We start from the raw sequence: 55,469 nt of genomic DNA, 5'->3' as shown, positions 1-55,469 counted from the left end.
CGGCTCGTCGAGCAGTAGGATGCGCGGCTTGCGATAGAGCGCGCGCGCGATTTCGATCTTCTGGCGGATGGCGAGATCTAGAGTCGCTACCTCGGCATCGAGATCGACCGTAAACTCCAGATCGGAGATGTGCTTGCGGACTGCCCTACGCGCGCTCAACCGCCTTGTCAAGCCGACTGGGCCAACGGGCGCGTAAGGCAGCAACATGTTGTCGAGAACGCTGAGATCGCGTACCAGGGTCATTTCCTGGAAGGCTGTCTGGACGCCTTTGGCATGCGCGGCCCGCGGCGAACCGAGTGGCGCCGGTTCGCCTGACAGGGTGATTTGCCCGTCGTCGGGCCGCACCAGCCCCGACAGCAGCTTGACGAGCGTGGACTTGCCCGCACCGTTCTCGCCAAGCAAGGCATGCACGCTGCCGGAAGCGATCTCGAAGGAAACGCCATCGAGGGCGACTGTTGCGCCAAATGCCTTGCGGACGCCCTCTATGCCGACCGCTGTCGAATGCGCTGACATCATGATCCCAGTCCCGGCCTGCATGAAAGGTGCGTGGAGCGCCTCGCAAGCACCCCACGCCCACTTTCGGAGTGCCTACTCCTCGGGCTGGCCTACAAGAGCTGCTGCGAGACCGATTTCAGGTGTCTGATCGGAGAAGATCGAGGCGAACCAGCCTGGGTTCGAGACCAGCGACGGTTTGAACGCGTTGCAACCAGCCTTCATCTCCGCCCAGGTGCCCTCGTCGCAAAGCTTTATCGTCTCGTTGGTGACGACCGGCAGCGGCAGGATCGTCTTCTTGGCAACGTCCTTGCCTTCAAGTGCTTCGACGGCAAGCTTGAGAGCGAGCGCCCCGGAATAAGGCGGCGATGCGTAGGAAATGCGCGGGGCGCCGAGCGGCGCATAGGGAGAGGTCGCGCCCTCGACCTCCGTGCCCTCCGGCAGCATCTGGATACGCCCGCCATTCGAACCCTCGCCTGCGCAAGGCAGGAGTTCGCTGCTCTTCTTGCCGGCCTCGAGCTGCATGGAATTGGCGGTGAAGCAGCCGACCTGCATCCATAACCCGTTGATGTCGTCCCAGCTGCGCGTCGCCAATATCTTGGAAAGTTCGGTACGCGCCACCGCCTGGCTCCACATGCCGACAGCCTCGCCGACGATCTTGATGTCGGGGTGCTTGGCAAACACCTCCTTCGCGGCCTTGGTGCGCAGATCATCGACCGAGGTGCCAGGAACGCCGGTCACCGCGATGATGTTGCCCCTGCCATTGAGCTTCTTAACCAGCCACTCCGCCGTTACGCGGCCAGCCTCCTCCTGGTCGATATGGACATTGTAGGCGCAAGGCTCCGTGATCTCGGCATCATAGGCAAACACTTTCACGCCCTTTTCGCATGCGTTCTTCACCACCTGGTTGAGGGCTGTCGGTGAAATCGGGAAGATCACGATGGCTTCGGCGCCAGCCTGGACCATGGCATTGATCTGCTGGATCTGGCGCTGTGCGTTCGGCCCCGCCACCTGGACCTGAAGGTCTACCTTGTCGACCATGCTCTTGTGCGAGGCCATTGCCTTGACCATGTTGGCCGCCTCGGCCTGCCAATCATTGCCGATGAAGCTCATGCTGAGAAATATCTTGTGCCTTCCGGCCGCTTCGGCGCCGGACATCCCAAAAGCGCAAACAGCCATGCCGGCAAGCAGCGCGAGCCGCCGGGCCTTCGATCCGATACCCATTCGAAACTCCTCCCAGTTCAGACGACCGAATGCCTCCCAAGGGCACGAGACGTACGCCTTGTCATTCGATGCGGCTGACCGTATCATGATTTGATCAAAGATCAATGATGAAATGACTGAGAGGCAAAGCTAGACACGCGGGCGCTTGACGCGGCAATTCGAACCTTGCATTCCCGGCAAAAGCGCCGGGTATGACGAAAGCGTCGCCCGAATGGGGGAAGGTTGGCACAAATGGCTGGGGCGGCATTCAGGAAGCCGGGCGTTGAAATCACGCCGCTGTCCAGGGAAACCCTGCAGGACAGGGTCTACCGGCACGTTACCGAGTTGATCCTCGATGGCAGTATCGTTCCAGGTGAAATGGTGACGGTGCAGAGCCTTGCCGATGCTTTTGGCGTCAGCCCGATGCCGGTTAGGGAGGCACTGCGGCGTCTGAGCGCTGCCAACGCATTGATGGTGGTTTCGGGCCGTTCGATCGGTATCCCGGCATTAAGCCGCGCGCGACTCATCGATCTCAGGAACGTCAGGTTTGAGATCGAGGCGATCGCCGCCGCATGGGCCGCAGAACGCATTGACGATCACGGCGTGATGCTGCTGGGGCAGCATCTGGAGGCACTCGAGCAGGCCAATGCCGCCGGAGACGTAAAATCCTATCTCAGGGCCAATTACGCTTTTCACTTTTCCATCTACCGGGCCGCGGGCTCGGAAAACATGCTCAGCATCATCGAGAACCTGTGGTTGCAGATCAGCCCCTATTTCAACATGCTGCACGATTCTGGAAACTATTCGACCGCCAACCAGCACCATCAGCAGATGTTTGCAGCTCTGCGAGACCGCAATGCGGAAGCGGTTCGGGCGGCGGTTCGCGCCGACATCGACGCGGCTTTCGCAGTGCTGATCAAACTGCTGAAGTAACATTCCTCGAAGTCGCGCCGGTTGCGGCGGCGAGCCGCCGCTAGGCACGAATATGTCCATTTGCACGTAGCGCCCGCCCGTCCGGTCATCATCACCAAGAACGGTCGCCCCCTGTGGAGCTGCTGACCCGGACTATTGACGATTGCCACCGCTATCCGGGCCAGCGCTCCCAAGATCAGATCAGTCGTAGACTTTGACAATCTTGCGTGTGCCAGGATCGACAAGGACGGTTCTGCCGTCGACCACAACGTAACGGTATTTTACGTTGGGGACCTCGTGAAGCTCGACGGTATCTGGGAGGGGCGAGCCGATATTAAGCTCCACTCCAGGGATTTTCACCGATGCGAGCGGCTGCTTCTTCACGTATTCCTTGATGACGGTTTCCTGCTGCGGTTCGATGATCACGTCCTGAGCAGCAGCGGCACCAATGCCGGCCAGCAGCAAAAATCCCGCGGCTGCGGTGGAAAGATGCATTCTCATAGCTGTCTCCTTGTTGGAATTTGCCGGGACGCAATCTTCATCGCCCCAAGCTCACCACAACGTGAGCCAACCAACGAACGTTCCTCGAAGAGGCTTAAACCACTAGACCGTAGGACTTAAGTCTGGCCTGGCCGCGCAATGGTCCGGTGCGCAGGATGCGGCGGGAACCAACCCTCGCCATTGCCTGTTGGTAGCGTCATCTCGAGAGGAGATTTGGCGCATAAAAAGTCCCTTCATGCGCTGACGGGGTCCGCCGGCCATTCCTGGATTTGGCAAGCGGACCCTTAGTTCCCAAGAGGCCCCGGATCATCTCTGAGCCTAGCAGCGAAACGTTTCGCCGCGAAGAAACGCGAAAAACTGCCACCTGTAGGGAACTACCCCGGAAGCATTGCAGCGACGATTCCGTAGCGAACCAGAACTGCGGCCAGCGCGACCCATATCCCGGATCCGCCAACAACGCCATTTCACTGCGAAGCTGCTCCATCGCGTGGTTCCAAGTGGTTTCAGCCTCAGCCGCTGCTCCCGGAGGCGAGCGGCTGAAGTCTCGTGCCGTGCGCTCGTCGTCGATCAGCGCCCGTGCGGCATCTGACGTACGCTCTGTCGTGTCTTTGCTTCTCGATGGCCAAGCGGCGCTCTCCTATGCGAGGCCCGATCTGGGCGAATAGTGCTACTGATCGAACCATCGTCGCAGGCGGGTTTTCCACCCAAGACAACGAAAAGCCCGCCGAACGAAGCCGACGGGCCAAGTGCGACCGGCAGCTGGCACAATTTGCTGTCTGGCCGGAGTACAAAGTACCAACACGCGAAAGGCCGAAAATTCCGCAGATGCTAAATATAGCCCGGAATTCCCGGTGGGAGACCGAACCGTGGAACCTTTCAAAAGCGCATGGCTTTTGCTTTCTTGTGGAAGGAGATGCGAAATGAGCCTTGACATAGGAAAGGTCGCCATAGCGTTGCTCGGCCTGCTTGCCTACAAGAACAGGGACAAGATCGGCGAGTTGATCGCTGGCAGGAAATCGACCGATCCCAACGCTAGCGCTGGCCCCCCAGGCGGCCTCGGCGACATCCTGGACCGCCTCAGAAATGTGGGTGCGGGCGACGAAGTTGATTCGTGGGTAAGCAAGGGATCAAACCGGCCCGTTCAGCGCGAACAGGTTGAGAAGGCAATCGACCCGCAAACATTGGACGATCTTGCCGAGCAAACAGGATTGTCCCACGACGAGCTTCTCGACCGGCTCACTAGAGAACTCCCCGACGCAGTGGACAAGCTTACGCCCGAGGGTCAGTTGCCAGCGAGCAAAGGTCCAAATCTCCTGGACGAGGTCCCAAGGACTGGTCGTACTTAGCGCCACTTCGCCACCGACAGCTAGGTGATCCCGGGTCGCTTTTCGATCGCAACCACGCGGTGCGGAAATTGTTGCGAATTTGGTCCTTAAATGGCGGCCCCTTAGCAATAAGGAGAAAGTGGTCATCCAGGTCTATTTCTATAAAACCGTGCGTCACCGTCCTGCTTCCTTGATCCCTTGCCTTCTCTTACAATCCCTTCCGGATACAGAGGAGTTCCGCCATGAGCGAAGACGCCGTCAACATGTCGATCCGCAAGTTCCTGAAGGAAGTCGGCGTCACCTCCCAGCGCAAGATCGAGGAGACGGTGCGCGAAGGACAAATCGGCGGCAAGAAGCTGAAGGTCCGCATGACGCTGACGGCGGAAGGCACCGGCCTCAACCACGTGGTGGACGGCGAGATCGAACTTCCATAAGCCGGGCGAAGCGACCTAGCGAAACGGCCGAGGCGGCCGAAAGCGGTCGAGACGGATCAGCGGTTGGAATGGCGTCTGGCCGGGTGGATGTAGTACCGTTCACCCCACGCTCTTGCGACTCTGACGGAACGCGAAAGACCGACCCTTTCCAGTCGTTGGTTCAACCAATCTATGGAGGCGCCCGACGAGGATATGCGGTTGTCGAGGAACCGGGCCGACGTATCGTCGCGCAGGAACTTGATCGGAACGGCGATGTGCTACCCTGGGTGACGCGGCTGCGTTCGCCCGCCGCGCCGTTACGTGAAGCGGCCGGCGACCGTCTCCAACGCCGGTTGCCCGTTTGAAACTCGAGCGCGGCCGCAGCATCGATTTGATCTGTCGCCGGCGCGCAGCCTCTCCAGCGCCTCCCATTCGCCATGCAACCATTTCCAAGGCTGGCAGGCTAATTTCGATGGGGCGCACCTCGTCCCTCTGGCGCCCGATCCCATATCGCTTTGCTCAACGACGAATGGTCCTGTCATCGCGGCCATAGTCGGCCGCTGATTTGATATCCCGCAGTTCATCGGGCCGCATCAGGACGGATCGAGGGGGGCGCCCTGTTTCTGGCGCTGTTTTGACAGGGAGCGCGTTGATCATTCGGCGCATCGCGCCTTTGTCGGGGCTGCAAAGACGGCCGGACCATATTGGCAGCGCTCATCACTGATAGAGGAACGGCGGCACCCCGCTCGCCCGATATCAGGGAACGATATCGCCCCCCATGTATTAGAAACTGATGGACACTATGGAACCCCACGGCCACGGGATAGCGGCCGCTATTTTGACATCAGAAGTTGCCATTGCCAGGCAGCGCATCCATCGGACCGAGCTCGCGCTTCAACGCACTGAAGAAATGCTGGCCAAGAATCTCGCGCTGCGCAGCAGGATACGAGCTGCGGTCGAGGCCGCAGACCGCTTGGTGAAGATCGATCCCCCCAGCTTTGAACGGCGTCGCCCAGGTTGAACTGGGCCGGCGCTTCATTCGTCGCGCCCACCGGCCACCGGCGCCACCACTCAAGCACGGCGGCAACCATGTCCACAGACGGCGAGCGCGGTTCATCGTGGGCGGCTTGGTGCTCGACTGGGAACCGATCGTCGTCCATGCGGCCGATGGCCTTAGCGACGTGGGCCAGCCATTGGCCGAAGCGGCGGAACGACATTTCGCCGTCATGCCGAGGCTCTGTGTCGGGGATGGTCGGGGCGGCGGTGGGTAGGTGGTACACTCGCCGGAAAGGTCGGCGATTGGCGCGTTGTGCCGGTTCGGAACCGGGTGGACCTGGGGAGAATCGTCAATCAACCTTCGTCTGTTACACTTCTCCGAAGCTGACGTTCGCGGTGCGGCCCGGAATGCTACCGAACCTGCCGACATCATGGCCACGCCTCGAGCAGAGGCTTCGTCTCGAGCCCCTCGGCACGGTTCCGTTTGCGCGATAGAAGCAGCGGTTGGCGATTGAGCAGCATGGAGTCGCCGAATTCATGCGCGCGGTATCGATACGCGGCGAAGGCTGCGGAGGCCTTAGCGAGCAGAGCATCGTCGGCAAAGGCGCGCAGGAGCTCGAAATGGCTTTCGCCGGGCTGGTGGACGCCTGTGAGAATCGCATCGACCACGCGAAGCCGCGTGCCCCGCGCGATGCGCCCTGTCGCAATGCCATTTCCGGCACGCACATTGCCGCCGGGATTGGCCGCTGCTTCAAGTGCGCGCACTACGCTCGTGCCGATCGCAATGATGCGGCTGCCGCGCAGCTTCGCCCGCGCGACCTGCGCCGCGGTGCGCCCAGGGATGCGGTATGGCTCGTCGAAGGGAAGGCGCGAGTCCAGCGCGGGGTCGCCGGTGGAAGACACGCCCGCAGCATGCGTGAGTGTTGCAAAGCCAACGTCGTGCCGACGCCAGGCTTGGAGCGTGCGCCAGTCGAGCGCGAAGCCTGCCGACGGCGCCTCGAACGCGACCGGCCCGGCGGCAATCTTCGTCCAAACATCCCACAGTGCCAACGGCTCGGGAACATGCGCGTATTGGATCGGCCGGCCGTGCTGCGCCAGTCCTGCAAGCACTGCTGCGCAGTTGCCTGGGAAGTGCAACTCGAGAAGGCGTGGATGGTCGAGAAGGCGCTCGACGACGGCGTCAAGCGAGCCGAGCCGGAGGCGATCGCCTGGTGACAGCGGAGGTGGAGGCAGCCGGTCTTCCGTGCGCGTGCGGTAATCGCCCGAGCCGAAGGCAATTGCCACGAAACGGGTTGGATCGGGAAGTGACAGCCAGCCCGCCAGGCGGATCTCGATGGCCTCACCGCTTGGGACATGCGTGCCGTGCAAGCTGGCAGGCAAGGTCGCGGCGTCATTGGCGACGACCTGATCGCCGGGACCGAATAGCGTCGCGATTCCAGCACGCGGAACGTCGCGCATCGTGCCGTCCGCCTCGACGACCAACAGCCTGGCTGCGCGCCGATCGGGACGGTCGGCGGCAATCATGCGCATGCCCCGGCGTGAAGCGTAGCGCGGACCTGTAGCGCGTCGATCATCTTTTCGATGATCTCGGCAGCAGCCAGCTCGGGGCGTTTCAATGTAGACGGATCGGCGTCAGGAAGCGCTAGCGCGTGCAGCGGGGTGTCCATGTCGCCAGGGTCGGGTGCGAGGAGCCGTATGCCGTCGGCCTTCGCCTCCTCCTCCCAAATCGCCGTCAGATGGGCAAGAGCGGCCTTGCTCGCGCCGTATGCTCCCCAGCCGGGATAGGCGTTCACCGCCGCGTCGCTGGAGATGTTGATCACCATCGCGCCACGGCCCTCGCGTGCGGACGCGGCAAGCGCACCGAACAGGGCCTTCGTCAGCCGGAACGCGCCGACCAGGTTGACCGCGAGCGCCACTTCCAGCTCCTCGCACTCAGTATCGGCGAGGAGCGCCAGAGGGACAGGGCCGAGGCTCGAGGCATTGTTGATCAGGACGTCGAGCCCGCCGAGGCTGGCAGTGACCTGTAGCGCGATCGAGTAGGTGTCCTCCTTCTTGCCGACGTCGCCGACAATGCCGTGCGCGCCCGTCTCGTCAGCGATGCGTTCGACATTCGCGGCGGTGCGAGCGACGAAGGCCACGCACGCACCCTGCGCGGTCAGCTGCCGCACAAGCGCCATTCCGAGCCCGGAGGTGCCGCCCGTGACCGCCACGCGAAGTCCTTGAAGATCAACATTCGACTGCATTACCGGTGCTCCTTCAAGCTTTATGGCCCTTGCTACAAGTTCAAGTTAACTTGAAGTCAAGCGGGAATCGTGCTTTCGTTCATGCATGGATTCCATGCTGACCATCACCGACGTGTCGCGGCGCAGCGGCGTCGCCTCATCGGCCCTGCGCTTCTACGAGGAGCGCGGGCTGATCGCGTCCGAGCGGGCCGGCTCGGGACACAGACGCTATCCGCGATCCGTGCTGCGCCGGATCGCCTTCATCGTCTTCGCGCAGCGAATTGGGCTGACGCTTGAGGAGATCGGCGCCGAGCTCGCCAAGTTGCCAGCCGATCGCGTGCCGTCGCGTCGGGATTGGTCGCGGTTGTCGGGCCAGTGGACTAAGCGCATCGACCAGCGCATCGCCGAGTTGCAGCGCCTAAGGTCCGGGCTTACCGAGTGCATCGGTTGCGGCTGTCTGTCGATCGACCGGTGTAGCCTTGCGAACCCTGCCGATATGGCAGGACGCAAGGGGCCGGGGCCGAGGTATTGGCTGGGGTGAGTCGGCAGCCAAGTGCGAGACGCTGCTGCCCTGTAACGTTCAGCGGCGATATTGTTCGTCGCTGACTTTCTCCATCCACTCGACGGCCTTGCTATCAAGTGCTTGCGTCGTCCTGCCAGACGGTCGTTCCTTCTTGAAACGCGGCTGCATTTCAGCGGGCCAAGCGAAATAAGGAAATACGTCGAACTGCTCCGGGTGCGGCAGTCATCAACCTCTTCAGTCCCGCCCGAAACGTTTGAGTATTGGACGGTCTCCCGCTACCATCGCTCGCCCCCGAACGGAGAGGCGTTGATTTAGGCCCTGGTCGACCAGGTTGGACAGACAGCCGTCTAGGGCGATCGAGGGCGGTTCGCCGGCTTTCGGCGGACAGACCGTGACCGTCGACACGATGGCCCGCAGGTGCTTCTTGGCTTCCTCCGACACATAGCCGTTCTCGGCGATTGAGGCGGCCAGCGCTTCCATATTCCTGATGTAGCGGGCGACCAGCGCCGGCTTCAGCATGACGACTTTCGGCGGCTGCGGTGTCGCCGCGGGCTCGCCCTCGAGGCGCTGACGCCCGGTGCGCAGTTCGGGCAGGCGCTGCTCGGGCCTCGGCTTCGGAGATCATGCCTTTGCCGTAGGCGTTCAGCACCCGGCCATATTCGCGCTTGGCGGCGTCCAGCCGTTGCGCTGCCTTTTCGTGCGAGGCGCCCTGCCCGGAATAGAGCTTTTGAGGCTCGTCATTGTAGGCGGCGACATAGTGGTCGATCAGCGCCTTGTCGTTCAGCGTGGCGCACAAACCGTCCAGCACCGTCGCCAATTCGAAGGGAACGCTCGCGCTCAAGCGGCACATCAATCCCACGCGCGTGCCGATCGAGACGAAAGAGAGCTACCACTGGCTGGAGAACCTGCGCCAGTCCATCGCGCTCGTTGGCGCGCCCGAGCGGCGTGCATGTGGGTGACCGGGAGAGCGATATCTACGAGCTCTATTGCACGGCGCAAGACCTTGTGTGCTAGCTTCATCGTGCGGGTGCAGACGAACAGGCTGGACGAGCGACCTGCCGATGCTGCCCCACACGATCCGGCTCATCGCGTCTTTGCCCAACTTGGGGCGACGCCTTGGGCGGGGCGTCATCGCATTACGGTCGATCAGAACGAGACGACCCGGCTGCAGGTGAAGTTCGCCGCCATTAACACCTTGCCGCCCGTGGGCAAGCAAAAGCGCTACAGTCCGCAGGTTCTGACTTATATCCACGCCCTCGAAGAAGATCCGCCGCCCGGTCGCGAGCCGATCGACTGGAAGCTGGTGACCAACTTGCCGGTCGAAGATCTCTCCGTGGCGGTCGAGAAGCTCGGCTGGCACGCCCTGCGCTAGAAGGCGGAGGTCTTCCACAGGGCTATGAAGTCCGGCTGCCGTGCGGAGGAGGCAAGGCTCGAAACCGCCGAGAGGCTGGCGAAGTTCCTCGCCCTCATCCCGGTGGTCAGCTGGCGCATGTTCTTCCTGTCGGGGCGCGTGCCAAGCCAGACGGTCCACAATGCGCTGGTCGGCGACGTGCGGGGTGCAAACATGGTTCGAAGTGGTCGATCGCAGGCCGCGTCGCACGGTGCAGAAGGCCATGCATCGTTGATTATGCGCAAACTGCTATCGCGCGCCTAGTCGGAACTCGCGCGTCGAACAGTACATCACGTCTTCCGTCCCCAGCGCACCGGCGGCCTCCCTGCTCGCAATCCAAATAGACGTCTTTCAGCTATTTGATTGGCATGTCAGCGTGAGCGAACGCGAGGTCCTGAGCGTCAGAAGCCGACAATGAAGCCGGACTGATTGCGATCAGCACGGTGCCGAGCGTCACAGGCGCGAGGGACTTAACAACTGGCATGATCATTTTGAGATCCTCCCCAGCTCCCGTCGGTCAACATTCAGTCCTTGGGGTCGCAGGTGTAGTGCCGTTCGAAGGTCCCGTCCACGCGCCCGCTGCTTGTCGAAGCCACGATGTAAGGCTCGATCGCGCGCTCGTGGACCAGCCAAAGGGGATCTCGGCCGAGGCGTAGCCACTGCCGGCGGCCAACCGTTTCGGGCTCGAGGCCGAAGCGATCCTGGTGCGCTCGATCGTCGTGCCGGCCGCGCCTGCCTCCGCATGACGGATGGCGGGGCTTCGCAAATCGCACATGATTTCGTCACGTGAGATGCCGATGTCGCCAAGGACGTCATCGGGTAAACGGCTCAACTGGTCCGTTGCCGACAAGAGAGCTTTTCGCTCGGCGCGGAGGCGTAACCACCTGCGAAATGGACCAATGGCGGCAGCAGGAATTATAACCATGATCAGATCCTCCCTTCATTGATCTGAATTGACCGGTACGGAACGGCGCGAACGGCACTCCGGGCGAGAGCGTCAGCCGTCCGCGAGGCAAATTAGGCGTAGTGGTCGATGGATTGGTTTTGCCGCGGCGTGCCCATACGGCGGGCGGTGGCTGGCCCCGGGCCACGCATGTAATAAAGCTCCGGGCGGTAGCGCGGCGCGACGAATTTGCGAAACCCCGCAGCAAGTTTTGTGACGGGAGCCAAGAATTTCATGACTGTTCCCTTTCCCTTCGCCGGCTTGCACACGAGCCGGCGGGCCTGACGTTGCAACAAGGATATGACAGTCGAACCAGGCTCGGCTGTGGGAATTCCCACACCGGGGAAAACAATGGCGAAATCCGCTCCCAGTTTGCATCCCGGAATGCGGGGCCTGCGGCCATCAAATTTCCTTGGATAGGGAGTAAGGTGAAGTACACTTGATTGAACAAGAGACCGTTGTGACAGGCTCTCTGGCCTTCATCTCAAGACTTTGCGATGCCGACCTCGCCGCGCTGACCAAACGGTGGCACGAGCGCAGCTATCGACACAACGAGCTAATCATTTCCCACGGCGACACTGGTCGCGATGTCTTCTTCCTGCTGGAAGGACGGGCTCGCGTGACACTGGTTTCAGCGGACGGCAGGGAGATAGCGTATCGCGATGTCGAACCGGGTGACATTTTCGGGGAGCTCGGAGGCATTGACGGGATTGCACGCTCTGCCAGCGTAGTCGCGCTGGAGGCAACCCGCGCTGCACGGCTGTCCGGCACAGCATTCCGGGATATCGTGATGACCCACCCGACTTTTGCCTGGGTGCTGCTTGAGCATCTGTCTGCCCAGCTCCGGCGCATGACCGAGCGGGTATTCGAATACAGCACTCTGGTCGTGCGAAAACGGCTGATCGTCGAGCTCCTGCATCGGGCGGAGAAAGCCGCACTCGTGGACGGCGAGGTGTCCATAAGCCCGGCACCGACGCATTCCGAGCTGGCGGCAACGATGAGCACGCACAGGGAAGCGGTCTCGCGCGAAATGAGCGACCTCGCCAAGAGAGGCCTGATCGAAAAGCGCGGCAGCAGGTTATTGCTGCATGACGTCTCGGCACTACGGGCGCTGGTCGACAAGAAGGAATAGCGAAGGCTGTCGCTGCGGCGGGGGGCACCGCACGTTTCATACTCCTCGGCCGCAAGTGATTATTCCTTCCGGCAAACCGGGCAACCTAGCGTGCCAGCGCGCGGATAAGAGGACGACCATTGGGCTGGCAGTCTGCTCGTCGAAAAGGTGATGCAGATAAGGAATACGCCGCCTCAGTTCGGGTGGCCCCGCGCCGGATTCTCCCGCATAGCCCCTGCTGGAAGCACAGCCTCCCGCGCGAATCCCGGTGACCAGGAACGGACCGCCGCCACCGAGCCTCGGCACAACGTATCTTGTTGACGCTTGAAAGCCTCGGCTTGGTGAAGGCAGAAAGAGGCCTCTATGCCCCTGCACCCAATGTCCTCGCATTGGGCGAAACCACAAGGCTGCGTCGCTCACCAAACTCGATCAACTCAAGGCTGCACTGGCCGAAATTCGTGCCGAGGGTTTCGCGATGGCAATCGACGAATTGGAAGATGGAACATTGTCGATTGCTGTCCTGCTTTCCGAGCGGCGCGGTCGCGTTGTTGCGGCGATGAGTGTTGCGTCACATCGCTCGCGAAACTCGCCGGAAAAAATGAAGAGTGATGTGCTGCCGCTTCTTCGCGGGGCGGCAGATCGAGTGCACGACATTCTCAGGGATTTTCAGGACCGCAACTGGACGGTGCTGTAAATACGCAGCTCTTCGGCGCCGCTTGCATGCGGGGACACCAAGCCAAGTGCCCCCGCCGGCAGCTAACGCAGGCCAAAATTCCTGCGACGCCGCAGATAGACGCCGAAGGCGCTGCCGAACAGGATGACGGCCCCGATGACGATCGCCTGGTCGTAGAAGGCCAAGCCCATCAGATCGAGGCCTTTCTCAAGCATCACGACCAGTACGACTCCGGTGAAGGTTCGCCACAAACCACCCTCGCCTCCGAACACGCTGGTGCCGCCGACGACAACCGCGGCGATGATCTGCAACAGGATAGTATCGCCGAGTACAGGCGCTCCGGACCCAAGCCGAAGCACTGCGAGCATGCTGGCGACGCCCGCAAGGGTGCCGCCAATGAAATAGACCAGCCACTTGGTAAGATTGACGTTTATGGCATTAAAGGTGGCGGCTCGCTCATTCGAGCCGACCAGATAGACGGAGCGTCCAAACGGCGTCTTGTGCAGGGCGACCAGCCCGATCGCCAATATCACGAGCGCGATCCACAGAAGCGACGGCACGCCAAAGATCTGGTAGCGGCCGAAGGCAGTCGCCTCGCTCGGCAGTCGGCCCACGGAGTAGCCTCGCGAGAGCAGGAAGGCCGTCGCCCGCACCGTCAAAAGGATCGCCAGCGTATAGACGAAGGGCGACAGCCTGAGCCGGGCCACCGCGAAACCGTTGGCGGCGCCTACCACAGCGCCAACGGCAATCCCGGCGACCAGTCCGAGACCGACACTGCCGCTGTCACGCATGACAGTTGCGCCGACGACGGAAGCCAGCCCGAACGTCGCGCCGACCGAGAGGTCGATGCCGCCGGTCAGCATGACAAAGGTCGCGCCAATCGCGGCAACGAGCAGCGGCGCCAGCACCCGTGCCATGTTCTCCAGGTTGATGAGCGTGGCAAAGCCCGGCACCAAAACCCACATCGCCACCGCCACGACAAATACGATTGGCAAAAGCGGCAAGGCAGCGACAAGCCGCAAACCAAGTTCGAAGAACCGGGCGACTCCATCGCCCGGCCGTTTGCTAACTATCACTTTTTCCACCTTGTCGATCCGCTCAGCCAGCCGCGCAGCCCCAGACTTTCGGGGCCTGGGTCGCTACATCCGCTGGAGTGTATGGCGTGCCAGGCAGGAAGGCAGTTGGCGCGGCCGGCTTGCCACCGGTCGCGACGGCAAGAGCCGCGTCCACGGCGGCTGCGGCCATGTCGCCCACCGGCGTGGCCAGGTCCATGTCGATCAAGCCGTCGCGGACGGCCTGGCAACCGGTTGGGGCACCGTCGATGGAAACGATGTCGATATGGCCCCTTTCGCCAACCTTCTTCAGCTTGCCGGCCTTTTCGAGCACGGAAAAGACGCCCTGAAGGCCTATGTTCCACGGGGAATAGATGGCGTTGAGATCGGGATGAGCCTGCAGCGCGTTCTCGGTACCGACCAGGGCCTTCTCAGGCTTCCAATCGGTGGGCACCTGCGCGACAATCACAATGTTGCTATGCTTGGCGAGAACCTCGTCCAGGCACTTCGAGCGTCGAATGCCGTTGTCGTTCGACAAGCCGCCTTGCAGTTCGAGCAGTTTGTAGGGCTTGTCGCCGGCTGCCTTGGCAAAGAATTCGCCAGCCGCGGTGCCGTCAGCACACGGGTCGCCCCCGACATGAAAATCGACCGCCTTTAGGTCGGCGGGCGCCTGGTCGAGCGTCACATAAGCCACTCCGGCGCTGCGGGCATTGTTGGCATCGTTGACCGCCGCTTCGATGTCCCACGGAATGGCGATAATGGCCTTGGCCCCCTGCGCGATCATGCTTTCGATTTGCGATGCCTGGCGTTGGGCGTCCTCCTGAGCGTTCTGGAAGATAATCTTTGCGCCCTTGGCGGCCGCTGCGGCTTTGATCGCATTGAACTCGCCCTCGCGGAACGATTCCATCTTGTCGAAAGAGACGCCGATAACCACCGGCTCCTGAGCCGCGGCCTGATAAGCTCCGGCGAATATGGCCATTGCGAGCGCCGATACGGCACAAATTCCAGACTTCATTTTCATTTTATTCTCCTCCGTTTTGCATTGCTATGCATTCATGTGCGTACGCGATGAATTCCAGAGTGATCGTCAGACCGTTCGGGTTGCAGGAGTGTGGAGCTGCGCGGCGGCGTCGAGCACGACCGCAAACAACAGCACACAGCCTCGGATGACGTCGTAGATGTAAGGATCGGCACCGATGAGGTTCAGGCCGTTGCTGATCGTGCTGAGCACCACGGCGGCGACGATGGCACCGCGGATGGATCCCTTGCCGCCGAGCAGGCTGGTGCCACCGAGGACAACGGCGGTTATGACGGTGAATTCGAACTGCCAGCCGAGATCCGGATTGACGGCGCCAACTCGACCGACAAGCACCAGGCCCGCAACCGCCGCTGTAATTCCGGCAAAACCATAGGCGAAGAGCAGGACACGACCGGTGGGAATGCCGTTCTCGCGGGCCGAGCGCTCGGACCCACCGACGGCCAGGACGAAGCGGCCAATGCTGACATGGCGTAGCAGAGCCGTTGCCAGCGCGGCCAGTGCAAACATGGCGACGACTGGATAACCAATGCCGATGCCGATCAACCCTCGCCCGAATTCTCGGATCGAGCCGAAGACGAGCATTTCACGCCCGCCAGTGAGATGAAGTGCAATGCCGCGGTACAGGCTAAGCGTCGCCAGCGTGACGATGAGCGGACTGAGCCTCAGGAAAATGATGGCCAACGCATTCAGGCATCCGAGTGCCGTGCCGGCGACGAGCGCTACCGGATAGACCAACCAGTTCGTCTGCGTTGTATATTCCATAGTGCCCGCCGTCCCGGCGATCGAGATCGCCAGCACCAGCGCAAGATTCATCGACGAGCCTGCCGATAGATCGATACCGGCTGTCATGATGACGAAGGAGAGCCCGATCGCGGCGATCCCGGTTATGCTCGACTGGAGCAGCAGATTGGCCATGTTGTCGTAGTCTAGGAATCGGTCGGAGAGGATGCCGAAGGCAACCACCAGAACCACAAGCACGCCGAGCAGCGCCGCACCGCGCGGCTCGACAGTCCCGAGCATTCGGCGCGCCGCGGCGATCACTGGGTGGCACTCCCGGCGACCGATCCTGACGATGCCATCTGGATCAGTTCGCTGGGCGACACTGTGCGCGGATCGGCCTCACCAACCGTGCGTCCCTTGTGGAGGATTACAAGACGGTGCGACAGCGCCATCAATTCGGGCAGGTCCGAGGAAATGAGCAAGATCGCCATTCCCTTACCGGCCAGATCGACGATCAGGCGATGGATGAGCTCGCGCGCGCCGATGTCGATGCCTTTGGTCGGCTCGTCAAGGATGCACAATTGCGGATTGGTCTGCAGCCAGCGGCCGATAATGACCTTCTGCTGGTTTCCGCCCGACAGCGAAGACATCGGGCTATCGTTGCCGGGATGGGTGATGTGGTAGGATTTCGAAAGCTTCGCCGCCGTTTCGGCTTCGGCCCTGTTGCTGAGCAGGCCGATCGAGCCGATCAAGCGCCTGAGAAAGGGCGCCGTCATGTTCTCAAGCACCGGTCGCTCCAGAAATGCCTGGTCCTGGCGGCGATCCTCCGAGATGAGCGCAATACCAAGACCAAGGGCTTCGCGCGTTCCGGCCGGGCGGACCGCCACATCGTCGAGGAAAACCTGCCCTGATGATGCCCTGCGAAGCCCGACCAGCAACTCAGCGACCTCGCTGCGGCCGCTGCCCACCAAACCGGCCAGACCGACGATCTCGCCGGGACGCACGCTGAAGCCGACATCGTGTACCAGATCGCCATCGGCAAGGTTGACCACCCGCAGCCGGGCCGGACCGGAGACTGGCGCAAGCGGCAAGGCGCCGATGGACTCTGCGACGTCGCGCCCGGCCATCAGCCTGCCAAGTTCCGAGCGGGGGATTTCGAAAGGCTTGCCCTCGCCAACCAGCCGGCCGTCGCGCAGAACCGCAATGTGATCTGCCAGCGCATAGACCTCGTCCATGAAGTGGGTGATGTAGATAACCCCTATGCCATCGGCGAGAAGCCGGCGAACCAGCGCAATCAGACGATCGCGCTCGGGAAGCGTAAGGCAGGTGGTCGGCTCGTCCAGTATGACGATGCGGGCGTCGAGGACGAGTGCCTTTGCGATCTCAACGAGCTGGCGCTGACCGATGCTGAGATCCTCGACGGTGGTATTCGGTTCGATATCGCTTTCGAGCTGGTCGCGCAGGACGCGCAAGGCGCGCTCGCGCCAGGCCTTCCAAGGTATCCTGGCGGCGGATCCCGATACCTGGCCAAGATGAATGTTCTCGGCCACCGACAGGTTCGGGAACAGACTCAGTTCCTGATGGATGGTAGCAATGCCCAATTCCTGCGCCTGCCGCTGTCCGGCTATGGTAAGCGCGCTGCCGTCGATCGTGATCGATCCTGCGTCCGGTTGCAGCAGGCCGCACATAATGTTCTTCAGAGTCGATTTGCCGGCTCCGTTCTCGCCGACCAGCATCAAGCATTCGCCCGGCCGGACGGCGAAGGACACGTTATCGAGCACAACCTTGCCGCCGAAACTCTTGCGGATCGCGGAGAGCGCGATCGCGGGCGCAATGTCGGCGACGACGGCGTGCGCTGCGACCAAGCCTGACATGGCATTCCTCCCGACGGCAACGGGCCGTCTGGATAGACGCTAGCCAAAATTGACTAGCTATGCAATATGGGAGTCGTCGATTTTTACGGGAGCATGGAGATGGGCAACAATCCGGCGTTCGCGGTCGCCTTCAACCACGTCGGTATCGGTGTCGCCGACCTCGAGGCGGCGATCGCCTGGTATTGCGGCGTGCTGGGCATGCGGCTGATTTCAGGGCCGGTCGAGGTGAGCAACGACCGCCAGGCAGAAGACGTTCTTGGTTCGCGCTTTGGAAAGATGCGCCAGGCACATCTGAGTTCAATCAATGGCATCGGCATCGAGTTCTTCCAGTCGATCGATCCGCCTTTCGAGCGTCGGGACGATGCAGTCGAGTTTTGGAAGAGCGGGGTTTTCCATATCTGTGTCACCCATCCCAATGTCGAGGACCTTGCGGGCAGGATCGTCGCCTCCGGCGGCTCGCGCCTCTCGGCGATCTGGAACGAGCGCAATGGCGATCCGAGCTATAGAATGTGCTACTGCCGCGACCCCTTCGGGACCGTCATCGAAATTTATTCGCATAGCTACGAATTGCTGCAAGGCCATCGGTGAGAGCGATCTTCTTCGACGCCAGTGGCGTGCTGTTCGAGAACGGCACTGCACGTTTCATAGAGAGCCTTGAGAGAGAGGGCTGCGGCCAGCATGCGGGCCTGGAAGCGATCGTCAGTGGCCCCCTGTCCTGGGCGCTTCGGCGTGGCGAGATCGAGCCGGCCGATTTCTGGAGCGTAGTGGAAGACGACGTCCGCCGCATCACCGGCCTTGCAACCGCCGCCTTTCGTGACCGCTGGATCGCCAGCTTCCAGCCTCATCAGGGCTTCGAAGCGCTCCTCTCGGACCTTGCGGAGCGCGGGCATGAACTCGGCATCATTGCCGAGACCGTGAAAGATCGTGTCGACGTGCTCGAGCGCCTGCACCCCTGGACCGCCCTGCCCCGCCTGAAATTCTGGTCGTTCGAAGTGCGGCAGGACAAGCGGGACGGCGCGCTGTTCCGGCACGCCTACCGCCTCGCCGGCCCTTTTGCCGAGCGACCGCTGATGATCGAGGACGATCCGGCATCCGCTCGTCGAGCCGAAGCGGCAGGGTTTGAGGCGATCCTGTTCCAGGATGTCGAGCGGCTGCGGGGGCTTCTGCTCTAGGCCAGATCGCGGCCGGCGGCGAACGCGAGACCAATGAGGCCATCGCGGTCTCCCGGCTCGCCAAGCCGAACCATGCTGTGCCAATTTTGACCCAGATTCCAACAAGCTGCCGCACACTGTTCAGCCAGAAGATCACGCCAGGCGGGACCGAGCGCGAGAGCGAAACCGCCGACGAGGATGAAGGATTCGGTGCCGGTCGCCGTGTGCAACCCGGCCATGGCGTGAGCCAACGGCCGGGTGGCCGCCGCGACGTGACGGATGACCCATTCATCACCGCCGCGGAAGGCGCCCACGATCGCCGGCGTGTCGATGAGGCCGCGGCCCCCCTTGTCCGCGCCCAGCGCGCTGCCGAGAAATCCTGCCGGATCTTCCCTGGCCGCCTGGCGGACCGCCCGTTCGACCCCACGTCCCGATGACATACCGGCAAGATGACCGCGCCCACCGCATTCGCAAAGCGGTGCATCGGGCCGCATGTCGACGGTGAAATGGCCGAACTCACCGCCACGCCCGCCAGGGCCGACAACGGGATTTCCGCGAACGAAAAGCTTGTTGCCGACCCCCGAACCGACATTGATAAGCGCGAAGTCGGTTTCTCCGTCCGCAACATAGCGGAAGCCGCAGGCAGTCACATCGTTCATTGCCACCACACGGCGTAGTCCAGTCGCTCGACGCACAAGGTCGGTGATGTCGAGATGGCGGTCGAGCGAGGCGCCGAGCAAAGTCGGCGACGACAAAGCTATCCCGTCTGGCGACATCGGGCCGGGATAACCGATCGCGACCAGGTCTGCTTGCCCGCCAGATCGAGCACTTTCAGCAAGGTCTCGGATGGTCGCGGCCAGAGCCTGTAGCAGCCCATCGATCCCCGCCTTGCCGTGACTGTGAAAATTGGGTGTTGGCGACCGCGCCTCGACCAGCACCTCAAGCGTGAGCGTGTTGACGAGGGCTGCGCGGGTGTTCGATCCGCCGATTTCATAGACCAGAGCGAGCATCTCAATCGGCGGTCCAGCCGCCATCGACCACCAGCGCGGTGCCGGTGACCAGGGCCGACGCATCGGAAGCAAGGTACACCACCGCTCCCATAATGTCCTCGACCCGCCCAAGCCGGCCGAGCTTGATCTTGGACAGCACATCCCGCGAGAATGTCGGGTCCTCAAGATAGGGCCGCGTCATAGGCGTCTCGACGAAGGTGGGGGCAACGCTGTTAACCCGGATGCCACTCGCCGCGAGTTCCACCGCCATGGCTTTGGTAAGCCCCTCGAGCGCGTGCTTCGAAGCACAATAGAGGGTGCGATTGGGCGCTCCAACAAGACCCATCTGCGACGAAATGTTGATAATTGAACCGCCGCGCCCGTCGGCGATCATGGCGCCGACGACCGCCTGGCTGACGAAATAGGCAGCGCGCACGTTGAGATCGAAAATCGCCGCAAAATCCGCCGGTGTCACCTCAATCATCGGCCTGGGCCGATTGGTCCCGGCATTGTTGACCAGAATATCGAAGGCAGGCATCGCGCCCAATGCGGAGCGGACCTGATCGAGGTCGGTCACGTCGACAAGGGTCGCGCCCGCGCGGCCGCCACGCGCTTCGATCGCAGCAGCCACCGCTTCCACGTCGCCAGCCGTCCGCGCGATCAGCTGTACCTGCGCGCCCGCGTCTGCCAGCGCAGCCGCTATCGCCACGCCCAGTCCGCGGCCGGCGCCAGTCACCAGGGCACGGCGGCCGTCGAGGCGAAAAGACGGTGTCACCGGCAATGCGAGGCCAGGTTCTTGCACTGCAGTCACTCGGCCGCCTCCGCGTAAGGCACGTTCCTGCCGCCATAGCGTCGCACGCGGATGTTGGCCTGCTCGGCATGGCCGAGGAACCCCTCCAGCACGCAAAGGCGCGAACAGTATTCGCCAATCAGGGCTGAGGCTTCGTCGGTGAGGATACGCTGGTAGGTGCAGGTCTTCATGAACTTGCCAACCCACAGGCCGCCTGTGAACCGGGCGTTGCCGAGCGTTGGCAAAGTGTGGTTGGTGCCGATGACCTTGTCGCCGTAGGCAACGTTGGTGCGCGGTCCGAGGAAGAGCGCACCGTAGTTCGTCATTCTTTCAAGGAAGTAATCGGGATCGCGGGTCATCACCTGGACATGCTCGGAAGCGATGCGATCGGCCTCCGCCAGCATCTCCTCATCGGTGTCGCAGACGATGACCTGGCCGTAATCGGTCCAGGCCTGGCGGGCGATCGTCGCGGTTGGGAGGATTTCGAGGAGCCGCTCTACCTCGATGACGGTGTCTCGGGCCAGCCGTTCGGAATTGGTCAAAAGGATCGCCGGCGAGTTGGGACCATGCTCCGCTTGACCCAGAAGGTCCGTGGCGCAGAGCTCGGCATCTACCGTTTCGTCGGCGATCACCAGTGTTTCGGTCGGCCCGGCCAGCAAGTCGATGCCGACTCGGCCGAACAACTGGCGCTTGGCCTCGGCCACATAGGCATTGCCCGGACCGACGAGGAAGTCGACCGGCGCGATAGTGGCGGTACCGATCGCCATCGCAGAGATCGCCTGGATGCCGCCAAGAACGTAGATCTCGTCGGCACCAGCCATCGCCATGGCAGCGATCACCGCAGGCGCCGGCTTGCCGTGGAAGGGCGGCGTCATCGCAATGACGCGTTTCACGCCGGCGACCTTCGCAGTGAGGATGCTCATATGCGCTGACGCCACCAGAGGATACTTGCCACCCGGCACATAGCAGCCGACGGAATTCATAGGGATGTTCTTGTGCCCAAGCACAACTCCAGGAAGCGTCTCCACCTCGACCTCCCGAAGTGCAGCCTTCTGGATCTCGGCAAAACGCCGAATCTGCGCCTGCGCGAACCGGATGTCTTCGAGGTCGCGGGGTGCCACGGCGGCTATGCATTCGTCGATTTCGGCCTGTGACAGGCGGAAACTCTCTGGCGCCCATTTGTCGAATGTTTCTGAATAGTGGCGCACGGCTTCGTCGCCGCGCTCCTCAACCGCAGCCAATACAGATTCCACCGCCGTCTTGACGGAGGTATGGTCGTTGGCCTTCTGGACCGATGAACGGCCTTCCTTCAGGACACGGATCATTGCAGCACCTCGCTTAGAAGCCGACGGAGCGGAGATAGGCGAGACTGGCGCACGCATCCTCCGCCGGATTGAGTGAAATGGTCGGGTCAATGTCCTGCTCGACTGTGGCGGCCCCGTCATATCCGGTGTCTCGCAAAGCCTTCGCCAGTTCGGCCCATTCGACAACGCCCTTGCCCAGCGGGCAGAAAACCTTCTGCTCGACAGCAGCGAGAAACGGTATGCGGTCTGCCAGCACGCGCTTATGGACCACGGGATCGATATCCTTGAAGTGGAAGTAGCGCACGCGATGCGCATGCCGTCGGTAGAAAGCGACAGGATCGATGCCGGCGTAAGCCATGTGGCCCGTATCTATGCAGATGCCGACCCGGCCAGGGTCAAGCCTGTCCAGGATGGTCTCGAATTCGTCCTCAAATTCGATGTAGCAGCCGGCATGCTGGTGAATGACAGGCATCACGTCATGGGCGAGCGCCAGGTCAGCGATCCGGTCGATCAACCCAACAAGATGGTCGAGGCGCTGCGCACCGATCGGCTCAGCGAGATCGCGTCGCCCTGCCGTGTTCATCCGTTCCGGTGAGATATGGTCGATCGTGACAAGGTACTTTCCGCCCGCCGCAGCGAGAAGACGCACAGTGCGGTCGGCAACGTCGAGCACGGCGTCAGCCTTTTCCGGGCTGTGGAGATCCTGGAAAACGAACCCGGCTATGACAGTGAGGCTACGACGGTCGAACTCGGGCCGCAGAACCGCAGGATCCGTCGGATAGTACCCGTAAGGACCGAGTTCCGTGTAGCCGTAGCCGGCTGCGCTGATCTCATCCATCACACGCGGCCATGCCGGGTTTTTGGGATCGTCGGCATAGTCGACCCCCCAGGATACGGGCGCGTTGGCAAGTTTGACGAGCATCTAGATATCCTCTGGCTATGCATCTTGTGTCGCCATCCGTTTCGCTGAGCGACAAAACAGCATAATCACGATTTGCATAGCAATGCAATCTGCCGCTGTGCAATACGTGAACAGAGGGGTTTTGTGTAAGACCGGCCAGCAAGACGCTTCCGGCCGCACTGCGCTGCGCAAGCCTTCCTTACGCATAGCAATGCAAGAATCCTGTTGCATTGCTATGCAAATTGGCGTTTGGTGATGACAGCCCGTCCTTGGCGGGCGGTTTTCATGACTAGGGAGGAAGCCGTGCTGAAGAATTTCAGGTTAAAGCTTGCCATCGGACTTGGCGTCCTGTCAGTGACGGGCGCGCCCTCGTTCGCGGGGGACCTCGCGAACGTCTATGTGGGCGTCGGGAGCGCGTCGAGCGAGTACTGGGCAGCGTTTATCGAGGGAGCAAAGGCGGTCGCCGGATCGAAGGGCAAGGACGTCAATGTCATTGTCAGCGACTTCAACGGACAGAAACTTCTGGAGCAGTTCGGGGCCGTGTTCGCGACCGGCTGCGAAGGCTGCGCGATCGCCGTCGACCCCGCGTCCAATGCGTTTACGAAGGCGATCGTAGAGCGTGCCGGTGAAGCCGGCGCCAAGATTGTCAACCTGTGGAACCGCCCCGACGAGATTCACCCCTGGGATACGGCACCCGATGCCTGGGTTGCCAACATATCGTTTGATGGCGTGGATTCCGGTTACCGCAACGGCATGGAACTGTGCAAGGCGCTCAATGGTAATGGCAACATCGTCGCCCTGGAGGGCATTCCCGACAATCCTCCGGCCAAGCAACGCCTCGCCGGCCTGAAAAAGGCGGTGGCGGAGTGCCCCGGCATGAAGCTGGTCGACGTTCAGGTCGGCAATTGGGACCAGACCCATGGGCAGGACATTACGCGGGCATGGCTCACCAAATACGGCAAAAGCCTGAACGGCATTTTTGCCGAGAATGACGGTATGGCGTTGGGCGCCGTAGCTGCCCTGCGCGAGCAAGGCCTTGCGGGAAAGGTCCCGGTCACTGGATCGGATGGCTCCAGTGATGCCATGCATCTGATCAAGACGGGTGAGATGCTTTCGACGATGTACATCGATGGCTTTGTCCAGGGTGCCACGGCGACGGCGCTGGCGGTAGGAGCGATTACCGGCGACATCGACCTTTCCAAGCTGGGCAATGAGCAACGTGACTTCTACCTGTCGCAGACCCTGGTCAACAAGGACAATGTCGACGCGATCCTCACCAAGAAAAACGATCCGGCTGCCTACAGCTATGACAAGGTGAAGGCCAATTTCTGGGCCGCCTCCGTCGGCCAGATCCCCGCCGGTGCCAACAAGTAAGCTGGAAACTGGTCGGTCATGACACTTACGCAAAATGCGGCCATCGAAGCCTCCCCGCACAGGAATGCGGGGAGGCCTGTGCGCCAGGCAAGGACTGCATCAAGGCGGCGGCTTCCGCTCAGGGAACTTGGTCCGGTCGCGACTCTTGCAGTTCTTGTGCTGGTCTTCTCGCTGACAAGCGCGCAGTTTCTGACGGCTGGCAACCTGAAGGTCGTTCTTGAATCGAGTGCGATCCCGGTTGTCCTCGTCGTGGGCCTTTCCTTCATCCTGGTGCAGGGCTCAATCGATCTTTCGATCGAAGGCGTCATGGCAGCATCGAGCATGCTGGTATCGCTGCTGATCGCCAATTCGGTGACGGGTTTCGATCTGGGCTGGTGGGCCATCCTGGCAGGCGCCGGTCTCGGATCGGCTTTTGGCCTGGTCAATGGCCTTGTCTACACAGTCCTGCGATTGCCGTCCCTGATCGTCACACTCGCAACCTGGTTTGTCGGGCTGGGTATCGCCACCCTGCTCTTTCCGGGCAGGCAGCCACAAATTCTTGATGAGCGGCTGACGCGCCTGGCCCTGGACAAAAGCCTTGGCGTCTCCGCCCTGGTTTTTCTGGCGCTCGCGGTTGCAGCACTTGGATGGGTTCTGCAGACCTATACCCAGTTCGGGCGAATGTCGTACGCCATCGGCCGCGACGAGAAGGCCACGAGGCAGTCAGGACAGCATGTCCGCTTTCACAAGATCCTGGCCTTTGTGCTTATGGGGCTCATATCTGGCGTTGGCGGCGTCATGATCTCCGCGCAACTCGCTGTCGGCAATCCCGCGGCCGGCGAAGGTTTCCTGTTCCCGGCTGTCAGTGCCGCCGTGATTGGCGGAACGCTTCTCAGTGGCGGCACCGGCGGCGTGCTCCAGTCGATCATCGGGGTGTTCATTCTCGAGGTCCTGCGCAACGGCATGATCCAGCTTGGCGTCGACCCCTACCTGCGCCATGTGGCCGAGGGCCTCACCATCATCGCAGCTCTGGTCGTGGGCAACTGGAGCCTTCGTGGGCGGCTGAGGATCGTGAAATGACCCCGGTTCTCGCTGCGACAGGCATTGGCAAGACCTATCCGGGCGTGCGTGCCTTGCACGATGTGAGCGTCGAGCTGCGCCAGCACGAGGTTCTTGGTCTCATTGGCCAGAATGGGTCCGGCAAGTCGACGCTGCTGAAGATCCTTTCTGGCATGGAGCAGCCGACCACCGGCAAGATCCGCCTGCGTGGCATTGACACCGTGGTCCGCTCGCCCCTGGCTGCGGCGAGCATGGGCATAGGGCTGGTCCACCAGGAGCAGTCGCTTATCCCCAATCTTACGGTTGCCGAGAACATCTTTTTCGACAAGCCCTCACCGCACCGCCGCTTCGGCATCTACAACTGGAAAGGTCTCAACCGGGAGGCCGCCCGCCAGCTCGCAAAGCTTGAGTGCGATATCCCTCCAGACATCAAGGTGGATGCGCTGAGCTTTCCGGACCGGCAGATGGTTGAGTTCGCCAAGGTGCTTGCAATCGAGGAACTGGTGGACCAGCCACTTGTCATCCTGTTTGACGAACCAACCTCACTGCTCAGCCCCTCAGAGGTCGACGATCTGTTTCGCCAGATCAGGCGGCTGCGGACGCGCGCCTCGGTGGTTTTTGTGTCGCACCGGATGGACGAGGTGCTGGAGATCTCCGACCGCGTGCATGTCATGGTCAATGGCGAGAATGTTGCGGAAAGAACGCAGGACACCACGAGCCACGAGGAACTTTATCATCTGATGGTCGGCTCGCGACGGTCCGACGACTACTATCAGGAGAGCGGTCGTGGGCCGGTCGAGGCGATTGAACCGCGCCTGGTGGTTAGCGGCCTCACCGCACCCGGCAGGTTTCGCGATGTGTCGCTTTCGGTCCGGCCCGGCGAGATCGTGGCCGTCACCGGCGTGGCAGGCTCGGGCGCCGAACCCTTCTGTCGCGCCATCTTCGGCGCCGAGGACGCAGTGAGCGGCAGCGTCAAGGTCGCAGGCGACGAACTGGGTTCGTCCGCCATGCCCGATGCGGCAATTCGCGCCGGAATTGGCTACGTCCCTGCCGAGCGGAAGCTTGAGGGTGTCATAGTTGGACGCACCGTCCTGGAAAACATCGTCCTCACCTTCGGCCCGCAGATGGGACGGGGCGGTCTGGTTAATCGGAAAAAGGAAACCGCGCAGGCGCTCTCCTGGATCAACAGGCTCAAGATCAAGACGCCCTCGCCTGTCGAGTATGTCGAGCGCTTGAGCGGGGGCAACCAGCAGAAGGTTTCTCTCGCCAAATGGCTGATGTCGGATCGTCTTCAGGTTCTCATCCTCGACCATCCGACGCGTGGCCTTGATCCTGGCGCCAAGGCCGATCTCTTCGCTGTCATGAGGGGGCTTGCACGCCAGGGGCTCGCAATTGTCTTCGTCTCGGAGACACTCGAGGAGACGCTGGGCATGGCAGACACCGTGATCGTCATGCGTGATGGCGAAGTGTCGGCCAGATTTGAAGACCTTTGCCTGCACAAGCCGAGACCCGAAGAAATTGTCGAGGCAATGGTATGAGTGGCGACAGTCCAGAAACGCGCGCTGGCCAGGCTGGCGAACAGACGGCATCCATCAGGCGTATTGATATTGCCCGCAAGCTCAGGTCAATCGCCGTCCCCGCGATCGCGCTTGTCGCGCTGTTCTCGGCCATAGCCTGGGTCCAACCCAAACTCCTGTCATTGCGGGCACTTGCCGGACTGACAACGGACGCCGCGCCGCTGCTCATGCTGGTCATGGGCAGCGCAGTCGTCATCCTGCTCGGCGGTATCGACCTGAGTGTGGCAACCATGGCCTCGTTTGCGGCAGTTGCTTTCGTCATTCTCAATCCGGCCCTGGGGGAATTCGCTTTTGTCGCGGTGCTCGGGCTTGCCGGCCTCATTGGCGCGCTACAGGGCTTTGTTCACCACCGGGCTCAGATTCCGTCGTTTGTCGTAAGCTTCGGATCTCTGGGAATGCTCTACGGGGCCACCCATTTCATTTCGAATGCCACTGCGGCCCCCCTGTCGCAGCCATCAGCCATCATCTCCTTCTTCGGCAGCCGCACCGCCGGACTGCCTAACGGCGTGATCGTTGTTCTCGTCGCGGCCGCCATACTCGGCGCCCTGTTCCGGTTTACCCGCCTTGGTCGCGAGATCTTTGCAGTGGGCGCTTCAGAAAGGGCGGCCCTCCTGTCGGGTGTCAGGACCCTGCGCGTAAAGGTGCTGGCCTTCGCCATCTCGGCGATCTGCGCGTCTGTCGCCGGCCTCCTGCTGCTTGGGCAGACCGGATACAGCTCGCCTGCGATGGCGAACAACTACCTCCTTCCGGCGATCGTCGGGGTGGTGGTCGGTGGCACTGCCATTTCGGGAGGCATAGGGGGTATTGCCTGCGCCTTGATCGGTGGACTGATAGCCGGACTGGTGCGCATCGGAACTGTCATCGTCGGGCTCAATCCCGCCTACCAGAACATCGTCTTCGGCGTGGTTATCGTGATTGCCGTCGCCATAACGATCGATCGCGAGAAAATTGGCATCATCAAGTAGGACGCGGTCGGGAAGGAGGACGAATGTCTGAACAGGGACAGTTGCAGCTGGCGCTGTTCGGCGCCGGGCGCATGGGCACCATCCACGCGGCAAACATCGTTGCCCACCCCCGTGCCGCGCTTGCTGGAATCTGCGATCCGGATGAGGGGGCCGCGCAGGCGCTGGCGCGCGCCTCCCGGTCTCGTGTGCGCACGACAGCCGATGTCTTCGACGATCCGGCCGTAGACGCCGTCGTCATTGCCAGCGCAGCTTCCACGCACCCCGAACTGATTGACCGGGCACTTGCGAGTGGCAAGGCCGTCTTCTGCGAGAAGCCGCTGGCACGCGATCTCGGCACGGTTCGATCCCTTGCCGCTGCCATTGAGGCTTCAGGCATCCCCTTTCTGCTGGCATTCAACCGTCGCTTCGACCCAGGCTTTGCGTCGCTTGCCGCGCGGCTGGGAATAGGCGAGGCAGGAGCCCCGGAACTGGTGTTGCTCACGAGCCGCGATCCCGGCCCGCCGCCGATCGACTATATCGTGGCTTCTGGCGGCATCCTTCGCGAAACCACCATCCATGACATCGACATGGCGCGATGGTTGACCGGCGAGGAACCGGATAGCGTCTATGCAGTCGGTGCTGCGCGCACAGACCCGCGGATCGCCGCAGCCGGACATGCTGACACTGTTATGGTTACCTTGACCATGCCTTCGGGGACGCTGGTTTCGATCAATAATTCCTGGCGATCTGCCTATGGCTACGATCAGCGCGCGGAGATTCATGGAGCGGGCGGCATGCTCCAACTCGGCAACGTGCTGCCGACCCCCGTCGTCGCCTGGAACGCCGGCGGCGGATCATCCGACAAGCCGCAGCCCTTCTTTCTTGAACGATATGCCGAAGCCTACCGGCGAGAGCTCGACTACTTTGTCAGGCGCCTCGAAGAGGGAGGCGCCCTGTCACCTGGTGCTTCCGACGGCCTGAAAGCGCTCCAGATCGCCGAGGCTGCAGAAGAGTCGATGAGGTCGGGGCTTTCTGTAAGGCTCTCTTGAACTCCACCCACCCGCCTGCAGATCGCCGCACAAACCGCGCCACCACAGACAATGGTGATCAGCCTTCGACCTCCTGCCAATTCCGTGTTGCGGCGGCTTTGACTGTCGCTTCTATGACAGCGTTTACATGAGCCGCTTCAGCAAAATTGGGCGAAGCCGAAATATCGTTCTTCTGGATCGCCTCGATGAGGCGTCGGGCCGTGATCACGAATGCTTCGCCATAACCCAGCCCTTGCCCTTGTGCATACCAGAAGGGCTCCGCTTCCGGATGGATGCCTCCGATCATGATACGGCGGAAACCGCTGCGATCCTTGCGTTCCGCTTCTGTGTAGAGATGGATCTCGTTGCTGCGCTCCCAGCTGAATGAAAGCGATCCTTTCGAGCCGATGATCGTGAAGGCCAGATCGCTCTTGTGGCCAGTGGCCGCCCATGAGGAATGGACCGAACCGGTCGCTCCGGAGCGAAATTCGACCAGCGTCGTCGTCATGTCGTCGACGGTTACGCTTGCCCTACCGGTGGCCGTCGCGCGGTCGGTAAAATAGGTGCGGCTGTTGGCGGCGACGCGACCGATCGGCCCGAGCAGGAAAACAGCGATGTCGCTGATATGCGATCCGAGATCGCCGCCGGCGCCGGCGCCGGCCCTTTCCTTGTCGAAGCGCCAGGCATGAGGCAGGCCTCCGTCATTGGCGTAATCCTGGAAGAAATGCCCTTCGAAGTGACGCAGTTCACCCAATTCGCCGTCTTCGATCAGCTTGCGCGCGAACTGCACGGCCGGCCAGCAGCGATAGACGAAGTTGACGATGTTGACCTTGCCGGAGCGGCCGGCAGCCTCGGCCATGCGGCGGGCGGCAGCGGCAGTGTTGGCCAGCGGCTTCTCGCAGAAGACATGCTTGCCGTTGGCAAAGGCGTCGAGCGCAATCTCCTCGTGGCTGTCATTGGGCGTGATAATGACGACGACATCGATATCGTCGCCGCGCGTCACTGCCTTCCAGTCGGTGGTCGCCTCGCGCCATCCCCAGCGCCGGGCGCTGTCTTCGGCCAGACTCAGATCGATGTCAGCAAGCCGAACCATCTCGATGCGCGGCATCTTCGGCCACAGGAACCCTTCGATATTGCGCAGTGCTAGGCTGTGGGTCTTGGCCATATAGCCCGAACCGACAATACCGAACCTCAAACTTTGCACGTGATGCTCTCCCAATCCGTATGCTGCTATCTGATGGACCGGCCGCCATCGACCGGTATGGACAGGCCGGTCATGAAACTGGCGTCATCGCTGGCCAGGAAGGCGATGACGCTCGCGACCTCTTCCGGGCGCCCGATGCGCCCGATGGGATGCTTGGCGACAACCACATCGGTGGCCGCCTCCGGATCGGCCGCTGTTTCGAGCCAGTTCGACACCATGCGCGTGCTGATTGCTGCCGGGCAGCAGGCATTGACGCGAATCCTGTCCCTAGCGAGATCGAGCGCCAGCGACGCGGTGAGCGTGGTGATGCCGCTCTTGGAGGCGCTGTAGGCCACCATGTTCTCTGTGCCGCGTATGCCGGTGATCGAGCCAACGTTGACGATCGCTCCGCCGCCGGCGGCACGAAGATGCGGCACCGCGGCGCGACAGCCAAGGAAGACGCTGGTCAGGTTGGTGCGCAACATCTCGTTCCAGAGATCGAGTTCGGTCTCCTCGACCCCGCCGCTCGCCCGCACCCCCGCATTGTTCACCAGAACGTCGAGCCGTCCGAACTGGTCGACGACGGAACGCATTGCCTGCTCCCACTCTTCGGCGGATGTGACATCCAGCCGGACCGAGTAGGCCCCGTCGAGGTCGAGATCCTTGTTGCTTCGCCGATGGGCGGCCGCGACTTTTCCCCCCTCGCCGCGGATGCGCCTGATGGTGGCGAGACCAATGCCGGTAGACGCACCCGTTACCAGCACCACCTTGCCTTCGAATCGCCTCAGCCCGTCGCGTTGCATAGGTTTCAATTCCACGTTTTGCCGCCGTTTCGTCTCGGGCCGATTTCGTTCGGAAGGCTCCCCTGTCCTGTTGAACTCGACGCTTGTCTGCAGTATGAAACCTAAATTGCATAGCTAGTCAATATGAGGAGTGGAAGATGACGAACGCCAGATCGCTCACCGCCGCACAGGCGGTGGTGCTCTACCTGAAAGCCCAGTTCTCCGTGCACGACGACGTGGAGGAACGGCTGATTGGCGGCATGTTCGGAATATTCGGCCACGGCAATGTCGCCGGCATGGGTGAAGCGCTCGACGAATACGGCGAAGGTCTTCCCTTCTACCAGGCCAAGAACGAGCAATCGATGGTGCATGCCGCCATGGGTTTCGCCAAGGCCATGAACAGGCGCGCCACCTTGGCCTGTACGGCCTCGATCGGCCCCGGCTCGACAAACATGCTGACCGGCGCAGCGACGGCGACGATCAACCGCGTTCCGGTGCTGCTTCTGCCCTCCGATGTCTTTGCCCATCGACGGCCAGGCAATGTACTGCAGCAGCTTGAACATCCGATCGAAGCTGACCTCTCGGTGAACGATTCGTTTCGGCCCTTGTCTCGCTTCTTTGACCGCATCTCGCGTCCCGAGCAGCTCCTGACCGCATTGCCCGAAGCGATGCGCGTGCTGGTCGATCCGGCAGAGACCGGCGCGGTGACCATCTCCTTGCCGCAGGACGTGCAGGGGGAAGCCTTCCCCTTTCCTGCCCGTTTCTTCGAAAAGCGCCGCTGGCAGATCCGCCGCATTCGTCCAAACGACGACGAGATTGCAAGTGCTGCCAAATTGATCGCTACCGCAAAGCGTCCGCTGATCATTGCCGGCGGAGGTGTCCGCTATGCCGCGGCGGAGGCCGAACTCGTGGCTTTTTGCAACCGCTTCGGCATCCCTGTGATGGAAACCTTTGCGGGCAAGGGCGTGTCGCAGAACGCCAGCCTGCTGCTTGGTGGCGGCGGCACGACCGGCACCGCCGCCGCTGCCCGGATCGGTGAAAAGGCTGATGTTGTCATCGCCATAGGCACGCGGCTCACCGACTTCGCCACAGCCTCGCGCTCTCATTTCAACGATGACACGCGGTTCGTGGCGATCAATGTCAATGCGCAGGATGCCTACAAGCTCGGTGCCGCACCAGTGGTTGCCGACGCCAGGCTTGCCCTGCAGGCGCTCGGCGATGCACTCGCCAACTACGCCACTGCCGATGCCTATCGTGCCGAAGTGGCTCACGCGATCTCAAGCTGGTGGGCGACCTATCACGGCTCCATCACCCACGAGCAAGGCGCGCCGATGAAACAGGGCACCATCATCGCATCGGTGAATGCAGCCGCGGCCAAGGGCGACGTTGTCATTGCCGCTGCCGGCACATCGCCTGGGGAAATCATGAAAGCGTGGGACAATTCGGCAGGAAGCGAATGCTTCATCGAATTCGGCTTTTCCTGCATGGGACACGAAATACCTGCCGGCCTGGGTGTGGCACTCGCCCGAAGCAACCAGGGCAACGTCTTTGTTGTCATCGGAGACGGTACCTATCTTATGGCGCCGACTGAACTCGTCACGGCGGCACAGGAGGGAGCCAAGATGATCACGATCGTCATCGAGAATGGCGGCTTCCAGTGCATTCGCGCCTTGCAAGAGCATTCGACGGGTTCCGACAATTTTGGCAACGAATTCCGCCGCCGCACCGCTGCCGGCCGCCAGCCGGACGGCGACTATGTCGATGTCGACTATGAAGCCAATGCCCGTTCGATGGGCTGCGCGACCTTCGTGGCTTCGAACCCCCAGGAACTGGCCGAGGCGCTCGCAAGGGCAAAGGCCTTCGACGGTCCGAGCGTCATCATCGCCCAGGCCGAAAAGCGTGGCGGCTCACCTGGCGCGGACCTTTGGTGGGAAGTGGGCGTGGCCGAAGCCTCCGAACTCGAACGGGTTCGAGCAGCGCGACGTCGTTACGAAACCGGCCGGGCAAGGCAAAAAGCACTGGTATGATCGTGTCGGCACACAACGCACAAGGAATGTGGGCATGACGGCACTGGTCGACATGCTATCGACGCAGATGGAGCTCGGCGAATGTCCGTTGTGGGACCATCGCCACGGTCGCCTCTATTGGGTTGACATCATCCGCTGCACCCTGTTCGAACGCGACTGGGCCAGCGGCGCGCTAAGGACGTGGCCCCTGCCCGCGCTCGGCGGCGGCCTCGGCCTGTTGGGCGCTGACGACCTGATCGTCGCCGCCCAGACCGGCCTGTTCCGGTTCAGCCCACATACGGGGCGCTATCACTTTCTGCTTCATCCCGAACCCGGCATGCCGTCGAACCGCCTCAACGAAGGCAAGACGGATGACGCCGGCAATTTCTGGATTGGCTCGATCTCGACGCTGAGGCGTCGACCGGAAGGCGCGCTCTATCGGGTCTCAGCCGGCGGTCATGTCCGTCAGGTTCTCTCGGAAGTGCATGTCCCCAATGCGCTCGTTTTCCTTCCCGACAACCAGCTGCTGTTTTCCGACAGCCACCTGAAGACGATCTGGCGCTTTCGGTTCGATTTGGACGATGGCACACTGTCTGAGCGTCAGGTCTTCGTCGACGATCGCGCGCTGCCATCCATTCCCGACGGTGCAGTCCTCGCCCAGGACGGGACGATATGGAACGCCAAGTTCGGCGGCGGCCGGGTGGCGGTCTACGACCGGTTCGGCAAGATCGTCAGCGAAATTCGCCTGCCGGTCAGCCAGGTGACGTCCTGCGCTTTTGCCGGGCCAGAGCTGAACCATCTTGTCGTGACCACCGCCAAGCGGCTGCTGGATGACGACCAGCGACGCAGCCAAACCGAATCCGGCAATCTGTTCATCTTCAAGACGGATGTCAGCGGTCGGCGCGAACCGGTCTGCAGACTCTGACCGCGCAGATCACTCAGAGCGATGCGTCAGCGGGTTCCCCGCCTGACCCCTGCTTCGGCAGCATCGATGTTGCGGGCGTCGACGACGGTAGGGCCGGTGAATATGTCGTCTGCCATGGTAAATCCTTGCGCCACATGGAGCCACATCTGCTGAACCGACAGATAGCCCTGAAGATATTGCTGGCTGTCGATCGTCGCGACGATCTCGCCCGAGCGAATGCCGTCGATCTGGAGTTGGGCAACGTCGAACGTAATGTGCGACCATGTCCGCTGTGGCGGCAACAGCTTGCGCGCGTCGAGAACCGCCTGGGCGCCCGGAGGACCAAGCGTCACCACCGCGTCGACGCTTTCATTTTGTGTGAGATAGGTGGCGACCGCCTGCGCACAGGCATCGGCGTCGCCACCCGGCACGCGCAGCCTGTCCATCGGCAATCCTTTCGCGGTGAAAGCCTGGTCGACGCCGCGATAGCGATCGGAATGGCAGATATGCTCGTGGAGATAGTGATCGACGCACATGCCGGCCCGCGGCGCCGTCTCGTTGATCAGGTAGTCGCCGGCGAGCCGGCCGGCATTGGTGTCGTCACCGCCGATGTAGAACAGATACGGGATACGCTCACCTCTTGGCCGAGGGTCCTTGGCGTTAATGGCAATGACCGGGATCCCGCGGGCGATCGCGTTGCGCAATGGCGCATCGACTGCAGCGACCTCCGGGATGGTTGAAATGATGCCGTCCGGGAGCGCATATGTCGCCCCTTCTATGAGCCCTGCCTGGATTTCGGGCGAGAACTTGCCCGGCCGCAGATGCTCGACATCGACATCGTAGCGTTGCGCCGCATCCATCAGGCCGTTGCGGAACACCTCCCAGAACACATCCCCCAATATGTCATGGGTGACGGCGTAGAACTTCAGGCGCTTCGGTCGCATGCTCATCCTTGCATAGCTATTCAATTCTGCTAGTGCTATAACGTCGTGAACGCCATTTCAAATGAAAAGTGTACATATGCGCAGGCGTGGTATCGTCATCATCGGCACGGGCAGAATAGCAGCAGTCCACGCGCTCTCGGTTCGCCGCAATCCGGCGCTCGAGCTCACCGGCTTCGTCAACGGGTTCGAAGCGGGAGATCTGCCGCAATTCATCGGAGTGCCCTGCTTTCCCTCGCTGGAGGCGGCAGTCGAGTGCCTTCGGCCCGAGGGCTTGGTCATTGCGTCGCCGACGGCGACCCACGTCGAATATCTGAAGCAAGCGCTGCGTTTCGGCCTGCCTTCGTTATGCGAGAAGCCGGTTGCGCTGACCAGACAGCCGATCGTCGAGGCGGTGGAGGCGGTCAAGGCCGCTGACATCCCGGTCATTCTCGGCTTTCACCGCAGGTTCGATCCCTACCGTCGAGAGGTCAAGGACAAGATCGGCCAGGGCTTGGTCGGCACTATCGAACATCTGCTACAGATCAGCCGCGATCCCCGCCTGCCGGATCGTGGCGTGATCGCCCACCAGGGCGGCATTGTGGCGGATATGGTGATCCACGACCTTGACGAATTGCTGTGGCTGGTGGGACGACCGCCGGAGCGCGTGCACGCAGCTCTCGCCCGCAACGCCGACAAAAGCCTGGCCGAGCTGGACGACCATGACAGCGTCGCCGTCCAGCTTGAGTGGGAAGACGGCCCGGTTGCCCAGATCGCCGCCACGCGCCGTGCAGCCCATGGCTTCGAACAGCGGCTTGAAGTTTTCGGCTCCGCCGGCCGGCTGACCTGCGGCGACCCGGAGATAAGCCCCGTGGTCTTCGATGGCGCCGATGCCACTTGCTTGCCCCGGCGCCATGAGCATTTTCCCGACCGATACCGGGCCGCCTATCAGGCGGAAATTGATCATCTCGCCAGCCTTCTTGCTGGTCGCGCTGCGCCGATCTCGACGATCCTCGATGGACTGAATGCATTCGACCTCGTCGAGCGCGTCAACGCGGCGGCCGGGCGACTGTCCGTCTAGGAAAGTCTGCGACGGCTGGCAGCTCCTGAATTCGTCGTTTGGCGTCGGCCGGCGGCCTTGCGGTGTAATCGGCGCCGGGATCATTGTCCCCGACCGCCGATGCGGCTAACGTCCCAATGCATTGCAAGGCAGCGCGATTCCTGGAGGAAACGGTGCGCGAAGACGGCGTCGACGAGAACAAGAGGCGGGCTGGGCGTGACCCCCTGGTCGAGAACGAAGGACGAGCGAAATTACAGCCGTCGTCGATCGATGTCGCACGCCTTGCCGGCGTATCCCAGTCAGCGGTCTCGCGGGCCTTTACTGCGGGCGCCAGCGTCAGCAAGAAGACGCGCGAAAAGGTGATCGCTGCGGCGCGCGAACTTGGTTATCAGCCGAGCATACTGCCGCGCATCCTGGTCACCCATCGATCGCAACTGATCGCGATCGTCATCGGCGGCATGTACAATCCCTACTATGCCCAAATATTCGAACTGTTCACCCGGCAGTTCCAGTCTCAGGGCTACCAGGTTCTGGTTTTCTTCGTCGACCACAATGAGTATTTCGACGATGCCATTCCGCTGATCATGCGCTACCGCGTCGACGGGATCATTTCGGCGCTGTCCATCCTGTCGAAAGAGGCCGCCGACGAATGCGCGCACATGCGCATTCCCGTCGTTCTGTTCAACGGGCGGCAGCAGAACAAATGGGTTTCGGCCGTCTGCTGCGACAATGTCGAGGGTGGCCGCCAGATTGCCAATCTGCTTTTCCAGAAAGGTGGCAGCCGTTTCGCCTACATCGCCGGCAAAGAAACGCTCGCCAACACCGATCGTCAGGCCGGCTTTATCGGACGCCTGCGCGAACTGGGCGTCGACGAGGTGGAAATCGTCCAGGGAGACTTCCACTACGAGGGCGGTTACGCCGCGGCCAAGGAAATGTTTGCAGGTGCGAACCGGCCAGATGCCGTCTTTTGCGCCAACGACCTCACAGCAATCGGCGTCATGGAATGTGCACGGTTCGAATTTGGACTGCGCATTCCCGAAGACATAATGATTGCCGGTTTCGACGACGCTTCCTTCTCTGCCTGGCCGTCCTACGGACTGACGACCATCCAGCAAAACGCCAGCGAAATGGTCGACGCGGCAATCGGACTGCTCAAGCAGCGCTGGCAGGAAGGCGCGAGCAGCGCCGGCAAGCTGAAGCTTGTTCCGGGCATCCTCAAAGATCGGAAATCGACACTGCGCTAGCCAAGCTTCCTCGGCTGCAGCCGATTTCCGGATTGACATTGCATAGCTATTCATATTGTAGATATCTCAGATGATCGGCGCCTGGCGCGATCACAGAAACGAAGCGTTAAAGGTGCGGATATGCCTGGATCGAACGAGGTTGGCGTCGGGATGATCGGCTATGCCTTCATGGGCAAGGCTCACTCGCTTGGCTACCGCGATGTCACGTCAATTGCCACAGATGACATTCCCCGCCCCCGGCTCGTGGCGCTTTACGGCAGGAACGGCGAGAGGCTCGAGGAAGCCCGCCGCCGGCTCGGCTGGGAACGCGGCGTGACCGACTGGAAGGAGCTCATCGCCGATCCGGCCATCCAGCTTATCGATAACTCAGGTCCCAACGCGCTGCATGTCGAGCCGACGATCGCCGCGGTCAAGGCCGGCAAGCATGTCTACTGCGAAAAGCCCCTCGGCCCAACAGCGGACACCGCCTTCGACATGTGGCAAGCAGCGGCGCAAGCCGGCGTCAAGCACATGTGTGCCTTCAACTATCGGTTCTTTCCGGCCCTGCAGCTAGCGCGGCAAATCATCCAGTCGGGCGAAATCGGCGACGTCTACCACTATCGCTCGCAGTTCCTCGTTTCCTCTTCGCTGGGGGACGGCCGACGCAAAAGCTGGCGCGATGACAAGGAAGCCGCAGGCGCAGGCGCGCTCGGCGACCTTGCGGCGCACCACCTCGATCTGTCGCGTTTTCTGCTCGCAAGCGATCCATGCACCGTGCATGCAACGACCCGCGTCAAGGTACCTTCCGACGCCGATGGCGCCGCAATCGAGACCGACGACCAGTTTGCCGCACTTCTCGACTTCGACAACGGCGCGCTCGGTGTCGTCGAGGCTTCACGTGTCGCTGGCGGCCACCTGGTGACCAGCCGCATCGAGGTCGACGGTTCGAAGGGTTCCATCGCATTCTCCCTGCAGACTCTGAACGAGCTCAAGGTTGCCGGGCGCGATCACGCCTTCCGCACCATCCCTGTATTGCGCGAGGATGATCCATACCGCACGAACTGGTTCCCGCCTGGCCACCCGCTGGGCTGGGTCGACACGTTCAGCCACGAGGCAGTCCATATTCTCGGCGCGGTCGCCGGTCTTCACGATGTCGAGCCGATCGGAGCCAGCTTCAGGGACGGCTACTATTGCTCAGAGATAATCGACGCCGCTGTCAGGGCGGCACAGGCCGGGCAAAAGATCGACATCCGTTACCGGTCGCTCTGACCTCGGGGAGCGCGTCATGAAAATATTCGTCAGCTGGCCGGGCTATGATCCGGAAGATGAACTGACCGGGCGCCGCCTGGTCGACGCAGGTCACGAACTGGTGCTCGCCCCAAAACTCGGTGCGCGCACGGCAGAGGAGGTGGTCCGCCTCGCCGACGGCTGTACAGGGGCAATTGTAAGCACCGATCCGTTCACTGCCGAGGTTCTAGGCGCCCTGCCCTCGCTCAGGGTCATCGCGCGCGTCGGCGTCGGCGTCGATTCCATCGACCGCGCGGCAGCCGACGCGCATGGCGTCGCCATTTCGATCACCCCCGGGATGAACGCTGAAACGGTGGCCGACCACACACTGGCACTGATCCTTGCCTTGGTCCGCAAGGTTCCGCAGCAGGATGCATCAGTAAAGGCCGGCATATGGGAACGCGTCGGCCCGTATATGCCCTCTGAACTGCCCGGCAAGACCGTCGGCCTCATCGGCGCCGGTACGATCGGCCGCGCCGTCGCGCGCAGGCTTGCCGGCTTCGGCGTCCAGATCTGCTATTTCGACCAGATGGTCGATGATTTCCCGGGCGCGACGAAACTGACGAGCCTGACCGAACTCTATGCCCGTTGTGACATCATCAGCCTGCATGTTCCCCTGCTCGACGAGACCCGTCACCTCATCGATGCTGCTGCGATCGCCATGATGAAACCATCGGCGCTCCTCGTCAACACGGCGCGCGGTCCCGTGGTCGACCAACAGGCATTGTTTGCGGCGCTGAAGTCCGGCCAAATCGCCGGTGCCGCGCTGGACGTGTTCGAGACCGAGCCTCCCGATCCCCAAGCTTTTGACGGTGTGCCAAATCTCGTCTGCGCAGCCCATATAGGCGGCATCAGCCGCGAATCCGTCGCCAGGATGACCGCCTCGGCGACACAATCCGTCCTCGATGTGCTGGCCGGAAGCATGCCGGAAACGGTGGTCAACCGGCAGACGTTGCGGGCACCGGTATGAGCACGGCACTCGGATTCCGTGGCAGATTGCTGTCGGGACAGCCGCTCGTCGGCACCTGGATCAAGACGCCGAGCCGTATCGTAGCCGAGGTTCTGGCAGGCGCCGCGCTCGATGTGCTGTGCCTCGACGCCGAGCACGCTCCTTTTGACCGCAAGGACCTCGATGGCGCCATCTTCGCGTCGAGCGCTCAGGACATGCCGGTTCTGGTCCGTCCGGCTTCGGCCTCACCCGAAAACATTCTCAATGCGCTGGATCTCGGGGCGACCGGCGTGGTCGCTCCCCACATCCGTTCAGGCTCCGATGCTGAAGCGCTCGTTCGCCATTGCCTGTTCGGACCGGGCGGACGCGGCTATGCCGGCTCGACCCGCGCTGCCGGCTTCACGCGCAGCCCGATGGCGGCATATCGGCAGCGAGCCATTGACGACACAGCGATCATCGCACAGCTCGAGGATCGGGAAGCATTGAACGATCTGGCCGACATCGTCCGCATCGATCGCCTCGACTGCGTTTTTGTCGGCCGCATCGACCTCACCATCTCGATGGGCGCCCAGAGCCCGGATGACCCAGCCGTCATCGAAGCTGTGACGGAGATCTGCCGTCGCGCGCGCGAAGCAGGTCGGCGGGTCGGCATGTTCGTCTCCAATCTCGCGGACGTCCCAGTCTGGATTGAGCGGGGCGCCAGCTTCTTCCTGCTGTCGAGCGATCAGACATTTCTCATGCAGGGCGCCCAGGCCTTGCGCACATCTTTTGAGGCCGCCGCGCAGGGGTGGTCAAACGCAGACAGGGGTGCATCATGAAAACAGCGTTGGTAACCGGAGCTTCGCGCGGACTTGGCGCCGAGATCGCAAGGGGGCTGGCAGCGGACGGTTGGGCGGTGGCGGTTAACTACGCCCATGACAACGATGGCGCCGGCCGCGTGGTCAGCGAAATCGTTAAGGCGGGTGGACGCGCCTTCGCTGCCAAATTCAGTGTCGTCGAAAAGGACCAACTTGCCAGCGGTGTCGAGACCATCGCGCGAAACCTTGGCTCCGTCGATCTGATCGTCAACAATGCCACCGGTCCGCAGCCGGAAATGCCGCTGATGGCGCAAACCTGGCGAAGCTATCTCGACCAGCTCGAATTCTTTGTCAAAGCCCCACTGGAACTCCTGCAAGCCGTGCTTCCTGACTGGCGTGCCCGCAAGTCCGGGCGGGTCGTCAATATCGGCTCCGAGATCGCGGAGCTAGGCAATCCGTATTTCGGCAACTACGCCTCGGCAAAGGGCGCCATGCTGTCGATGACACGATCCTGGGCCAAGGAGTTGGCGCCGGAGGGCATCACGGTCAATCTGGTGGCACCGGGCTGGATTCCAGTTGAACGCCACGCCGATGTGCCGCAAGACAAACGCGACTGGTACCTGGCAAGGACACCGCTTGGATACTTCGGCAAGCCGCGCGACATTGCCGATATGGTTGTCTTCCTTGCTTCGCCCAAAGCCGATTTCATCACGGGCCAGAAATTCGCGGTCAATGGCGGGCGAACAGTCATATGACATGACCCTTGGTCAATTTTTGCGCGGATATGCGCGAGTGTTTGATCCCGGGCTCACATGACGATGCTGAGGTCAAGAGGTGTGTTAGGGCGGCATCGTGTTGCTCCCAATTGGCGGCGGAATCCAGAGCTGGGCCCGATTGCGTGACACGGCTCTGTCAATCGAGCCTAGTCAAACTCACATACGGTCGCCGCTTGAGACGGCTGCACCAATATCCCGCTTGCGGCGGCAGGGGCCCAGAAGGCGAGACCCGTCTTTGATACGGCATTCCAGCCAGCTGGGATCTCGGTTCGCCTCCTGGATCCGCCGAGGCTGATCAGGCCTCGAGGGATGAGTGTATCGGTGTGATCTCGTCAGACAGCCTTCATGACGGCACCTTCGATGACGACGCCCGCGGTCACGTATTTCCACAGCGCCACGAGCAGCTTCCTTGCAAGGGCGACGATGGTTGTCTTTTTGAGGCGCCCCTGATTGCGCATCACGCGTTCGTGGAACCAGCGGGTAAGTGCTGAACTCGGTTGATTGCGCAGCCACAGCCAGGCCAACTCGATCATCGTCGTTCGCAGCCGGGGGTTGCCGGCCTTCGAGACGCCTTGCTCGTGCTGGACCGATCCGCTCTGCCAAGGCGTCGGCGCGAGCCCGGCATAGGCGGCGACCTGCCGGCGATTATCGAAGTGCCGGAACAGCCCTTCCGCGTAGAGGATGGCGGCACACTCGGGGCCGATACCTTTGAGATCGAGCAATGTCGCTGCTGGAGTTTCGGCGACTTCGATTGCCAGCAGAGCGTCGCGCTCGGCCTGCACCTCTTTGATCTGGGCTATCACCAGTTCGAGTCGGTCGAGCTCGCGACGGATTTGCCCCTTCAGATGTTCTGGCAGTGCGCGGCCGTCGCCGGTCCTCAATTCCTCAAGCCGATGTCGCCGGTCACGTCGCAGCGGCTCGTAGCCGGTGATGCCCTGAGCAAACAGCAGGCCCTTGATCCGGTTGACATGGCAGGTCCGCTCACCAACCAGAACCTTGCGTTCACGGCCGATGCGCCGATGGTCCTCCTCCTTGACGCTCGGTACCCTAACCATCGCGCACACGCGCGGCTCGCCTCGTTTGTAGGCGAGCAGCGCACGCACCAACGCCTCACCATCGATCTTGTCGGTCTTGGCACGACGCCGCCGGCGCGACGTGGCAATCGAGGCGGCGTCGACGACATGGCTTTCGATCCCCTCGGCCTCCAGGATTCGATGGATCCAGAAGCCGTCGAGACCCGCCTCCTGAATGACCACAAGCGCAAAGTGCCGGCCGGTGCGCGCCTGTGCCTTATCCTGAAGCTGGGCAAAGCGTGCCAGCAGTCCTGTGATATCGCCGCCGCGTACCGCATGTTTCGACATCTTCTCCCCACTGCCCGGCGACAGCGAAGTGATCAACCAGGTCGATTTACTGAGTTCCAAAGAAACGAAGATCGCGCCAAGATCGGTGCGGATAGCGACAGGCGCCGCAGATCGATCGGCTACAACACGCATGATTGGCCTCCACAGAGTTGTTGGTCAACAACCCCACTCTGCCAGAGCGCAGGTCGCTATCCACCACCGGTCATGGGATCTTTGATGGTGCAGTCTTCTCGCAGGAATGGAGGGATGCGCTATGGGCCAGGTTCTACACGGGAGCGCCACGACGACAGAGGCGATCCGTCGAGCGATACAAAATGGTCAAGAGAGCCTGAGGGCTCTGGCAAAGCGCTACGGGATCAACCAGAAGACCGTTGCCAAGTGGAAGAAGCGCAACTCGGTCGCCGACCTCGCGACCGGGCCGAAAGAACCGCATTCGTCGGTGCTCTCGCTGGAAGAGGAAGCAATTATCGTCGCCTTCCGCAAGCACACATTGTTGCCGCTCGATAACTGTCTCTATGCGCTTCAGCCGACGATCCCTCACCTGTCGCGGTCTTCATTGCATCGCTGCCTGCAGCGGCACGGCATCAGCCGGCTCCCGGAGATCGAAGGCGACAAGGCGCCCAAGAAGAAGTTCAAAGCCTATCCGATCGGCTTCTTCCACATCGACATTGCCGAGGTGCAAACGGCCGAGGGCAAGCTGCGCCTGTTCGTAGCCATCGAGCGCACATCCAAGTTCGCCTACGCCGAGCTCCACCGGGAGGCAGGCAAATGGTCAGCTCAGTTCCTGCGCAATCTGATCGCGGCGGTCCCCTACCCTATCCACACGGTGCTGACCGACAACGGCATCCAGTTCACCAACCACGCCCGTCACAAATACGCGTTCCACCACATCTTCGATCGCGTCTGCGACGAAAACGGCATCGAGCACAGGCTCACCAAGATCAACCATCCCTGGACAAACGGACAGGTGGAACGGATGAACCGAACCATCAAGGACGCGACCGTCAAGCGCTTCCACTACGACAGCCATGAACAACTGCAGCGTCACCTTCAGGACTTCATCGACGCCTACAATTTCGGCCGCAGGCTAAAGACGCTGAAGGGCCTCACAGCGTACGAGTTCATCTGCAAACGATGGACTTCAGACCCGGATCCATTCACTATTGATCCAATCCATCAAATGCCGGGACTGAACACCTAGTTCAGTGCAGTGGCGATGCCAGGGTTTCGCGAAAAGCCAACGATGTTCTGCCGGGGCAAGACCCTGACATTGTCGATCAGCCGCGTCTCGCCGAGCCACGCCGCAACAAGCAGTCGCCCAGGCCGGTCGAGGTCGTGCAGCGGCCGCAAACCCTCCTCCGCCCGCAGTTCCAGATATTCGACTTGCGCGTAGCCGCCGGCGAGGATCGCCGCCCGCGCCACGACAAGCGTTGGATCAACCGGTGCCCCGCCCGCGAGTTGCTCCGCCGCGTCAAATAGCACCGATGCAAGTTTCGGCGCGGCCTCTCGTTCGGCGGCCGTGAGCCGGACATTGCGCGAGGAGAGAGCCAGCCCGTCAACCTCGCGCACCGTCGGGCAACCGACGATAGTTATTGGAATGTCGAGATCCCGAGCCATGCACCGCACGACATGCAACTGCTGGAAATCCTTCTGGCCGAAGAACGCGAGGTCGGCAGCGGTTTGCAGGAACAGCTTTGCCACAACGGTCGCCACCCCGTCGAAATGACCTGGCCGGAACGCACCACACAGGCCTTCGCTAACGCCACTGACCGAAACCGTGGTGCCAAAGCCGTCGGGGTATATTTCCTCCGCGTTGGGAGCATAGAGGAGATGCGCCCCTATCGGAGCAAGTTTGACCGCATCCTCATTCTCAGTGCGGGGATAGGCGGCGAGGTCAGCTGCATTGTTGAACTGTTTCGGATTGACGAACAGGGTCACTATTACCCGGTCAGCTTGGGCAAGCGCTGCTCGCACAAGGCTGAGATGTCCCTCATGGAGAGCACCCATTGTCGGGACGACGGCCACCTTCATTCCTTCGCGACGCCAGCCCCCAACAATTGCCCGAAGGTCCGCGACAGTCCGAACGATGGCGACGCTCATGCCGCGTCCTCGCTATCAACGGCTTTTGGGTTATCGCCGAAAACATGTTCGGCGGCTGGAAAGCGACGCTCGCGCACGTCTCTTGCATATCCGGCAATGGCGGCACTGGCATCCTGACCGAGTTCGGCGTAGCGCTTGACAAATTTCGGTCGAAAGTCGGTGAACATGCCCAGCATGTCGTCGACCACCAGGACCTGCCCGTCACAGGCGGCCGAAGCACCTATGCCGATAGTGGGAATTGCAATGTCATCGGTGATCCGGCGCGCCAGCTGCTCCGGCACTTTTTCGAACACGACCGAAAAGGCGCCGGCATCGGCGACTGCATTTGCGTCGCGAGCGATCCTCTCGCTATCATCGCCCCTGCCCTGCACCTTGTAGCCGCCAAATGTGTTGACCGCCTGCGGTGTCAGCCCGATATGCGCCATGACCGGAATACCACGGGCAGTCAGAAACTGGATTGTCGCAGCCATGCTCTCACCACCTTCCAATTTGACGGCGGCGCAGCCCGTTTCGGCCATCAGTCGAGCGGCATTGCGAAACGCCTGTTGGGGGCTTTCCTCGTAGGACCCGAACGGCATGTCGACGATCATCAGCGCGCGCTCAAGGCCGCGGCGAACGGCCTTTCCATGCAAGATCATCATGTCGAGCGTGACGGCAAGCGTTGAAGGCAGTCCATGCAGCACCATGCCGACGCTGTCGCCGACCAACACGATGTCGCAGTGCGGGTCGACAAGCCTGGCAACCGGTGTCGTATAGGCGGTGAGGCAGACCAGCGGGATGCCTCCCTTGCGCGCCTCTACTTCCGGTGGCGTCACCGCCCTCACATGGTGCGTCGCGCTCATGGCGTCCTTCCCTCACGTTAGCCACCCAGCGGCCGCATTTGGCATAAATTTGTGCAGATGCGAAGGGCAAAGGCCTGACTGCACGCGCCATTTCGCGCGGAACGTTGACGGGCAGCAGGCGGCGGTCCACCCTTCGCTCACGTTGGTCCCCTCCGGCGACTTGATAATCGGAATTCTTTCAAACACCTATGCAAGACAAGACAACACTGGCGAAGAAGCAGACCGGAAGAAGTGACCGCAATCAGGCCGTCTGCGCGGACCTGATCGCCGTTGTAATTGCTGTGACGAATGGCGAGCCACGCGTGCTGACCATAGGACAAGCCGGCGCTTTGCCGTCAGGCCCTTTTGAACTCGGCCATCGCTCCCTGCAGTCGGGACTACGAGCTTGGGTAGAGCGGCAGACCAGTCAGCCGCTGGGCTATATCGAGCAGCTCTACACTTTCGCCGATCGCGACCGGATTGGTGACGAGCATGTACAGCGGGTGATCTCGATCAGCTATCTCGGCCTGACGCGCGAAGAGCAGGCCGAAAGCTCCGCAGTGCATGGCTGGCGAGGCTGGTACGACTATTTTCCATGGGAAGATCACCGTACGGGCGTGCCGCCCATCCTGGCCGATATCCTCATGCCCAGGCTTTTGGCCTGGGCCGACGGAGCCGAAGATTTGAACATGCGCCGTGATCGCCGGCAGCGCGTGGCCTCTGCCTTCGGCCTGGACGACCGCGACTGGAACGAAGAGTTCGTCCTACAGCGATACGAGTTGCTCTATGAAGCCGCTCTGGTGGCGGAGGCCACACGTGGCCGGGACACCGGCAGTCCACCGCCCCTTCCCGGTCGGTCGATGATTGCCGATCACCGCCGCATTCTGGCAACCGGGATCGCCAGGCTTCGCACCAAGATCAAATACCGCCCCGTGGTGTTCGAGTTGATGCCGCCAGCATTCACTTTGCTGCAATTGCAGCGCACTGTCGAAGCCCTCGCCGGCAGACTGATCCACAAGCCGAATTTCCGGCGGCTCATCGAGCAGCAGAATCTTGTCGAGGAGGTGGGGGAGACAACAGCCGAGACCGTCGGACGGCCCGCCAAGCTCTTCCGCTTTCGTCACGCTGTCCTCGACGAGCGGGCGGTCGCCGGGACGAAATTGCCGCTGTCGCGGGCTTGACTCTATTTATTCTCAGAGTGAGTATATGGCGTACTTATACTCATTGTGAGAATAACTCGGAGCTCGGATGCCCACTTCGCTGCCCACCGCCGCATCGCTCTATGATCGTGTCCAGCGGGTAATCCCGCCGATAGAATGGCCGGCTTTCGCCAGCGATATCGACGCCATCTTCGAACTGAAGCGACAGCGAAATGCCGTCATCCTGGCGCACAACTACCAGACGCCGGAGATCTTCCACTGTGTCGCCGACATCGTGGGCGACAGCCTGGCGCTTGCTCGCAAGGCGATGTCGACCGAAGCCGATGTCATTGTGCTGGCCGGCGTGCATTTCATGGCCGAGACGGCGAAGTTGCTCAATCCGAAAAAGACGGTGCTGATTCCTGACCTCAGGGCAGGCTGTTCGCTGGCGGACTCCATTACCGCCGAGGACGTCCGCCTGCTGCGGCAACGCTATCCGGGCGTGCCGGTCGTTACCTATGTCAACACATCAGCCAAAGTGAAAGCCGAGTCCGACATCTGCTGTACCTCCGGCAATGCCAAGGCCGTGGTGGAGTCGCTGGGCGTTCCCCAGGTGATCATGCTGCCGGACGAATATCTGGCCCATAACATTGCCGCCCAGACCGCCGTGCGGATCATCGCCTGGAAAGGGCATTGCGAGGTGCATGAGCGCTTCACGCCAGCCGACATCAGAGAGTTGCGCGAAAGTCATCCGGGCGTGACAGTGTTGGCGCATCCCGAATGTCCGCCGGAAGTCGTCGCGGAAGCTGACTTCTCCGGTTCGACTGCCGCTATGTCCGACTATGTCGGACGACAAAAACCGCCTCGCGTCGTGCTGATGACGGAATGCTCGATGAGCGACAATGTCGCGGTCGAACACCCCGAGGTCGAGTTCATCCGGCCGTGCAACCTGTGCCCGCACATGAAGCGGATAACACTCGCCAATATCCGCACAGCACTCGAGCAGAACCGCCATGTCGTCACCATCGAGCCTTCGATCGCCGGGCGCGCGCGGCTGGCCGTCGAGCGGATGCTGGCCATATGAGCATGGACGTCCTCGATCTCGGCGGCCGGCCGGTCATCATCGGCGGCGGCATAGCCGGGCTGATGACCGCGCTGCATCTCGCGCCTGAGCCGGTGCTTCTCCTGTCGAGATCCCCACTTGGCGAGGACGCGTCGAGCGGGTGGGCGCAGGGTGGGCTTGCCGCCAGCCTGGGCGAGGATGATGAGCCGGCGCTTCATCTTTCCGACACACTCGCCGCAGGCGACGGTCTTTGCGATGCGCAAGCAGCTCGGCGCATCGTCTACGCGGCGCCCGCCGCGATCGAGGAACTAGCGCGCCTCGGGGTTCGCTTCGATCGAACGCCCGCAGGTGCTCTTCGTCTCGGGCTGGAAGCCGCGCATGGTCGGCGGCGCATCGTTCATGCCGAAGGTGACGGCAGCGGACGGGAGTTGATGCGCGCACTTGTCGCCGCTGTGCGCTCCACGCCGACAATTGCAGTCATCGAGGGTGTCGAAGCGCGTCGGCTGGCCGTGGAGGATGGCAGGATCACCGGCGCGGTGGCGAGTTCGGCGACCGGTCGGGTGCTCCTCGCCACCGGACGGGTCGTTCTCGCCACTGGCGGGATCGGCGGCCTGTTCCATGACACGACAAACCCGCTGGGCAGTTGCGGACAGGGCCTGGCGCTCGCAGCGCGAGCCGGGGCAACTCTTGCCGATTTGGAGTTCATCCAGTTCCATCCGACCGCGCTTGAGGGGCCGGGCCGTCCGATGCCGTTGATCAGCGAGGCGGTTCGCGGCGAAGGCGCGGTGATCGTCGACGAGACGGGCCGACGTTTCCTCGACGGTGTGCGGGGTGCCGAGCTCGCGCCGCGCGACATCGTCGCGCGCGCTGTCTGGAAGCATCTCGCGGACGGCCATCGCGTCTTCCTCGACGTACGCGAAAAGCCGGGGGCGACATTCGCGCAGAATTTTCCAACGATCGCGTCAGCCTGCGGCAAGGCTGGCATAAATCCGGCACGTGATCTCATCCCCATCCGGCCGGCGCAGCACTATCACATGGGTGGCGTCGCTGTGGATCTGGACGGGCATACGTCGATTCCAGGACTTTGGGCTTGCGGCGAAGTCGCCTCGACCGGGCTGCACGGCGCCAACCGGCTTGCCAGCAATTCCTTGACCGAGGCCGTCGTCTGCGCGCGTTGGGTCGCGGAAAGCCTGACGGGAACCCCTGCCCGCCGAATAAGGCCGGCGATTGCAAGCGACTGCCCTTCGCCCGACCCGACAACCGTGCGCCCTCTTCTGTCGCGCGCGGTCGGCGTCTTGCGGGACGGTGAAGCATTGAAAGCAGCCGCACGCGCCTTGTTGCCGCTCGCCGAGCGCGAGGATGCGGCATCGGATCCCGCCGCGGTCGGGTTGATGATCGCGATCGCCGCCTTGCAGCGCCGGGAGAGCCGCGGTGCCCACTGCCGGACGGACTTTCCCGATCATGCGGCCGTCGCCAGACATTCCGAAATCACCCTCGATGCTGCCTTGGCGGCAGGTCGGGACCTCGCACACTCTCCCGTGCTGGAAAGCCTCACGTGATGAACCTCTCGCCACTTCCAACAATCATGCTCGAGCCTCTGGTACGGGCAGCTCTGCTCGAAGACCTTGGCAGGGCCGGCGATTTGACCACCGATGCCATCGTGCCGAAGGACCTTTGGGCAACGACCGTGCTTTCGGCACGCCAGCCGGGGGTGGTCGCCGGCCTGGACGTTTCGACGCTCGCCTTCCAGCTCATCGACCAGAATGTCGAGATGACCGTGCATCGTGCGGACGGCAGCGAAGTCGCGCACGGAGAGGTCATTGCGACAGTGAGCGGTCCAGCCCGGGCGATACTCACGGCGGAACGGACAGCGCTCAATTTCCTCTGTCATCTGAGCGGCATCGCCACGGCGACGGCATCGATTGTCAATGCGATCCGCGGGCACAAAGCAAAGATCGTCTGCACGCGCAAGACGACACCCGGCTTACGAGCTATCGAAAAATACGCCGTGCGCGCCGGTGGCGGCTCCAATCACCGCTTTGGCCTGGACGACGCCATCCTGATCAAGGACAACCACATCGCTATAGCCGGTGGAATCCGCACGGCAATCGAGCGGGCGCGAAGCAGCGTCGGCCATCTGATCAAGATCGAGGTCGAGGTCGATACCCTGGCCCAGTTGGAAGAAGCCCTGGCGCTCGCTCCCGACGCTGTACTGCTCGACAACATGTCGGTCGACGAGCTTCGCCAGTCGGTGGCCATGGTTGCCGGCCGGGCGATCACCGAGGCGTCGGGCAGGATCACCGCCGCGATTGCGCCAGCCGTCGCCGCAACCGGTATCGATCTGATTTCCATCGGCTGGTTGACCCACAGCGCGCCTATCCTCGATATCGGCCTCGACTACCACGTGCTTTGATCGTCGAGGCTGACCATCGGCCGTCGATCGGCCTCTTCTCGACGCGAGCCGCCAGGTTCAAGGGCGCCTACGCCGCCACAACGCCGGGGAACAGCATGGAAATACACGCAGCGATTTCGGAAAAGACCATGCCTGAAGCTCAATCCGTCGACGGCCGCAGGCTGTGGACCCTGGAAGAGGCCCGGGCGCTGCGTGACGCGCCTTTCAATGACCTGCTGTTTCAGGCGCAAACCATTCACCGCCAGAATTTCGATCCCAACAAGGTCCAACTCAGCCGGCTTCTTAGCATCAAGCCCTGAGCAGCGTGGCGCGAACGAATGCAGGCAAGCCTCAGCCTTGCGAAAGTCCTTCATTTCTTCGCCACGCCTCTATTCCCAGCCTGCCGAGCCAAAGGTTCCGCAGCTATGGCCTCTGCGGCAAAGACATCAACACAGATACAATTTTTCGGACAACTCGTTACTCACGGCGCCGACCTGCAGGTCAAGTCAGTGTTCGCATCATCCCTGTCGTTCGGGCACCCTCACGACCAGGCCATCTAACTCTGCACGTACTTTAATCTGGCATGAAAGGCGGGAGTTCGGCTGAACATCATATGCGAAGTCCAGCATGTCTGCTTCCGTCTCGCCCGGTTCACCTAATTCCGCCACCCATGCCTCGTCCAGGTAAATATGACAGGTTGCACAAGTGCAAGAGCCGCCGCACTCGGCTTCTATTCCTGGCACTGCGTTTCGAACCGCATTTTCCATGACCGTTGAGCCATCCGCTGCATTGATTTGGAAATGCGTGCCGTTATGGGTGATAAATGTGAGCTTGGTCATTTGATTCCGGATAGAAGTACGTTTGGATAGTTGCTTAGGCTATAATACCGCCCCGGCCCGCCCCTGCTTCAGGTGATCCGCGATCGCGGTATTTAAGCTTGTGTTACTACCCTCTATGACCATACGCGGCGTCGGCGAAAACCGAGCTGCGAGCATCTTGCGACCAAGTATGTGGTCACTGGGACGGTTAACTGATTCAATACCGAGCAGCCGCTGTCCCGCGAAGTGGTAGATTGAGAACTTGTTGTCTGGCAGACTACCGAGCAACACGTGGCTGTCGCCGCCTGCTGTAAGCCCTACCATCTGCAGTTTCATGTCGTCGATGTCGGACCAAAACCAAGGCACGGCCGAAAAGGCATCGCCTTGGCCCATGATGGTGCGCGCCGCAAGCCGTGCCTGGTCGGTGGCGTTCTGCACTGATTCAAGCCTTACGCGGCTGCCGGTGAACCAGTGATGATAGGATGCAACGTCGCCGATCGCGAGGATCTCCTGCGCCGAACTGCGCATTTGGTGATCAACGTGAATGCCATTGCCGACAGTAAGTCCCGCTGCTTGCGCCAGTTCCACATTAGGCAAGGCGCCGATCCCGACGACGACCATCCGTGCCGGTAACCTTTCGCCGGACGAGGTGATGATGGCGCTTACATGGCCGTTCTTGCCTTCGAAGCTGGCAACGGTGGTGCCTAGCAGTATGCGCGCGCCCGTCGCCTCTAGCCGACGGCGTACATGGGCCGCAACCATCGGTCCCACTGCGCGGCCAAGCAGCCTGTCGGCTGCCTCGAGAACGCTAACGGTGCGGCCACCCGCGCGCAGCGTAGCGGCGATCTCAAGCCCGATAAAGCCGCCGCCGAGAATGACGACATCTTCGCTCTGTGCGCTTAAATCCCGAATAAGCCGCGCATCGGCCAGCGAACGAAGCGACAAAACACCCGAAAGATCCGCGCCAGGCAGTGCCAAAGTGCGCGGGCGCGATCCGGTCGCCAAGATCAGATTGTCGAAATTAGTCACGCCACCGCCTGCGACCTCCAAACTGCGCCGGCAAACATCGATCCGCTCTATTCTAACGCCAGGTCGGAAGTCGATGGCGCTGCCAGCGTAGAAGGCCTCGCCGCGGAGGGGCTGCGCCTTTCCCTCAGCATCCTTGATAAACATCTTCGACAGTGGGGGCTTGTGATATGGTAGTTCAGGCTCATCGCTGAGTAATATCACAGGTTGATCATAGCCCAACTCACGGAGGCTGGCGGCGGCTTGTACCCCCGCATGACCCGCTCCGATAATCACGACGCCGTTCTTCATCGCAATCCAAAAACCCGCCTAAATTAGAATTCGTTGCAACTGCAAATGTGAGACAACATCGTGTGACAGGGATGACGCGGACCGGAATGCTTGTCACCACTTGGTTCTGCAACGTATGTTCGATGAATGACCAACGGCGCCGGCTTCTCAAATGAGCATTCTCAGAAGACTTCATACGGTCAGGAATTGGCGATCCATTGTTAAACGTGACACAACCGATTTTCTCGGCACAGGTGGCGCGGTAAGGTGCCCTCCATTCTGACCGGGTATTCGGCATAAGCAGAAAGGCTCAAGCACAGGCTTGGGGATAAGCTTATGTCCAACGAGTATCGACGCATTGAAGTGATAACGGGCGACGTCCGCCGCAGGCGGTGGACAACCGAGCAAAAGCTGCAGATCATCGAGGAGAGCTTTGAGGCGGGCGAGACGGTATCGTCTACCGCCCGCCGGCATGGGTTGCGCCAAATCTCCTTTATCGGTGGCGCAGATTGTTGAGCGAGGGAGGGGCAGCCGCCGTGGTTTCAGACGAAACTGTCGTCGGCAATTCCGAAGTCAAGAAGCTCGAAGAACGCGTGCACGAGTTGGAGCGCATGCTCGGCCGCAAGACGCTGGAAGCCGAGATACTGCGCGAGCCCCTTTCCAAAGCCCAGTCAAAAAACCGATCTCGGGGCCGCTCTTTTTGTCGAAGGACGGTTCCCGATGAAGCCGGTGGCCGATACCTTCGGTCGATGGAGGCACAGTATTCCGATTGACGATTTCAGTTCTTCTACCGGCTAGAATTGTGACCGCAAAACACGTAGGCAAAGGCACGAGCCAAGCCACCCCTAAAAAGCATATCGCTTAGCTGCCATTCGGAAAACACGCCACCATCCACGAATGCGCCTTCGATATCCGAAGCGTATGGATTCCTTCCTCCTGATCAGAAATTTCTATTCCAAACCAATGATGCAAAGGGGACTTGAAATTGAATTCCAAACAAACAAACTTGATATTGTTTCGATGCAATGAATGATAATTTTCCATCCTCATTTTCAAGTGGTCATGATCTAGCATAACGGGAGCGCGACTATCCCAAACCTCAACAACGTCCCCGCGTTGCCACCAATCGGTAATGCCGATTTCTACACTGTCGAGGCTCCTACATAAAGCATCCGCCCCAATGCCATCAATATCTGGCATCGCTTTCTCCAGGCGAGAGAGAAACTCTGGAAAGTCTATCCAGTCACGACCGAGGCTACACCCCAGCGCTCTATCAAGGAACTCCAGTGTTTCGCGATTACCTTTCTCTCCAAGGCGCCGCTGCCCGAAAAAGAAATTTTCACCGCTAAGGAGCTTGAAGCAGAACTCAATTGCGACGTTCGCTTCCCGCCCAGCGAGCATCTTTTGTATAACTTCCCGAGAGGGCAGCGCATTGGGTTCGAAGCGCCATGCCTCCATCCAGTTAGCTTCGAATGCAATCTGGACTCGAAATGGCGGTGTAGTGATCGCATCGCGCAGCGCTGAAGGCAGATCGAATGTGGAGGCCATTGGCATCCCTCCCAAGGAGTTGGTTTTCGGATGAATAAAGATAGGTGAAAACTTGAAGCTGGACTGTCAGAAGTCGCAGACGGTCTCGCATAAGTATGGAACTGGTCTCTGCTCTTAGCATACGGTAGCAAAATTCAATTTTTAATAGCTCAGCTTTCATCCTAGGGTGGAGAGTTAGGCAACGTTCGCGGTCACAGCCAGGGACCACCGGTTCGGCCGATAAACTTGGTTCGAAACATATCGAAACTCGTGTCGAGATGGCCTCCGCGTCGCACCCAGCGGTTCGCCGCCGGTCAGCAGTTGCTCGAATCCGCCCTTGCCGATTAGGCGGAGATAGCTTGCTCAACTGGGCTTCTGCGCGCGGCGATCCCAGCCTGACTCAGTTGCATCGCGCTGCATCCAAAGTTCGACTCCTCTCCGTTGAATCGAACGCGCAGATTCCCGACGGTTCTATTCGCAACTTCAAAGTAAGGATAGACGTTATGGACTTGAGATTCCGCTCGCATGCAAAACAGATGTTTGGCGCAGCTGCCATCATCATGCTCACTTCTCTATCCCATGTTTCCATTGCCTGGCCTCAGGATCTGAAGGAACTGTCTTTCGCTACCGACCCCACATACCCTCCGTTCGAGTTCAGCAAGGATGGCGTACTGGTCGGCTTTGACATCGATCTCCTTGCCGCAATTGGCAAAGCTGCCGGATTTAAGGCGAAGCTTGAGAGTGTGCCATTCGATGGTATCATTCCAGCGCTCAAAGCAGGCACCTACGATGGCGCGATGGCTGCGATGTCGGCAAATGAGGAGAGAGCCAAGTCAATCGCTTTTTCCAAACCTTACTTCAAAACCGGGCTTGTGATTGTGGTCCCGTCGAACGACAACTCCATTCTTCGGGAAGCAGACCTTAAGGGGAAGCGTATCGCTGTCGAGATTGGCTCGGTGGGAGCGACAAGAGCTGCAACTATTCCGGATGCCCATATTAGCACCTTCAACACACCTAATAGCCTTCTCGAGTTGGCGAGCGGAAACGTGGACGCTGCCATCGGAGACGCATCTCAGGTGAATTATGCAGTTGCAACCGGCGAAGTGAGAGGAATCAAAGTAATACCGGGACTCATATCAACAGACTTCTATGTGATAGGACTACCAAAAGAATCAAAAAACGAATCTCTTATCAATAGCGGACTGGCGAAGGTAATCGATAGCGGTGAATATGCGACGATATACAAGAAGTGGTTTGGCGAAGATCCTATGAAATTCTAGTTATTTCGTCAGAGTTGGCCCAGGCGGGATCCGCCTTTATCTGGCCGACCACGGCCGAATAGCGCTCCTGCACAAATATCACGGACGGATTCCAGCCGATCACGTCCCCCATGGATACCTGTTTGAAGCCCGCGATCGCATCGGCGACGTTGCGGGCTCCCGCCCGCCGCATCTTCAACCCCGTGTACTTGCCATGGCCATAGGTCGAAAGGTCCGGTTCGCCATGTAGACCGGCACGCGCTCCTTGTCCTTCAGGTCAACAAGCCGATCGGCGACGAGCTTGCGGCTCACGGTCGCCTTGGCGATCATCGCTTCGCCCTGGGGCTTGCGGTCGAGAACGTCGGCGATCAGACGGATTCCGTCCACGAAACCTTCATCAAAGGCAAAGGACTCATCTGAAACAGATGGGTTGTCCTTTGTGGCCTCGTTGTGGACACTTTAATTAGAGAGACTGCGACGACTCGTAGGCCAACGCTCATAATTTCATTGATCACTTCGGGTGGTGCAGAGTTTGTGATGAACACGACATCCGGATCGAGCGTCAGAAGTTCCTCGACATTCACTTTGGTCAGCCCACCTGGCATCGGCAGGTCAGCGAGCTTTGGCGCCAGGGGAGCGTAGTTAGGGCCAAGCAGCGTCTTCCATTCGTCGAGGACGCCGACTACCTCGTCCCTCGCGTCGAGCTGTACCGCGATGTTCACAGTCTGGTGCTGCAGGATAACCGCGCGCCTGACCGTGTCAGGGACTTGAACTTCGCGCCCGAGCTGGTCCGTAATGATGTGGTCTGCGTAAGCCGAGCCGCAGGTCGCGAGAAGTGCTGCATGAAGCAACAGCGAAAATCTACCAAGCGTGAAGGCGAAGGCCGCAGGATGCGCTCTAGATCAGTGCAGGATCTGCGAGAGGAACAGCTTTGTGCGCTCGTGGCGCGGATGGTCGAAGAACTCGGCCGGCGTGTTCTGCTCGACGATTTGGCCCTGATCCATGAAGATCACCCGGTTGGCCACCTTGCGGGCAAAGCCCATCTCGTGGGTGACGCAAAGCATGGTCATGCCTTCCTCGGCAAGGCCGACCATGGTCTCCAGCACCTCCTTGATCATTTCGGGATCGAGTGCCGAAGTCGGCTCGTCGAACAGCATAATGCGCGGGTTCATGCACAGCGAGCGGGCGATCGCCACGCGCTGTTGCTGGCCGCCGGAAAGCTGGCCGGGATATTTGTTGGCCTGTTCCGGGATCTTGACGCGCTTGAGGAAATGCATGGCGATTTCCTCGGCCTGTTTGCGCGGCATCTTGCGCACCCAGA

Annotated in this window: 58 protein-coding genes and 2 pseudogenes (1 of these 60 running past the window's edge); 32 read left to right on the top strand and 28 right to left on the bottom strand. The window is 61.3% G+C overall.

The features are described 5' to 3' along the window. Nucleotides 1-513: the 5' end (the start) of a sugar ABC transporter ATP-binding protein gene (locus NMG46_RS24750; protein ID WP_254820115.1), read on the bottom strand. Its footprint begins 1,023 nt before the window's first position; 513 of the gene's 1,536 nt are visible here — the first part of the coding sequence; the start codon lies at nucleotides 511-513; its stop codon lies beyond the left edge, outside the window. A 75-nt stretch (nucleotides 514-588) separates the two neighbouring features. Beyond that, nucleotides 589-1,716, bottom strand: a complete 1,128-nt coding sequence (locus NMG46_RS24745) for a sugar ABC transporter substrate-binding protein (RefSeq protein ID WP_254820089.1) — start codon at nucleotides 1,714-1,716, stop codon at nucleotides 589-591. Nucleotides 1,717-1,947: 231 nt separating this feature from the next. On the opposite strand from NMG46_RS24745, the gene NMG46_RS24740 reads away from it, so the two are divergent. Beyond that, nucleotides 1,948-2,628, top strand: coding sequence for a GntR family transcriptional regulator (locus tag NMG46_RS24740; protein WP_254820088.1), 681 nt, complete (start codon nucleotides 1,948-1,950; stop codon nucleotides 2,626-2,628). Nucleotides 2,629-2,808: 180 nt separating this feature from the next. Here NMG46_RS24740 and NMG46_RS24735 read toward each other — a convergent pair whose 3' ends face one another. Next, nucleotides 2,809-3,108 carry a DUF1236 domain-containing protein gene (locus tag NMG46_RS24735; protein WP_254816945.1) on the bottom strand — a complete coding sequence of 100 codons (300 nt, stop codon included), beginning with the start codon at nucleotides 3,106-3,108 and terminating at the stop codon, nucleotides 2,809-2,811. Between the two features lie 920 nt (nucleotides 3,109-4,028). Here NMG46_RS24735 and NMG46_RS24730 point away from each other — a divergent pair. After that, nucleotides 4,029-4,454: a YidB family protein gene (locus NMG46_RS24730; protein ID WP_254820087.1), complete on the top strand. Its 426-nt coding sequence runs from the start codon at nucleotides 4,029-4,031 to the stop codon at nucleotides 4,452-4,454. A gap of 221 nt (nucleotides 4,455-4,675) precedes the next feature. Then, a complete protein-coding gene (locus NMG46_RS24725; RefSeq protein WP_023679340.1) occupies nucleotides 4,676-4,867 on the top strand; it encodes a DUF6494 family protein in 192 nt (63 codons plus the stop codon). An 823-nt stretch (nucleotides 4,868-5,690) separates the two neighbouring features. On the opposite strand, the gene NMG46_RS24720 is transcribed toward NMG46_RS24725, so the two are convergent. From NMG46_RS24720 to NMG46_RS24710, 3 genes are all read right to left on the bottom strand, one after another. Further along, nucleotides 5,691-5,885 (bottom strand): hypothetical protein, encoded by a 195-nt coding sequence (locus NMG46_RS24720; RefSeq protein WP_254820086.1) that lies wholly within the window; start codon nucleotides 5,883-5,885, stop codon nucleotides 5,691-5,693. A 386-nt stretch (nucleotides 5,886-6,271) separates the two neighbouring features. Continuing rightward, on the bottom strand, nucleotides 6,272-7,366 hold the full coding sequence (locus tag NMG46_RS24715) for an S-adenosylmethionine:tRNA ribosyltransferase-isomerase (protein ID WP_254820085.1): 1,095 nt from the start codon (nucleotides 7,364-7,366) through the stop codon (nucleotides 6,272-6,274). Further along, nucleotides 7,363-8,085 carry an SDR family oxidoreductase gene (locus NMG46_RS24710; protein ID WP_254820084.1) on the bottom strand — a complete coding sequence of 241 codons (723 nt, stop codon included), beginning with the start codon at nucleotides 8,083-8,085 and terminating at the stop codon, nucleotides 7,363-7,365. Before NMG46_RS24710 ends, NMG46_RS24715 begins: the two co-directional genes overlap by 4 nt. An 85-nt stretch (nucleotides 8,086-8,170) precedes the next feature. Here NMG46_RS24710 and soxR point away from each other — a divergent pair, with 85 nt between their 5' ends. Beyond that, complete coding sequence (gene soxR / locus NMG46_RS24705; RefSeq protein WP_127862987.1) at nucleotides 8,171-8,605, top strand: redox-sensitive transcriptional activator SoxR; 435 nt, start codon at nucleotides 8,171-8,173, stop codon at nucleotides 8,603-8,605. A gap of 216 nt (nucleotides 8,606-8,821) precedes the next feature. Here the strand turns inward: soxR and NMG46_RS24700 are convergent, their stop codons facing one another. Beyond that, entirely contained in the window at nucleotides 8,822-9,106 is a 285-nt protein-coding gene (locus NMG46_RS24700) for a hypothetical protein (RefSeq protein WP_254820083.1), read from the bottom strand. A gap of 254 nt (nucleotides 9,107-9,360) precedes the next feature. On the opposite strand from NMG46_RS24700, the gene NMG46_RS24695 reads away from it, so the two are divergent. From NMG46_RS24695 to NMG46_RS24685, 3 genes are read left to right on the top strand one after another with little or no spacing between them, the layout of a single operon-like run. Next, complete coding sequence (locus NMG46_RS24695) at nucleotides 9,361-9,546, top strand: hypothetical protein (protein WP_254820082.1); 186 nt, start codon at nucleotides 9,361-9,363, stop codon at nucleotides 9,544-9,546. Between the two features lie 44 nt (nucleotides 9,547-9,590). Next, nucleotides 9,591-9,959, top strand: coding sequence for a hypothetical protein (locus NMG46_RS24690; RefSeq protein WP_254820081.1), 369 nt, complete (start codon nucleotides 9,591-9,593; stop codon nucleotides 9,957-9,959). A gap of 24 nt (nucleotides 9,960-9,983) precedes the next feature. Continuing rightward, entirely contained in the window at nucleotides 9,984-10,241 is a 258-nt protein-coding gene (locus tag NMG46_RS24685) for a hypothetical protein (protein ID WP_254820080.1), read from the top strand. Nucleotides 10,242-10,994: 753 nt separating this feature from the next. Here the strand turns inward: NMG46_RS24685 and NMG46_RS24680 are convergent. After that, complete coding sequence (locus NMG46_RS24680; protein WP_167522729.1) at nucleotides 10,995-11,156, bottom strand: hypothetical protein; 162 nt, start codon at nucleotides 11,154-11,156, stop codon at nucleotides 10,995-10,997. Nucleotides 11,157-11,380: 224 nt separating this feature from the next. On the opposite strand from NMG46_RS24680, the gene NMG46_RS24675 reads away from it, so the two are divergent. Both NMG46_RS24675 and NMG46_RS24670 read left to right on the top strand, forming a co-directional pair. After that, nucleotides 11,381-12,052, top strand: a complete 672-nt coding sequence (locus tag NMG46_RS24675) for a Crp/Fnr family transcriptional regulator (protein WP_095482857.1) — start codon at nucleotides 11,381-11,383, stop codon at nucleotides 12,050-12,052. A 367-nt stretch (nucleotides 12,053-12,419) separates the two neighbouring features. Beyond that, nucleotides 12,420-12,725, top strand: coding sequence for an IclR family transcriptional regulator C-terminal domain-containing protein (locus tag NMG46_RS24670; protein WP_368389320.1), 306 nt, complete (start codon nucleotides 12,420-12,422; stop codon nucleotides 12,723-12,725). Between the two features lie 62 nt (nucleotides 12,726-12,787). Here NMG46_RS24670 and NMG46_RS24665 read toward each other — a convergent pair whose 3' ends face one another. The 4 genes from NMG46_RS24665 to NMG46_RS24650 form a co-directional block, all read right to left on the bottom strand. Continuing rightward, nucleotides 12,788-13,780, bottom strand: coding sequence for an ABC transporter permease (locus NMG46_RS24665; protein WP_254820079.1), 993 nt, complete (start codon nucleotides 13,778-13,780; stop codon nucleotides 12,788-12,790). Nucleotides 13,781-13,802: 22 nt separating this feature from the next. Further along, nucleotides 13,803-14,777 (bottom strand): sugar ABC transporter substrate-binding protein, encoded by a 975-nt coding sequence (locus NMG46_RS24660; RefSeq protein WP_254820078.1) that lies wholly within the window; start codon nucleotides 14,775-14,777, stop codon nucleotides 13,803-13,805. Nucleotides 14,778-14,843: 66 nt separating this feature from the next. Continuing rightward, the gene (locus NMG46_RS24655) at nucleotides 14,844-15,815 is read right to left on the bottom strand and encodes an ABC transporter permease (RefSeq protein ID WP_254820077.1); all 972 of its coding nucleotides are present in this window, start codon (nucleotides 15,813-15,815) and stop codon (nucleotides 14,844-14,846) included. Between the two features lie 17 nt (nucleotides 15,816-15,832). Continuing rightward, nucleotides 15,833-17,389, bottom strand: coding sequence for a sugar ABC transporter ATP-binding protein (locus NMG46_RS24650; protein WP_254820076.1), 1,557 nt, complete (start codon nucleotides 17,387-17,389; stop codon nucleotides 15,833-15,835). Between the two features lie 99 nt (nucleotides 17,390-17,488). Here NMG46_RS24650 and NMG46_RS24645 point away from each other — a divergent pair, with 99 nt between their 5' ends. After that, entirely contained in the window at nucleotides 17,489-17,977 is a 489-nt protein-coding gene (locus NMG46_RS24645; RefSeq protein WP_254820075.1) for a VOC family protein, read from the top strand. A gap of 26 nt (nucleotides 17,978-18,003) precedes the next feature. Beyond that, nucleotides 18,004-18,561, top strand: a complete 558-nt coding sequence (locus tag NMG46_RS24640) for a hypothetical protein (protein ID WP_254820074.1) — start codon at nucleotides 18,004-18,006, stop codon at nucleotides 18,559-18,561. Here NMG46_RS24640 and NMG46_RS24635 read toward each other — a convergent pair. Genes NMG46_RS24635 through NMG46_RS24620 form a run of 4 tightly spaced genes read right to left on the bottom strand, consistent with a single transcriptional unit; the run spans nucleotide 18,558 to nucleotide 22,545 of the window. Continuing rightward, nucleotides 18,558-19,574: an ROK family protein gene (locus NMG46_RS24635; protein WP_254820073.1), complete on the bottom strand. Its 1,017-nt coding sequence runs from the start codon at nucleotides 19,572-19,574 to the stop codon at nucleotides 18,558-18,560. The two genes, NMG46_RS24640 and NMG46_RS24635, sit on opposite strands and share 4 nt — an antisense overlap. Beyond that, nucleotides 19,552-20,331: a glucose 1-dehydrogenase gene (locus NMG46_RS24630; RefSeq protein WP_254820113.1), complete on the bottom strand. Its 780-nt coding sequence runs from the start codon at nucleotides 20,329-20,331 to the stop codon at nucleotides 19,552-19,554. The genes NMG46_RS24635 and NMG46_RS24630 overlap by 23 nt, the downstream gene beginning before the upstream one ends. Before the next feature lie 5 nt (nucleotides 20,332-20,336). Beyond that, nucleotides 20,337-21,644 carry a histidinol dehydrogenase gene (gene hisD / locus NMG46_RS24625; protein WP_254820072.1) on the bottom strand — a complete coding sequence of 436 codons (1,308 nt, stop codon included), beginning with the start codon at nucleotides 21,642-21,644 and terminating at the stop codon, nucleotides 20,337-20,339. Between the two features lie 13 nt (nucleotides 21,645-21,657). Then, nucleotides 21,658-22,545, bottom strand: coding sequence for a TIM barrel protein (locus NMG46_RS24620; RefSeq protein ID WP_254820071.1), 888 nt, complete (start codon nucleotides 22,543-22,545; stop codon nucleotides 21,658-21,660). Nucleotides 22,546-22,878: 333 nt separating this feature from the next. Between NMG46_RS24620 and NMG46_RS24615 the strand changes: the two genes are divergently transcribed. Genes NMG46_RS24615 through iolG form a run of 5 tightly spaced genes read left to right on the top strand, consistent with a single transcriptional unit; the run spans nucleotide 22,879 to nucleotide 28,506 of the window. Next, on the top strand, nucleotides 22,879-23,898 hold the full coding sequence (locus tag NMG46_RS24615; protein WP_254820070.1) for a sugar ABC transporter substrate-binding protein: 1,020 nt from the start codon (nucleotides 22,879-22,881) through the stop codon (nucleotides 23,896-23,898). 18 nt (nucleotides 23,899-23,916) lie between these two features. Continuing rightward, nucleotides 23,917-24,957 carry an ABC transporter permease gene (locus NMG46_RS24610; protein WP_254820069.1) on the top strand — a complete coding sequence of 347 codons (1,041 nt, stop codon included), beginning with the start codon at nucleotides 23,917-23,919 and terminating at the stop codon, nucleotides 24,955-24,957. Further along, nucleotides 24,954-26,474, top strand: coding sequence for a sugar ABC transporter ATP-binding protein (locus NMG46_RS24605; RefSeq protein ID WP_254820068.1), 1,521 nt, complete (start codon nucleotides 24,954-24,956; stop codon nucleotides 26,472-26,474). The genes NMG46_RS24610 and NMG46_RS24605 overlap by 4 nt, the downstream gene beginning before the upstream one ends. Continuing rightward, a complete protein-coding gene (locus NMG46_RS24600) occupies nucleotides 26,471-27,478 on the top strand; it encodes an ABC transporter permease (protein ID WP_254820067.1) in 1,008 nt (335 codons plus the stop codon). The genes NMG46_RS24605 and NMG46_RS24600 overlap by 4 nt, the downstream gene beginning before the upstream one ends. A gap of 23 nt (nucleotides 27,479-27,501) precedes the next feature. Then, nucleotides 27,502-28,506, top strand: coding sequence for an inositol 2-dehydrogenase (iolG, locus tag NMG46_RS24595; protein ID WP_254820066.1), 1,005 nt, complete (start codon nucleotides 27,502-27,504; stop codon nucleotides 28,504-28,506). A 58-nt stretch (nucleotides 28,507-28,564) separates the two neighbouring features. Here iolG and NMG46_RS24590 read toward each other — a convergent pair whose 3' ends face one another. Then, complete coding sequence (locus NMG46_RS24590; RefSeq protein ID WP_254820065.1) at nucleotides 28,565-29,689, bottom strand: Gfo/Idh/MocA family protein; 1,125 nt, start codon at nucleotides 29,687-29,689, stop codon at nucleotides 28,565-28,567. A gap of 26 nt (nucleotides 29,690-29,715) precedes the next feature. Then, entirely contained in the window at nucleotides 29,716-30,486 is a 771-nt protein-coding gene (locus tag NMG46_RS24585) for an SDR family oxidoreductase (protein ID WP_254820064.1), read from the bottom strand. Nucleotides 30,487-30,608: 122 nt separating this feature from the next. On the opposite strand from NMG46_RS24585, the gene iolD reads away from it, so the two are divergent. Further along, nucleotides 30,609-32,477, top strand: coding sequence for a 3D-(3,5/4)-trihydroxycyclohexane-1,2-dione acylhydrolase (decyclizing) (gene iolD / locus NMG46_RS24580; protein ID WP_254820063.1), 1,869 nt, complete (start codon nucleotides 30,609-30,611; stop codon nucleotides 32,475-32,477). A 34-nt stretch (nucleotides 32,478-32,511) separates the two neighbouring features. After that, nucleotides 32,512-33,381, top strand: a complete 870-nt coding sequence (locus NMG46_RS24575) for an SMP-30/gluconolactonase/LRE family protein (protein WP_254820062.1) — start codon at nucleotides 32,512-32,514, stop codon at nucleotides 33,379-33,381. 26 nt (nucleotides 33,382-33,407) lie between these two features. Here NMG46_RS24575 and NMG46_RS24570 read toward each other — a convergent pair whose 3' ends face one another. Further along, nucleotides 33,408-34,304 (bottom strand): substrate-binding domain-containing protein, encoded by an 897-nt coding sequence (locus NMG46_RS24570; protein ID WP_254820061.1) that lies wholly within the window; start codon nucleotides 34,302-34,304, stop codon nucleotides 33,408-33,410. Nucleotides 34,305-34,380: 76 nt separating this feature from the next. Between NMG46_RS24570 and NMG46_RS24565 the strand changes: the two genes are divergently transcribed. From NMG46_RS24565 to NMG46_RS24540, 6 genes are all read left to right on the top strand, one after another. Then, entirely contained in the window at nucleotides 34,381-35,361 is a 981-nt protein-coding gene (locus NMG46_RS24565; RefSeq protein WP_254820060.1) for a Gfo/Idh/MocA family oxidoreductase, read from the top strand. Nucleotides 35,362-35,513: 152 nt separating this feature from the next. Continuing rightward, entirely contained in the window at nucleotides 35,514-36,584 is a 1,071-nt protein-coding gene (locus tag NMG46_RS24560; protein WP_254820059.1) for a LacI family DNA-binding transcriptional regulator, read from the top strand. A gap of 120 nt (nucleotides 36,585-36,704) precedes the next feature. Continuing rightward, the gene (locus NMG46_RS24555) at nucleotides 36,705-37,832 is read left to right on the top strand and encodes a Gfo/Idh/MocA family protein (RefSeq protein ID WP_254820058.1); all 1,128 of its coding nucleotides are present in this window, start codon (nucleotides 36,705-36,707) and stop codon (nucleotides 37,830-37,832) included. Between the two features lie 16 nt (nucleotides 37,833-37,848). Beyond that, nucleotides 37,849-38,820, top strand: a complete 972-nt coding sequence (locus NMG46_RS24550) for a phosphoglycerate dehydrogenase (protein ID WP_254820057.1) — start codon at nucleotides 37,849-37,851, stop codon at nucleotides 38,818-38,820. After that, nucleotides 38,817-39,617, top strand: a complete 801-nt coding sequence (locus NMG46_RS24545) for an HpcH/HpaI aldolase/citrate lyase family protein (RefSeq protein ID WP_254820056.1) — start codon at nucleotides 38,817-38,819, stop codon at nucleotides 39,615-39,617. Before NMG46_RS24550 ends, NMG46_RS24545 begins: the two co-directional genes overlap by 4 nt. Then, on the top strand, nucleotides 39,614-40,351 hold the full coding sequence (locus tag NMG46_RS24540) for an SDR family oxidoreductase (protein WP_254820055.1): 738 nt from the start codon (nucleotides 39,614-39,616) through the stop codon (nucleotides 40,349-40,351). The genes NMG46_RS24545 and NMG46_RS24540 overlap by 4 nt, the downstream gene beginning before the upstream one ends. 353 nt (nucleotides 40,352-40,704) lie before the next feature. Here the strand turns inward: NMG46_RS24540 and NMG46_RS24535 are convergent, their stop codons facing one another. Next, nucleotides 40,705-41,865, bottom strand: a complete 1,161-nt coding sequence (locus tag NMG46_RS24535) for an IS110 family transposase (RefSeq protein ID WP_254820054.1) — start codon at nucleotides 41,863-41,865, stop codon at nucleotides 40,705-40,707. A gap of 121 nt (nucleotides 41,866-41,986) precedes the next feature. Here NMG46_RS24535 and NMG46_RS24530 point away from each other — a divergent pair, with 121 nt between their 5' ends. Then, nucleotides 41,987-42,934, top strand: a complete 948-nt coding sequence (locus NMG46_RS24530; protein ID WP_254820053.1) for an IS481 family transposase — start codon at nucleotides 41,987-41,989, stop codon at nucleotides 42,932-42,934. On the opposite strand, the gene panC is transcribed toward NMG46_RS24530, so the two are convergent. Continuing rightward, nucleotides 42,931-43,833 carry a pantoate--beta-alanine ligase gene (panC, locus tag NMG46_RS24525; protein WP_254820052.1) on the bottom strand — a complete coding sequence of 301 codons (903 nt, stop codon included), beginning with the start codon at nucleotides 43,831-43,833 and terminating at the stop codon, nucleotides 42,931-42,933. The genes NMG46_RS24530 and panC overlap by 4 nt on opposite strands. Further along, entirely contained in the window at nucleotides 43,830-44,675 is an 846-nt protein-coding gene (panB, locus tag NMG46_RS24520) for a 3-methyl-2-oxobutanoate hydroxymethyltransferase (RefSeq protein WP_254820051.1), read from the bottom strand. The genes panC and panB overlap by 4 nt, the downstream gene beginning before the upstream one ends. Before the next feature lie 188 nt (nucleotides 44,676-44,863). Here panB and NMG46_RS24515 point away from each other — a divergent pair, with 188 nt between their 5' ends. The 5 genes and pseudogenes from NMG46_RS24515 to NMG46_RS24495 form a co-directional block, all read left to right on the top strand. After that, complete coding sequence (locus NMG46_RS24515; protein ID WP_254820050.1) at nucleotides 44,864-45,835, top strand: hypothetical protein; 972 nt, start codon at nucleotides 44,864-44,866, stop codon at nucleotides 45,833-45,835. A gap of 67 nt (nucleotides 45,836-45,902) precedes the next feature. Further along, a complete protein-coding gene (gene nadA / locus NMG46_RS24510) occupies nucleotides 45,903-46,877 on the top strand; it encodes a quinolinate synthase NadA (protein ID WP_254820049.1) in 975 nt (324 codons plus the stop codon). After that, nucleotides 46,874-48,415, top strand: a complete 1,542-nt coding sequence (locus tag NMG46_RS24505) for an L-aspartate oxidase (RefSeq protein WP_254820048.1) — start codon at nucleotides 46,874-46,876, stop codon at nucleotides 48,413-48,415. Before nadA ends, NMG46_RS24505 begins: the two co-directional genes overlap by 4 nt. Beyond that, on the top strand, nucleotides 48,415-49,269 hold the full coding sequence (gene nadC / locus NMG46_RS24500) for a carboxylating nicotinate-nucleotide diphosphorylase (RefSeq protein ID WP_254820047.1): 855 nt from the start codon (nucleotides 48,415-48,417) through the stop codon (nucleotides 49,267-49,269). The genes NMG46_RS24505 and nadC overlap by 1 nt, the downstream gene beginning before the upstream one ends. Nucleotides 49,270-49,397: 128 nt before the next feature. Then, nucleotides 49,398-49,562, top strand: a pseudogene (locus tag NMG46_RS24495) (biotin synthase); the annotation flags it as partial. A 204-nt stretch (nucleotides 49,563-49,766) separates the two neighbouring features. Here NMG46_RS24495 and NMG46_RS24490 read toward each other — a convergent pair. Further along, nucleotides 49,767-50,087, bottom strand: coding sequence for a 2Fe-2S iron-sulfur cluster-binding protein (locus tag NMG46_RS24490; RefSeq protein WP_254820046.1), 321 nt, complete (start codon nucleotides 50,085-50,087; stop codon nucleotides 49,767-49,769). A gap of 39 nt (nucleotides 50,088-50,126) precedes the next feature. Beyond that, nucleotides 50,127-51,383, bottom strand: a complete 1,257-nt coding sequence (locus NMG46_RS24485; RefSeq protein ID WP_254820045.1) for an NAD(P)/FAD-dependent oxidoreductase — start codon at nucleotides 51,381-51,383, stop codon at nucleotides 50,127-50,129. Between the two features lie 315 nt (nucleotides 51,384-51,698). Here NMG46_RS24485 and NMG46_RS24480 point away from each other — a divergent pair. Next, nucleotides 51,699-52,127: pseudogene (locus tag NMG46_RS24480) on the top strand (transposase); the annotation flags it as partial. A 96-nt stretch (nucleotides 52,128-52,223) separates the two neighbouring features. Here NMG46_RS24480 and NMG46_RS24475 read toward each other — a convergent pair. After that, entirely contained in the window at nucleotides 52,224-52,910 is a 687-nt protein-coding gene (locus tag NMG46_RS24475) for a hypothetical protein (RefSeq protein ID WP_254820044.1), read from the bottom strand. A 338-nt stretch (nucleotides 52,911-53,248) separates the two neighbouring features. On the opposite strand from NMG46_RS24475, the gene NMG46_RS24470 reads away from it, so the two are divergent. Beyond that, the gene (locus tag NMG46_RS24470) at nucleotides 53,249-54,169 is read left to right on the top strand and encodes a basic amino acid ABC transporter substrate-binding protein (RefSeq protein ID WP_254820043.1); all 921 of its coding nucleotides are present in this window, start codon (nucleotides 53,249-53,251) and stop codon (nucleotides 54,167-54,169) included. 174 nt (nucleotides 54,170-54,343) lie between these two features. Here the strand turns inward: NMG46_RS24470 and NMG46_RS24465 are convergent, their stop codons facing one another. From NMG46_RS24465 to NMG46_RS24455, 3 genes are all read right to left on the bottom strand, one after another. Further along, complete coding sequence (locus tag NMG46_RS24465; protein WP_254820042.1) at nucleotides 54,344-54,535, bottom strand: hypothetical protein; 192 nt, start codon at nucleotides 54,533-54,535, stop codon at nucleotides 54,344-54,346. Further along, nucleotides 54,517-54,999 carry a hypothetical protein gene (locus NMG46_RS24460; protein ID WP_254820041.1) on the bottom strand — a complete coding sequence of 161 codons (483 nt, stop codon included), beginning with the start codon at nucleotides 54,997-54,999 and terminating at the stop codon, nucleotides 54,517-54,519. Before NMG46_RS24460 ends, NMG46_RS24465 begins: the two co-directional genes overlap by 19 nt. Before the next feature lie 51 nt (nucleotides 55,000-55,050). Continuing rightward, the coding region (locus NMG46_RS24455; protein WP_254820040.1) for an amino acid ABC transporter ATP-binding protein at nucleotides 55,051-55,469 on the bottom strand (419 nt) is incomplete at its 5' end.

Origin of the sequence: Mesorhizobium sp. LMG 17147, from assembly GCF_024297145.1 — a bacterium.
Taxonomy (GTDB): Bacteria; Pseudomonadota; Alphaproteobacteria; order Rhizobiales; family Rhizobiaceae; genus Mesorhizobium.
The sequence above is the reverse complement of the archived record's forward strand: the minus strand, read 5'-3'. Positions and strand labels throughout refer to the sequence as shown.

Bases quoted from the DNA above. Each gene is read 5' to 3' on its own strand.
- NMG46_RS24745 (WP_254820089.1), bottom strand. From the start codon at position 1,716: ATGGGTATCGGATCGAAGGCCCGGCGGCTCGCGCTGCTTGCCGGCATG.
- NMG46_RS24740 (WP_254820088.1), top strand. From the start codon at position 1,948: ATGGCTGGGGCGGCATTCAGGAAGCCGGGCGTTGAAATCACGCCGCTG.
- NMG46_RS24735 (WP_254816945.1), bottom strand. From the start codon at position 3,108: ATGAGAATGCATCTTTCCACCGCAGCCGCGGGATTTTTGCTGCTGGCC.
- NMG46_RS24730 (WP_254820087.1), top strand. From the start codon at position 4,029: ATGAGCCTTGACATAGGAAAGGTCGCCATAGCGTTGCTCGGCCTGCTT.
- NMG46_RS24725 (WP_023679340.1), top strand. From the start codon at position 4,676: ATGAGCGAAGACGCCGTCAACATGTCGATCCGCAAGTTCCTGAAGGAA.
- NMG46_RS24720 (WP_254820086.1), bottom strand. From the start codon at position 5,885: ATGAAGCGCCGGCCCAGTTCAACCTGGGCGACGCCGTTCAAAGCTGGG.
- NMG46_RS24715 (WP_254820085.1), bottom strand. From the start codon at position 7,366: ATGATTGCCGCCGACCGTCCCGATCGGCGCGCAGCCAGGCTGTTGGTC.
- NMG46_RS24710 (WP_254820084.1), bottom strand. From the start codon at position 8,085: ATGCAGTCGAATGTTGATCTTCAAGGACTTCGCGTGGCGGTCACGGGC.
- soxR (WP_127862987.1), top strand. From the start codon at position 8,171: ATGGATTCCATGCTGACCATCACCGACGTGTCGCGGCGCAGCGGCGTC.
- NMG46_RS24700 (WP_254820083.1), bottom strand. From the start codon at position 9,106: ATGCTGAAGCCGGCGCTGGTCGCCCGCTACATCAGGAATATGGAAGCG.
- NMG46_RS24685 (WP_254820080.1), top strand. From the start codon at position 9,984: ATGAAGTCCGGCTGCCGTGCGGAGGAGGCAAGGCTCGAAACCGCCGAG.
- NMG46_RS24680 (WP_167522729.1), bottom strand. From the start codon at position 11,156: ATGAAATTCTTGGCTCCCGTCACAAAACTTGCTGCGGGGTTTCGCAAA.
- NMG46_RS24660 (WP_254820078.1), bottom strand. From the start codon at position 14,777: ATGAAAATGAAGTCTGGAATTTGTGCCGTATCGGCGCTCGCAATGGCC.
- NMG46_RS24655 (WP_254820077.1), bottom strand. From the start codon at position 15,815: ATGCTCGGGACTGTCGAGCCGCGCGGTGCGGCGCTGCTCGGCGTGCTT.
- NMG46_RS24650 (WP_254820076.1), bottom strand. From the start codon at position 17,389: ATGTCAGGCTTGGTCGCAGCGCACGCCGTCGTCGCCGACATTGCGCCC.
- NMG46_RS24645 (WP_254820075.1), top strand. From the start codon at position 17,489: ATGGGCAACAATCCGGCGTTCGCGGTCGCCTTCAACCACGTCGGTATC.
- NMG46_RS24635 (WP_254820073.1), bottom strand. From the start codon at position 19,574: ATGGCGGCTGGACCGCCGATTGAGATGCTCGCTCTGGTCTATGAAATC.
- hisD (WP_254820072.1), bottom strand. From the start codon at position 21,644: ATGATCCGTGTCCTGAAGGAAGGCCGTTCATCGGTCCAGAAGGCCAAC.
- NMG46_RS24620 (WP_254820071.1), bottom strand. From the start codon at position 22,545: ATGCTCGTCAAACTTGCCAACGCGCCCGTATCCTGGGGGGTCGACTAT.
- NMG46_RS24610 (WP_254820069.1), top strand. From the start codon at position 23,917: ATGACACTTACGCAAAATGCGGCCATCGAAGCCTCCCCGCACAGGAAT.
- NMG46_RS24605 (WP_254820068.1), top strand. From the start codon at position 24,954: ATGACCCCGGTTCTCGCTGCGACAGGCATTGGCAAGACCTATCCGGGC.
- NMG46_RS24600 (WP_254820067.1), top strand. From the start codon at position 26,471: ATGAGTGGCGACAGTCCAGAAACGCGCGCTGGCCAGGCTGGCGAACAG.
- iolG (WP_254820066.1), top strand. From the start codon at position 27,502: ATGTCTGAACAGGGACAGTTGCAGCTGGCGCTGTTCGGCGCCGGGCGC.
- iolD (WP_254820063.1), top strand. From the start codon at position 30,609: ATGACGAACGCCAGATCGCTCACCGCCGCACAGGCGGTGGTGCTCTAC.
- NMG46_RS24575 (WP_254820062.1), top strand. From the start codon at position 32,512: ATGACGGCACTGGTCGACATGCTATCGACGCAGATGGAGCTCGGCGAA.
- NMG46_RS24570 (WP_254820061.1), bottom strand. From the start codon at position 34,304: ATGCGACCGAAGCGCCTGAAGTTCTACGCCGTCACCCATGACATATTG.
- NMG46_RS24565 (WP_254820060.1), top strand. From the start codon at position 34,381: ATGCGCAGGCGTGGTATCGTCATCATCGGCACGGGCAGAATAGCAGCA.
- NMG46_RS24555 (WP_254820058.1), top strand. From the start codon at position 36,705: ATGCCTGGATCGAACGAGGTTGGCGTCGGGATGATCGGCTATGCCTTC.
- NMG46_RS24550 (WP_254820057.1), top strand. From the start codon at position 37,849: ATGAAAATATTCGTCAGCTGGCCGGGCTATGATCCGGAAGATGAACTG.
- NMG46_RS24545 (WP_254820056.1), top strand. From the start codon at position 38,817: ATGAGCACGGCACTCGGATTCCGTGGCAGATTGCTGTCGGGACAGCCG.
- NMG46_RS24540 (WP_254820055.1), top strand. From the start codon at position 39,614: ATGAAAACAGCGTTGGTAACCGGAGCTTCGCGCGGACTTGGCGCCGAG.
- NMG46_RS24535 (WP_254820054.1), bottom strand. From the start codon at position 41,865: ATGCGTGTTGTAGCCGATCGATCTGCGGCGCCTGTCGCTATCCGCACC.
- NMG46_RS24530 (WP_254820053.1), top strand. From the start codon at position 41,987: ATGGGCCAGGTTCTACACGGGAGCGCCACGACGACAGAGGCGATCCGT.
- panC (WP_254820052.1), bottom strand. From the start codon at position 43,833: ATGAGCGTCGCCATCGTTCGGACTGTCGCGGACCTTCGGGCAATTGTT.
- panB (WP_254820051.1), bottom strand. From the start codon at position 44,675: ATGAGCGCGACGCACCATGTGAGGGCGGTGACGCCACCGGAAGTAGAG.
- NMG46_RS24515 (WP_254820050.1), top strand. From the start codon at position 44,864: ATGCAAGACAAGACAACACTGGCGAAGAAGCAGACCGGAAGAAGTGAC.
- nadA (WP_254820049.1), top strand. From the start codon at position 45,903: ATGCCCACTTCGCTGCCCACCGCCGCATCGCTCTATGATCGTGTCCAG.
- NMG46_RS24505 (WP_254820048.1), top strand. From the start codon at position 46,874: ATGAGCATGGACGTCCTCGATCTCGGCGGCCGGCCGGTCATCATCGGC.
- nadC (WP_254820047.1), top strand. From the start codon at position 48,415: ATGAACCTCTCGCCACTTCCAACAATCATGCTCGAGCCTCTGGTACGG.
- NMG46_RS24490 (WP_254820046.1), bottom strand. From the start codon at position 50,087: ATGACCAAGCTCACATTTATCACCCATAACGGCACGCATTTCCAAATC.
- NMG46_RS24485 (WP_254820045.1), bottom strand. From the start codon at position 51,383: ATGAAGAACGGCGTCGTGATTATCGGAGCGGGTCATGCGGGGGTACAA.
- NMG46_RS24475 (WP_254820044.1), bottom strand. From the start codon at position 52,910: ATGGCCTCCACATTCGATCTGCCTTCAGCGCTGCGCGATGCGATCACT.